The following is a 57,671-nucleotide window of genomic DNA, read 5'->3' on the forward strand; positions in this document are numbered from 1 at the left end:
TCGGGTCAATGTTCGCTTCCGCGTTCACTGCGCCGCCAGCCCCGTTCCCGCCGTCTCCGTTATTTCCGCCATCACTGTCGGCATCTTTCGTAACGCATCCGCTTAAGCTGGCTATTATTAATACTCCCGCCAAAATGGCTGCCATCTTTCTTCTCATTCATTTGCCCCCTCGATCCAAATTGACATCGATATCGATTTACACTCTAAGCATAGCGTGAAGCCTCCTAAGGCCGGGATAGAGAACGATTGCGAATCAGGTTAAATTTCTTCTGAAAATAAAAAACGCCCGAAAAAATGTCTACCCTCTTTTCGAACGTTCTCTACCATTGTCCGTTGCTCCGCTCCGGGATTACCCGGAGCTGCTCTGGCGATATTCACTGGGCAGCATGCCCACCTGCTCGCGGAACAATCGGCTGAAATATTTCTCATCGTTATAGCCGACCTGCTCGGCGATCCACTGGATCGTCTTGGTCGTATTCCGCAAATATTGGCGGGCGCGCTGCATCCGAATCTCCCGCAAATAGTCGGTATAGGTCTGCCCGACGATCTCTTTGAAGCATTGACTGAAATAGCTGCTGCTCATATTGACCATCTCCGCCATGTCTCCAGCCGTCAGCGGCTCGCTCATCATCTGCTGGGCCAGAGCTACCGCCTTCATAATGCTGTTCTGGATTTCTTCGGAATAGGCCGCCCGCGTGTTTACGCCCTTGATCATCGTTCTAGCTTTCCTCAGCCATTGCTCAAACTGAAACCAACTGCTCATGAAATCTTCAATCACGATCGGCGCCGGCAGCAGCTGGCGATAAAGACGGTTCCATTCATCCGTGATCGAGAAAAATATGCGGGTCAAACGGATCGGCGGCAGCCGGAGCGCCTTCAGACTGCCCGCCATATCCTCAAATAGGGCATCGTCATAAAGCCATTCAGCCGTAAGCCACTTCTCCTTAATCCGGTTCGTGTCGTGGGCCGTCTCGCCCTTCCCCTTGCTCATAATTTCGGGGCCATTCACATGCTGATAAAGCTGAGACGGGTCATAGTCATAGAACAGGTCGCCTTTGCGATAGGCGCGCAGAAGCTGCAGCACCGCTTTGCGGTCAAGCCCGTTCAGTTGCTGCAGGCTTACTAACATATAATCCGCTTGGGCCGCGTTCGCGCGAAGCTGATCCTTCCATTCGGCGATCTTCCTCTTCGCCTGCTCTTCAAGACCGATCCAGCACCAGATGCCGATATCGGCCTCGTAAGCCAGCTCCGGGAACGGAATATCCGATAGAAGCTCATCGGTTTGCGGATTCAAGGCGTATAGTGCGATTATGTCATCCGCATCAGCTAATTTGTCCTGCTGAACCGGCGCCGTATTGAGGGGCGCCTTCTGCGCCAATAGGGAAGCAATCCGGCCCAGCACGTCCTCGAACTGCTCCTTCTCCAGCTGTGTTTTGGCAATATAATCGATCGCTCCAAGCCGGAGCGCCTCTTGAATATACTCGAATTCCTGATGCAAGGTGAGCACGACGACCTGAATATACGGGTACTTGGCGCGCACCTCCTTCATCAGCTCGATCCCCGACATCAGCGGCATGGATAGGTCCGTCAGCAGCAAGTCCACCTCATTTGTGCTTATGAATTGTAGTGCGTCCTCTCCGTTGCTCACATCGCCGACTACCGTCATGCCGAAATCCTGCCAGGGCATAAAGGAGACCAGCCCCTTGCGCACAATCTTCTCGTCGTCCACGATCAATACGCGTATCATGATGCCTGCTCACCTCCTGTTACCGGTATGCGCAACGTAACTAGCGTCCCTTGTCCAACCTCGCTTTTGATTTCCAGCTTCGCTCGCTCTCCATAATTCGCCTGAAGTATTCTCTTGACGTACCTCATACCGATTCCCATCCCCACCTTCTGGCTTTCCTTCGTTTCGTCCAGCAGCAGCGCGGCGATTTCCGCTTGCGTCATTCCTGAACCGTTGTCCTGAATCGTGATCTCCAGCTCCCGGTTTAGCTTGATATCGACATGAATATAGCCTTCATCGCTCACCCCATGATACAAAGCGTTCTCCACCAGCGGCTGCAAAATAAACCGGGGAATGGACAACCCCATCGTGCTCTCATCTACCTCTATATCGACATCGAACTGGAAATCATAGCGGATTTGCTGCAGCTGCAAATACTCCTTCAGCGCCTGTATCTCCTTGCCGATCGTCGTCGCTTCCCCCATTTTGCCGAGGTTGTAGCTGAGAAGCTTATTCAGCGAAAGCACCAGCTTGTCGATTTTCTCATGGCCGCTGAAAACTGCCAGCCAATGTACGGTATCCAGCGTGTTCATCAGGAAATGCGGGTTGATTTGGTACAGCAGCTTCTCTACCTCCAAATCGGCGCGCCGCTTCTCTTTCCGTTCGATTTCTCCATACAGGTCCCATATCTTCGTCTTCATGTCCCTAATCTGGTAGAGCAAATAGTCGAATTCAGGAATTTTTGTAAGCCCGGTATGGTTCGTATTCGTCTGGATCAAAGTTTTGATTTCTTTGTTGAATTTATCGAGCGGGTTATACACCATTTTCCACAGCAGCCAGGCAAATATCAGGGCCACGCCAATGAATACGACAAAAATGAATGCCATTTGCAAAAGCCAGCTGTTGCGCTCCTGATTCAATTCGTTCTTCGGGATTAGGGAGACGATGCTCCACCCTTGATTGCTTGTCGCCTTCGTCCAATAAAAAGCTTCATAAGTGCCCGATGCCGCCGCCGGCCCCTGGCTCGGGAACCTGCTGTTCACTGGGAAAACGCCTTCATTTTCACTAAAAGCAACCCGGCCGTCATTGTCCAAAATGAGCAGCCTCCGGGAATCGCTCTTCCGGTTCTCGGGCGCAAACAAGGTCTCTAGCGCGTTACGGCCCGTCTCGATGTACAAATATACGTCCTGATCCGGCAAATTGACCTTGCGCATCGTGCTGAACACATATTGGTTGATAGATCCGTTGTAGCTCTTATGCGGGCCGAAATAGGTAATCTCGGAATACTGGGCCATTAGAGGCAGCTCATCCGGCTTGAACTCACTGCGCAGCCGAAAATTCTCGAAATCATAGGTGCCCGTCTTCGGATAATAGTACATGATCAAGCCGACATTCGGGTTGGAGAAGGAAATGACGTTCAATTCCGCTTTAATATTGTTGCGGAGCTGAATTTGCTTGTACGACTCCTTCTCCTGCAGCAGCTCTTCAAGAAGTCTATTCGTTCCCCCTCCAAAAGCGAGCTGCTGCGAGACATGGTTCATGTTGTTCAGCGTATTCTCCAGTACGATAAGCTCCTGATTAAGGTTGTTCTGAAGCGCTGCTTCCACTTTGTTGCCAAGGATTGAATTAATCGTGTAGAAGGATATGAAGCCAAGACATATGAACGGAATCAAGCTGCTGATCAAAAAGATAACAATGATCCGGTTCTTAAACGTAACTTGCCTGAGCGGCCCCATCAAAAAATTTCTGCGCATGCGCCCTCCCCCTGTGCAGCTGTTTTTGATGTGAATCATACAAATACATTTTCGCGAAGTCAATTATTTATCAAAATCGCACTAGCGCTATTCCGGGGCTAATCCGGGTCAGGGCAGATAACGACAAAGAACGCCGACACTACGGTCAGCGCTCTATTTCGTTCCTATGGTTACGTTTCCGTCTCCGTTCTAGACGGTAGGTGCTGCTTGATTCAGCATATATTTCTCGACGACTTTAGCTACACCGTCTTTCATATTCGTATCGGTCACATAATCTGCGATAGCTTTAATATCGTCAGGAGCATTGCCCATGGCTACGCCAAGTCCGGCAAATTCAATCATTGCCTGATCGTTGTAACTGTCGCCGATCGCAATGACTTCTTCCCGCTTGATGCCCAGCTGCTGGATGAGGTGGTGAAGGCTTGTCCCCTTATCTACGCCCGCTTCCGTAAACTCCAAGAAGAAGGGTTTGGAGCGAACGACGTTAAGCTCGCCTGCCAATTGCGGCTGCAGCTTGCTCTCCAGAGCAATCAGCTTCTCCGGATCATCAACCATCAGCACTTTTACGACCGGCTCCTGAACCGCTGCGACAAAATCCACAGCCTCGACAATCGGCATCCCCGTAATTTCGCCTTCGATGTCCGTATACTTGTTGTGCGCGGGAGTCACGATATCGTCACCGACGTAGGTATGAATCCAGACGCCCTCCTGCTTGCTGATGGCGTACAGCTCATGCGCCGTTTCCGGCGTCAAGGTGCTGCTGAACAAGATTTCCTGGGTTGCGCAATTGGTGATTTTGGCACCGTTAAAAGATAGAATGAAGCTGCCGTATTTCTCCAGCTCCAATTCCTTGGCGATATGCGTCATGGCAAAAGTCGGACGGCCGGAGGCCAGCACCACTTTAATCCCTGCCTCCTGCGCATCCATTAATGCCTGCTTCGTGCGCGGCGAAATCGTGTGATCATCCCGCAGCAGTGTATCATCCAAATCCAGCACGATCATTTTATAACTCATCTCTCTATGTCCCCCTCCACTCATTCTGTCGATAAGCTATGAAGCTAGCTGCTTATTATCGCAATATACATAGCATACCATCTCTGAATGAGCTTGAGGGCATTATTTCGCTAGTTCAGTCAAACGAATGGGATAGATTTGCGTCATAGAATAGACTGGTTCACTACAATATACACATCGAAACACGGCTCAGCGCCGATCGGCGGTTGAATGGATAGCGTGTATCCTGTGGATACTTGAATCATCTTGTTGCGGTTGATGTAATCGACCAGCTCTGCGAATACCCGATCCAAGCCTTCGGGATTTCCAGCATACCTGGTATATACCGCATCGACAAGCTGAAATACCGGCTTGAAACCGTAAGGCTCCGGCAAATCCAATGGCCGATCAACCGGGAACAAAAACTCCATGTCCAGAACTTGCTCTTCCTGACCATGATCTATTGCGAAAGTAGCGGAGATCATCGGCCCGTTGCGTTTAGCACCGCTTTCTTTCAAAACGGCAACGAATTGGCCCAGCTCATGATCTATTTCGGATTGCTTCATTCTTGCGCGATAGGAAGCTACATTCTCAAATCTAATGCTTTTCCCTGTCTCGATTTGAATCGTCTGCTCCATCTTATATACCTCCGATTGTTTTTTTGATGATAGAATTTGCCTCAATAGATCGATACTTATTTGGGGATTGTCCGCTCCTCTTCTGTTCTATAGCGATGCTGTTCCGCACTGCGAATCCACCCAATCCGGTGCTCGAACGAAGGATGCGTCTGCAGCTTCTCGATGAATCTGTGAATCGATAACACCGAATGGTTCAACTCAGCCAATTTGGTCAATGCCGCAATAATTACGCCTGCCGGAATTCCCATTTTAAGCACATATTCATCTGCATCCCTCTCCAGCTTTCTCGATACATACGAGCTCACAAACCACAAATAGCTCAACAGGAGAGCCAAAATAAAAACAACCCCGACAGGAATCGGAATATGAAACCCGGTGGCTTCTATTTGATCCATCAGTGACGTCAGGCCTAAAAACAAAGGAATCGCCGCAACGAACAACACAGCTTTAATCCATAAATGGAACCTTCTGATATGACCGATTTCATGGGCAAGAATGGCATTCATTTCGTCTGCTGAAAGATTCTCCAGTAAATAGCTGGCAATGAACACCCGCTTATAGATCAAGCCGCAGACGATCGCATTGGCTACTTTGCTATCGGATGTCGGCCATTCGAATACCTGCACCCGCTTCATTTCATGTTTGTTCAAAAACCTCTCGATCTCCGCCTTCTTCCCTTCATCCATTAAAGGTTTGGCCGATAAGGAAAGCCGGAGCAGGTAAGGGTACGCCAAATTGTAGGCAGCAATTCCAATCAAAATGAGAAGACAGGCCCATAGTCCGCTTAGCTCGATCTTAACCCAATTAAATCTGAACGGTAACACAATGAGGGCCGGCAAATACATCAGAACACTCGACTTGATGGCAGCCACCAACTCGTCCCGTATGGAAGTCCCGACATCCCGAACGACTCGGTTCACCCGGTGATATATAGCCTGACTCAGAATCGTACTTAGCATCAAATAGGCAAATGGTAGGATCGTTATGAGAATATAATTCAGCTTCGTTTTGGGGAGGAAGCTGGTCAGCAGCATAATAATCGCAACCATCGAAACTACGTAATATATGTAATGAAACAATCTAAATGTCCCGAAAAAATACAAGGCCCGTTCCTTAGAGCCCGTTTCCTTATAACGCTGAATTGTAAGATTGCCTAGGATCATGGCGATCAATGCATTAAACAAATAAATGATGATGGATAAAATGATCTTCGCTGCAATCATGTCCTCACTCCGTTAATACTGACTTAAGATGAGATGTGCTTTATGTTATAAACGACGATTCAGCCGGGCTGAAATGCCCGACTGAAATCATCCATTGATCATGATTAATGTTCTTCAGCTTGTCCAAAAGGCTGCTGCCGGATGGACAGCTAATCGGCGATTACCACCAGAACGTAAGGAGATAAGCTGCTGCTCCGCCAACCGCTCCTGCGGCTCCGCCAACGGCCGCTCCTGGTAAAGCTCCAACGCCGCCAGCCATAGCTCCGCTAGCTGCACCGCCAATTGCGCCGCTTGCCGCGCCGCCAACTACGGATTTACCCAGGTCGCTCCAGCTAAAATCACCGCCACCGTCAATCGCCATCATTTCGTTGAGAGACAGTTCGCTGAAGCCATTCAGTTGCATTACAGAATCCATAATTTCTCCTCCTTAAAATAATATTTACTTTAGTTAAAGAGCTGTGCAATATATGTAAATGTCTAACTAAAGTACACCTTTGCTACTTCCCTCCGTTGTTTCTTTTCTTGACATATAGACTATAAATAAAGACAGCGGCAAACCCTACGATGAACGAGAAGATCATGATACCTGTGAAACCTGTCATGGGTATTTACCTCTTTCGGATTAGTTTTCCTTCTTAACTATATTATTAATAATATGACAAAATAAGTAAATATCCCCTGAGGGCTATTTTGCGTGAACTACCAGACTCGCAGCACTTTTACCTTGCCGTCTTGGATTTCCAGCTCCATTTGCGCCTTAGGTGAGCCGGTCTGCTTCAGCATTTGGACCTTCTGTTCCTCATTCAAATCAACGATAATCCGATCTTTAAACTTGCGTACCTGCTTGCTCCAATTGCTCATGACGTCGTAGTAATCGAACAAGTAAGAATTGTTCACTGTATCCTTCTTTCTTGTATAAGTGCCGGCTGCAGCATAGGATAAGGAGCGTTCAATCAGGGGAGCCTGCTGCAAATCCTCAATCAAGCGAGCTGTTATCGGCGCGCCCGTCTTCAGCTCGATATCGAGGAAGGCCGGCATGCTATTACATTCAATAAGTATAAATTTTCCATCAGATGTTCTTCTCAGATCTATGCCGCTGAATCGGAGTTCCAGCTGCTGCATCGCCTTGGCACAAAAGCTGGCAACGCCCTCAGGCAGGTCAACGGGCTCATATTGCACTTCCCCGGAATGATACTCCGGGTCATCCCGATAATCGAGAATATCCGGATTCGATTTAATAATTTTGTGAGCAGAAATCACTTGTCCGGCCAGCATATTGACGCGAATATCATCCCCGGGGATTTCCTCCTGAAATATCGCAGGCTCATTGCTGATGGCATCAAGCTGCTCCAGCAGCTCCGGCGTCACTCTCCTGCAATAACCGCCTCCGGGAAGCGGTTTGCATACCGCGTTCTTCACCTCTGAAATGAACTTGCGGGCGATTTCCGGGTTCGATGTAATGCAGGTTCTCGGCATGGGAATGCCTAGTCGATGGAGGGCGTTCAATTGATAATATTTCGATGAGTTGCTCGGCGCGTTGATGACTCTAGCGCCTTCTTCATGAAGCGCGTGCAGCCATCCTCGCACCGCCTCAACCCGGGCTGAGAACTGAAGCTGATTGTTGTACCGATCGGCCGCAGTTCCTCCTGTCAGCTGGTTCGGATTATGCGTCATGATGCTGCGGAAATAAACGGAGCGAAGCCTCCGAAACGGCTCCCCGTTATAGATGAGCTCGCCGTTGACGGCCGCATAATCATTCAACTGCGGCGAGCCGAGCTCCTTGAATTCGATCCCCATTTCTTTGAGCTTCGTCACCATATGACGACAGTGTACATCATTCATGGGATTAACCACGAGAATGGGCATGATTTATCTCCTTCTCAATTGAATTTATAAATTCGCAAATATAAGAACAAAAGGGATAAATGTCAGATTGACATTACCCCCTTTGTTACTAATCATTAGAACACTTCTTCGCCGATGGCAAGCGTCGTCTTGATCGGGCCGCCGCCTTCTTCGCCGACGGCAAGCGTTGTCATGATCGGGCCGCCGCCTTCCTCACCAAGCGCCAACGTCGTCATGATCGGGCCGTCTTCGCCGATAGCCAGCGTGAGATAGGTTGAACGATCCAGGCTTCCGCCGTCGATTTGCTGCATTTCCTCTGGGGAAATTTCGACTGCGTTGATTTCGACATTAAAATGAGAGCTGATGGAATCTCTTTGCAATGCATCGAGTGTGATTTTCATTATTTTCACCTCCTTTCCATATAAGTTGAACTATTGGAATGGAAATTCACTGCTTCAAATCTAGCTTTTTCAACATATATTCAAGCACCGTCTCGCTTCTTGTAATGATCTGCGCTTCGGCCATCATCCCCGTCTTGATGTAAGCCTCTTCCCCCTTTTTATTACGGAGGGATCTGCTCTGGATATCGGCTTCGACCGCATAATAGCTGTACCCATCCTGCTGGCTTATTACCGCGTCCCCGCCGATGGAGCGCACCGTGCCCTCCAGCATGCCGTAGTCATTCGAGGGAAGGGCAATGAAGCTGTATTTGATCGTATCTCCCACATTGATGTTGGCCACGTCTGAATTGGATATCGCCAGCTTCATCATGAACTCGGAATCGTTCTCCGGCAGAATCGTCAGCAATTCCGTCCCCGTTTGCAGCAGATCCCCTGCATTGATGTCGGTAATGACGTTCACGGTTCCATCGATCGGAGCGGTAATTACATAATCCCTTAACGCGAAGTCCAGATTCTGCAGGCGCTCCTCCAGGCTCTTTACATGCTCCTGCTCGGATTCGATAGATTCGGCAAGTTGCAAATACAGAGCATCCACTTCCCCCTGCAATTTGTTCAACAACTGGTCATTCTCATTCATGGCCGTAATAAGCGCCATTTCAAAGCCGTTGGCATAATCGCTGGCCTGCAGCCGCACCTCCTCCAATTTTTGCTTGGCCCCGCTGTCATCCCCATCTTGCCGAACCGTCATTTTAAAAAGCTCGGACGCCGTTTCCTCCTGCAGCGCATACTGCTCCTTCTTGATCTGGTAGTCCTGGAATTTGTAATAGTATTCCGAAGCGGGTGGCAATAGATTTGTACCTGCAGCCACGGACTGCTTCAGCAGTTGCAGATGCTTTTGCTTCTCTTCAGCCTGCTCCAGCAATCCCATCAGCCGGGTCAATTCGACGTGAAATTTCTGCTTCGAAGAGTGGCCATCCAGCAAATTGCTAAGACGTTCGGACTGTTCGGCAGTATCAAGATTTCCAGACATCTTCCCGGCAAGGATTTGGCCTCTGAACTGCACCAGCTCCTCCAACTGAGCCTTCGCCTTCTGTACATCGAGCTCCACAGCCAGCTTGTCCGCTTCTATCTGATCCTTATGCAGCGTATACAATACATCTCCGGCCTTCACTTTCTGCCCCGGCATATAATGAACGCTCTCTACGTTGCCTGTGGCCTTGCTCTGGATGCGGCTTACTTTTTCGTTCGGACGCACTACGCCGCTCGCTTTGACTACGATGTCGATTTTGCTTATGGAGGCCCAAATCAGCCCGACAACTAGAATAAGTACCAGAAAACCGAGGAAGATCGAGATGAACGGGCTCGTCCGGGCTTCCATGATCTCCCGGCTATCGGTGATTTCTCCCATATCCCTAATGACTGCTCTCATATTCGTCCTACCTACTTCCCTGATGTTGTGCTCACGATAGGATCACTCTATGGCAACTAGTTGTTGGCTGTCTCCAGCATGCCTTGTCCCTGCAGGTTCTGTTCGTTCATCCCTTCCGGGATCTGATCCTTCCACAACTCGTAATATTTGCCCCGGCGGCCCATAAGCTCAGCATGCGTTCCAGCTTCGATAATTTCACCGTGATCCATGACAAAAATCCGGTTGCAGCGCATGATCGTGCTCAATCGGTGGGCGATGATGACCGTAGTGACATCCTGCAAATTATGTATGGTCTCCGAAATCGCCTTCTCCGTCGTCGAATCCAAATTACTCGTCGCTTCATCCATAATAAGGATGTCAGGCTGCTTCAGAATCGCTCTCGCAATAGCGAGACGCTGCTTCTGCCCTCCGGATAAATTGGATGCATCCTCCTCTAGCACCGTGTTGTATCTTAACGGCAACTCGTTAATAAAATCATGCGCCTTGGCTATCTTCGCGGCTTCCACGACCCGCTCCAATTCCGTTTCGTCATCGATGCCAAGGCAGAGATTATCGCGTATCGAACCACTGAAAAAAAACGTATCCTGCGTAATATAAGCAATCTTCTCGCGCAGCGTGTCTATGTCAATGTCCTTAATGTTATTGTCGTTAATGAGAATATCGCCCTTCTCCGGGGCATAGAATCGCATTAGCAGCTGAATCAGCGTCGTCTTGCCTGATCCGCTCTCCCCGACGAAAGCAATTTTCTCCCCGGGAGAGATAGTCAAATTCACGTTTTTCAGGACAAGCTGCCTAGTGCCATACCGGAAGTCCAGATTCTGGAGCTTCATCTGCCCTTTCAGCGATACCGGACTGATCTTCCGGTCTTCGTCCTCCTCCTTCTCCGGCGTAAGATCCAGAATCTCCCCGAGCCGGTCTGCGGCAACTACGGCAGTCTGTACCAGCGGCTGCAGGTTGATCAAATTCTGGATCGGCTCGAGGAAATAAGCGAGTAGCGCATTGAAGGTAATCAATTGGCCCATCGACAAATTTCCGCGGATAACCTGGTACGCTCCTGCCCATAAAATGACGATTCCCCCAGTTGCCTGTACTAACCCCTTTAATGACGCCTGCATATTATTGAAAAAGCCGAAGCGAAACACGCTCCGCAGCAAGACAACAAACTTCTTCTCCGTCTCAAAATTCGCTTTCTGCTCGGCGTTGTACGCCTTGACTGTCTCGATCCCATTGATCGACTCCACCAAATAGGAGTTCAGTTGGGCATTATCCTCCATCTGCTTGCGGTTCATCCGCTCGAACGGCTTATGGAACGCCCATACGAGTACAAGATACAGGGGGATCATCGTTGAGGTAACCCCGAACAGAAACGGGCTCTGGGAATATAAAATGAACCCGCCGATCAGCGCCATGATGACGTCGATCATGATCGTTAATGTCGCCCCCGATATCGCGTCCCTCACTTTGGAGGCGTCCATCAGTCTAGATATGATTTCTCCCGTCTTGCGGGTGCCGAAGAAATTCATCGGCAGCTTAAGCACATGCTGGTAATAACCGAGGATTAAGGAAATGTCTAACTTTTGGCTTAAAAATAGCAGTAAATGATTGCGGAAAGCACTTAACAATATTTTGAATAGGGTTAAAGTAATAACGCCGATGGAGACCATGTGCAAGGTCTTGTCCAAACCGTGAGGTAAAATTTCATCCAACAGAAATTTAAAGTAGAATGCACCGAGAATTCCTAGTACTGTATAGAGAATAGAAGCCATAAACAGGCTGAAGATAAGCTTGCGTTGAGGAATTAACAGACTGAAAAACCGGGGAAATAAACCTTTTGTTTCATCCCCCTTTTGAAAGGTAGGCGCCGGAACCATCAGAATAAGCACGCCTGTCCAAATCTTGAAAAATTCCTCGGGCGTATACTTCACGATTCCTTTTGCCGGATCGGCAATGATAAGTTCCTTTTTCGTAACTTTATGTATGACTACGTAGTGGAGTAACGTTTGATCAATAATGACGTGAGCGATGGCCGGCAAGGGAAACGGTTCAAATATGGATTCCTGTCCTGCCTTCACCCCCTTGGCTGTAAACCCAAGGCTCTCTGCGGCTTTAATAACTCCGTAGACGTTCGTGCCCTTCTTGTCCGTTCCAGCTACCTCCCGTATTCGGGATATCGGAATCTTTAGCCCATACTGCTTAGAAATCGTAGCCAGACAAGCCGCACCGCAGTCTTTGATATCGAATTGCTTAATGCAGTGGTATTTGCCCGAAAATATCATTTCAAATCGTCCCATCCGCAATTTAGTTGTGTGCATGCTTAAGGTCAACTGCCTAAATTATACCATTTCTGGTCTATGACATGTAAATATCCCTTTAGGGACATTTCGGAGCCTATATATCTCCTTGGCGCTAAATTTAAGGATAAAATTTGATAATGAATTCTCCTTTGTCTCTGACATTGGCTTTTTTGTAGACATTTTTCAGCGTGTTCTTCACGGTTCCGGGAGCGATATACAGCATTTTGGCGATTTGCCCCACCGAATGGTTATGCATCCAGAGGTAGCCAATCTCCTTCTCCCGCTTGGTCAGCCCGCATTGATCGAACGCATGGTAGATCGCTTGCTTCCTTAGCTCGGGGTCCGGCCACCTTCCTTTGACGCGGTCTATCAATTGCTGCAGCAGCGGAATGACGTATGTAATATCTTCGTTGACGGATAAAGACATATCCAGATATCCTTTGATTTCACCATTAATATGGATAGGAGCGCAGATACATGACCAGCCCGCAAACAGCTTCAGATGATGCTCTTCCCCGCGGATAACGGCAATGCGGCTCGTTTCCATCGTAACGGATAGCGCATTGATCCCCGCATGCTTTATATCAAACAAGCTGCCTACCCTGACATTGTGCTCCTTCAGCGAAGCGATCACATGCTCGGGACCGCTCAAGCTGAGCGTCACGCCTTCCGTATCCGTCAAAATAAATATAAACGGTCGGATCAGAAACCGGTGAAGCGCTTTCAACTCTTCTTCAACCACGGAGATCAATTCTTTGTGGGCATCCAATCTTTGAATTATTTCTTCTTCTGAAATACACTTCAATTGATCCATGTAAACATGATGCCCGCTAAGCGCAAAAGAGCAGTTCCACTGCTGAATCGTTCTCTGGTTCATGTCCTTCAAATAGACCCAATGCCCGTCCGGTAACGCTGTCTGATAACTAAAGACACTTTTCAAAATATCTCTCCTTTCCTATTTTAAAAATATTTTACCATAATATATTTAAAAAATAACCTTTTAACTATATTGGAAATTTAAGTTTTATAAATATTTAGTCTATAAAGGATTTCTAATAAGCATAACCCAATGAAAAAAACGCCTCGCGGCGTTTTTTGCTAGCTGGATTTAAAAAAGCGGCTAACTTCCGATGGGATGTGCCATGACGCCCATCAAGGCCAGCTCCGGCTGCGACGTATCGAGCCGGCTGTATTGAATGATGACAGGAACATCGCTTTCCACCGTCAGCGCATAAGGCACTCCGGGGGGGATTCTCTCCCCGCCGCTCTCCAATGAAGAAGTACGGATATGCTTCGTGCGCCGGCCTTCGACGGTCGCCTCGATGCCCTCCAGCGGCTCGCGATCCTCATAATAGATCGTAATGCCCAGCCTCGCAGGCGTCTCCCCGCAATTCAGCACGCAAATGCTTTCGTGGCTGACCAGCTCTCCCCGGCTGTCCGGCGGAATATAACCGTCGGGAATGACCCAGAAATGGTGCCCTTTTGCTTGAACTCCCATAATGACGACTCTCCCTTCCTGTTAACTGTACGGATCTTCCTTGGAGCGCAGCAGCTGAGCCAAAAATGCCAGCGTTAGCCCTTGTCCCCAACCCTGAATGCGCTTGTAAGGCACTTCCTTGTATCCCTCTACGTCGTTCATCACCGCCGTACCGGCCGAAACGTCCGTCACCGTGCCGTCGTCCTTGATCCGGGACAGAATGCCGTCGATCGATTTTTGCGTATATTTATTGTACAATCTGCCCCGCATCAGCAGCGCCGTGGCGATTCCTGCCGATCCGGACGTCTCCAGGTAGGAGGTATCGTCATCCAGCACCGTATGCCACAACCCTTCGGGCGATTGCAGCCTGACGAGCGCGCTTAGCTGGTCCCGCAAAGAGCCGTCGATAATCATGTAAGAAGGATGCTGAACCTCGACGTACTTCAGCGCCTTGGACATCGTCAGCGCCGCCCAGCTGTTGCCGCGTGCCCAATATATGCCGGACATATGGTTCTGGTTCAAGTGATCCCAGCCATGATAGTAAAGATTCGTGTCCGGGTCCTGCAGAAACTCTTCATGGCCGTGATACTGCTTCAGGCCGTCCGCGAAATATTCCTTGTTCCCGAGCAGGTGCCCGATGCGCAGCAGGAAATAGCCTGCCATAAACATCGTATCCACCCAGGCCTGCTGGGGAAATACATCATTTACTGAATTAACGGTATGCTGAAAAATGCCGTCCGCGAACCTTTCGGCTTTATTTTTCAAAAATTCCGCCATTTCCACAGCCGTGTTCAAATACTTCTCGTCCTGGTAGACCTGATAGAGCGTCAGCAGGCAGTGGCCGATGGATACGCCGTTTACGGATAGTTTCGGCAGGCCGTCCTCCATATGCTCGTCAACCCAAGCCTTCAGCTTGGTCAAATATTGCTCATTCCCCGTCGCCTCGTACGCTTCGCATACGCCGTAATAAGCTACGCCGCCCGGCCAGTCCCAGTTGAAATCCATATTAAACGTGCGTTCGACGACCCGATCGATCGTCTGCTTCACCTTCTCCTCGTCATAAACCAATGCTGGCATGTCTAGCTCTCCTTCCCAAAATGGCTCTGTAGTCATTTGTTCCTCCCAAACGTTACCTGAGATACATTAACAAAGGCTGCAGCTGCAAATCGCGAATTCCGTCAGCTATTAACCGGGCGACCGCTTCTCCCCCCTGCTCCTGAAAATGCGTGTTATCCTGCACCCCGGCAGGGAAATTCATGTATTCGCCCGGATACACCCACATAAATAAATCCTTGCTGCCCTCCGGTCCGGCCTTCTCGAATAACAGCTTGCTTCGGGCGGCAAGATCGATGAGCAGCGTGTCCGTCTCTTCCGCCAACTCCTGCATCGCCGTGATATAATCTCCATGCGTATCGGAGAGTGTTCCGTCCGGGTTGAAATACCGGCGATGCACCGGCGTCACCAGCACCGGGTGAGCCTGCTTCTCCCGAGCGGCTTCGATATAGTGCAGCAGATGCTGCTTATACGTCGTAAACGGCTCCGTTCCCCGGGGATCGGGCTTCTCGTCGTTATGGCCGAACTGGAGCATCAGAAAATCGCCAGGTTTGATCAACTGCAGAATCGCCTCCAGGCGCCCCTCCTCGATAAAGCTCCGCGAGCTGCGCCCGGACTGAGCATGATTATCCACGCAGACATCGTGCTTGAACAAGGCGGGCAAGAGCTGCCCCCACCCTGCGTATGGATAGCCGTCCTCCCCCTGATCCGTCACCGTGGAATCGCCTACAAGGAATAGGGTCAGCGTACTTGGCGCGGGCTGAAGCTCCAGCATGTTCAGGCGTGGCGCCTGCCCTGACACATGCAGCCGGAAGCGGCCGCCCCGCACAGGAACGGCGAACTTCTCCTCGATGAACTGTCCGGCCGCCGCGCTGATCGGCGGCAGCACCCGCTTGCTGCCAGCGACCTTCAGCATGGTATGCGTTTCCGCCAAAGCGTCTCCTGCCAGAATGCTCACCAGATATACGCCGTCCGGCACATTTGCCGCAAACGTAGCTCCCATCGGAATGCAGAAGCGGTGATACAGCGCTGCTCTTGCATCGCCGGGTACGGCAGCGGCCGCCGCCGATCTATCCCGGGCATACACCCGGCCTGTGTCCTCGAATCCGTATCCAGCCGCAGGGCTATACACACTTTCTGCGGTCACGCCAGTAAAACCGTCCGCCGGCTGCCCCGCCCCGAAGTCGAATTTCCATGACGTCTTCTCCATTTCCATACGATCCCCCCCTTCACGATTTTCGCCTATTGCTAACCGTCAGCGTCTCCTATCCTTTTAACCCGCTGCTGCTAATTCCTTCTACAATTTGTTTCTGGAATATAAAAAATACAACGACGACCGGAATCAGGCTGACGATGGACATCGCGAACATCGCTCCCCAGTTGGACCCTGACTCGCTGTCCAGGAACATCTTCAGCCCCATCGACACGGTATATTTCTGCGGCGAATTCAAATACAGCACCGGGCCGATCAGATCCTCCCACCGCCAATAGAAGGAGAAAATCGCCGCCGTGGCAAGCGCCGGTTTAATGAGCGGCAGAATGATACGGTAAAAGAGCCGGAACTTATCGCAGCCGTCGATCGTCGCCGCCTCATCGAGCTCGATCGGAATCGAGCGGATGAATTGAATCATCAGAAAGATGAAGAACGGCGCTCCGAAGTAATTCGGGATGACAATCGGCTTCATACTGTTCAGCCATCCGAGCTTCGAGAAAATAATGTATTGAGGGACGAGCACTACGTCATGGGGCAGCATCAGTGTCACCATCATCAGCGCAAACCATAGATTGCGCCCTTTGAAATCAAGCCGGCCGAAGCCGAAGGCGATCAGCGCCGAGGAAATGACGACGCCGATAGTAGCCAGCACGACAATGATAAGCGAATTGACAATAAACTGGGCGAAGGGCTGCCCTCCAACGCCGGCCCAGCCTGCTGCATAGTTCCCAAAATTCCAAGACTGCGGAATCAGTTGTGAGGCCGTGGCGAAGATCGTCCGGCTCTCCTTGAAGGAGCTCATGAACAGCCAGATGATCGGGTACAGCATGAGAATGGCAATTACCCCGACAAAAAGATGATAGACCGGCCATTTCCATTTGCCTGCAACCATGATTAACGGCCTCCTTTCGACTCATAGAACACCCATAATTTCGATGTCTTGAACAGAATCGCCGTCATGATGCTGACCATGATGAGCATGACCCAAGCCATCGCCGCGGCGTAGCCCATATTGTTGAACATGAAGGCCTGCCGGAATAAATACAGGGAGTACAGCAGGGTTCCGTCCATCGGCGTTCCTTCCCCTTTGGAAATAATGTAAGCCGGTACGAAGGTCATAAATGCGCTGATCGTCTGCATGATCAGGTTGAACAGGATGATCGGGCTCAGCAGAGGCAGCGTGATCTTGAAAAATTTGCGCGGAGCGGTTGCTCCGTCAATGCCTGCTGCCTCGTACATCTCCGGAGAGATGTTCTTCAGCCCGGCCAGGAAGATCAGCATAGACGATCCGAATTGCCATACCGACAATGCAATCAGCGTTCCAAGTGCAGCATTGGGGTCGCCGTACCAAGCGACGGGCGGAATACCGAGAAATATGAGCAGGCTGTTTACGATGCCCTGTTCGTTAAAAATGTTGCGCCACATAATCGATACAGCGACGCTTCCGCCGATGATCGATGGCAAATAATACACGGTTCGATAGAAACCAACCATGCGCGACTTCGTGTTGAGCAGCATGGCCACGAACAAGGCGAACATCAGCCGCAGCGGCACGCCGGCAAATACATATATAAAAGTAACTCTGACCGAGTTCCAATATTTCTGATCCTGGGTAAACATTTTTTTGAAATTGAAGGACCCGATCCACTGCGGATCGTTGAATAAATTGTAATTGGTGAACGACAAATATAATGAGATCAAAATCGGAATAAACGTAAAGACCAAGAACCCGATTACAAACGGACTGATAAAAGCATATCCGGTCAAATTGGCTCTGAGTGACTGTTTCCGCAAGGCACCTGCACCTCCTGGCAGTATCGTGAACATGAAATCCACCTGAGCAGCGGCAGTAAACGGGCACTCGCTCCAAAAGCGTATTTACCGCCGTGCTCAAGTGGTCAAGGACAGCCTAAGCCTACTTGTTATTAGCTAGGATGCCGTTCGCTTCCTGCCGGAACGTAGCTGCCGCTTTCTCTGGAGTCATCTGGCCGTAGTTGATTTGCTCCACCAGGTCGGCAAGGGAGGCGATTACCTGCGGCGATCCTACTGGCGGCGCCGGGCTCATCGGCGAGCTCTTCTCTTCCATGGCCGCAACGAAGTCGAAGATCTGCTTCTCCGGCTCCGACAATTCGGAGACGATCGCCTCTTTGATCGAAGCCGAGATCGGAACTCCGCGCTCGCCCTTGATCATTTTGTTGGCTTCCACGTCATTAATCCAGAAGTCGATGAACTTAGCCGCTTCTTCCTTGTTCTTGGAGTGGGAAGTAATCGACCAGAACATGCTCGGCTGCATGTACAGGCCTTTCTCCATATTCGGTCCCATCATAGGCGCCAGCTCCATCGGCCGGTTGACCGCTGCCTGAAGTGCGACGTACTGGTTGGACCATTGCCACACGCCTACGCCTGTTCCTTTAACCATATCCGATTCTTCCAAAATGCCTTTCGTTTGCGTCAGCTTCTCTTGGGAAGGCACAGCTCCCTCTTTGATCAAACTGGCCAGACGCCCGAAAAATTCGGTGAATAAGGCATCGTCCTCATAGCCGAGCGCCGTACCTTCTTTGTTATACAGCGAATATCCATGGGTACGGAGGAAGTAGTGGAAGAAAATATCCGGCGCCATGGAGCCGTCCATGACATAACCCGCGTCCCTAACCTTCATGGCGATTTCCTCATACTGATCCCAGGTCCAATTTTCCGGAATGCCGTCGAAGCCGGCCTTCTTCAACAGTTCGGGGTCGTATTGGAATCCAAGTACGTTGACTCCGGTCGGTACTCCGTACTGGACGTCATTGATTTTTCCCGTGGAAATAACATTTTCATTTACGTCATCGATTTTGATTTGAGTCCCCATGAATGGCGTCAAATCCTCTAACTGGCCGTTCTTGGCATATTGTACGATGTAAGAGATGTCCATCTGCACGATGTCCGGCAGCTGGTTCGCGGCCGCCTGGGGTGCAAGCTTCTTCCAATAGTCGTCAAACGCTGCGTACTCGACGTCGATTTTGACATTGGGGTTCAGCTCTTGATACTTATCGACGATCCGCTGGGTATATTCATGGCGCTTATCGCCTCCCCACCAGGCAATTCTCAGCGTCGTTTTATCTTTTTTGCCCTGGCTCTCCTGCGCGGGCTTGTCATTGCCCCCTCCGTTACTCGCACCTCCCGTGCTGCCTCCGCCGCTACAGGCAGGCAAAATGAACAGCAGGGCAACCAACATCCATAAAGCGGTTTTCTTCCTCACAAACATGCTCCCCTTTCGTCGAACGCTAGTTTGTTAACGCTTACAAGTATCATTTTCGCCCCTAAGGGGGGTGTAAGGAAACTCACTCATCCGACTTAAAGGTATAAAAATCAGAGGTGCTTCACTCAGGCCTTGCCATCTTCCAGCGATTTGCGGTATTCCGTCGGCGTCATGCCCATCCATTTTTTGAACGCCTGGCTGAAGTATTTGGAGTTGCCCCCGAAGCCGTACGAATCAGCAAGCTCGAACACCTTCACATCACCACTGCGGCGGATTTGCCCCGCTGCCTTCTCGATCCGCAGACGGCTCAAATAATAGGAGAAGTTGTCTCCTGTCACCTGCTTGAACACTTTGCCAAGGTAATCGGGATTCATGTACAGCATCTCGTGCGCCACCCCGTTCAGGGTCAGCTCGGCATCCATGTAATGCTGCTCAATGATCGAGAGCATTCTTTCGACGATGGAGGAGCGGCGGCTGATGCTGTTCCTGTAGTAGCCGGAGGTGACGTGGATGGCCGCTTCCTTGACGAACGCCTTCAGACTGGACAAGGTATCGAGCCTGACGATCTCGGCCATTTGCGCCGTGAACCGCTGACGATCCTCCGGGGAGCATAGACGGATTAGCATAGCGTACAGCTCCAGCACGTAGGAGCGAGTGACGCCGATTTCCAGGCACAGCTCCGCCAGCCGGCAGAACAGCCGCTCCAGTTCGTGCTCGACCTCGTCGCTGAGCCCCGATTTGATCAGCAGGGCCATCCGCTCCTCGTCCAGCTCAACATCCCCGCTTCCCCGGTCGTCTGCTGGCAGATCGCTCTGCGTGATGAGGCTCCCCTCACCGACGTAAAAGCGGTGATTCATACACTCTAGCGCCTCGCGGTACAGTTTGCGTGCCGCTTCCATCGGTCCGGCTTCGCTGAGCGCCACGGTCAGCTCGACGCTATAGAAGCCAAGGAACGTTCGCTTCACTTCCTCGATGCTCCGCAGCAGTTGGGCCGGCTCCGGCGCCTCGCGCACGGCCATAAGCAGCCTTCCGTTGAGCGTTGCTCCCAGCAGGACACCCGTCAGCAAGTCCTCGGCGATATTTTTCAAGGCAAATAAATGCTCGTATTCATGGGAGTCTTCCAGCTGGAACAAGAGCAAGCGAACCGGCTGCTCCACGGATTCAAGACCGAACAGCTCGCGGTAGTATTCCAGATCACTGCGCCCGTACGTCTTATTGGATACGAGCTCGCGCAAAAATTGCTCCTTCACATGGGGCAGCACCTTGTTCAGCCCGTCCTTCATCCTCGCGACGAACCTCTCCCGCTCGCGCTTTTCCTCCTGCTCGGCCACAAGCTCAGCCAACGCTTCATAGATCTGCGCCTCGTTACAGGGCTTCAACAGGTAATGCTTCACGCCAAACTGCATGGCACTGCGCGCATATTCGAAATCCTTGTATCCCGTAAGCATAATGAACCGGATATCCGGATACGCCTGCAGCGTCTTCTCCACCAGCCCCAGCCCGTTCAGCCCGGGCATGGATATATCGCTGATCACGAAGTCCGGCTGCTCTTTGACAATCAGCTCATAGGCCTCGATCCCGTTGCGTGCAGTGCCGATCAGCTTGGTTCCCGCACTGTTCCAGTCTACGACCTGCTGAATACCCTCCAATATCATCCGCTCGTCGTCTACGAGCAGCACCTTATACATCCTCGTCCTCTCCTTGTCTATATGGAATGCGGATATGAATCGCCGTCCTGATGTTCGGCTCGCTATCGATGCGGATACCCCATTCGGAGCCGAAGGTCAGCTTGATGCGTTCTTCGATGTTGGACAGCCCGATGCCTTTGCCCCGCGTCTGCACCCGCCCGCCTCTGAGCTCTGTCAGAAATTCCGGCGTCATCCCCGGGCCGTCGTCCTCCACCCGGATATCCAGTCCTCCGCCTCGTTCGGCCGACTCCTTGACGATGATGCGGATATGGCAAGTTTCGATTCTCGGCTCCAGGGCATAATGAATGGCATTCTCGAGCAGGGGCTGAAGCGTCATTTTCGGGATCAAGGCATCCAGGTATTCATCAGGCACCTCCAGTTGGAAATCCAGCCGTTCCTCGAAACGGATACGCTGGATCGTCACATAGCTGCGTACGATATCCAGCTCCGATTTCAAGGTGATCAGACTTGTTCCGTCACTCAGCGAGCTGCGCAGCAGGAAGCCGAGCGCCTCTACCATTTGCGAAATTTGCGTCTGGCGGTTCACTTTGGCCAGCCAATTGATCGAATCCAGCGTGTTATACAGAAAATGCGGATTGATTTGCGCCTGAAGCGCTTTTAATTCACTTTCGCGAATGACCAGCTGCTTGGCATAATTTTGATTGATAAGTTCGCGGATGCGCTGAATCATCATTTTAAACGTACGCTGCAAATGCTCGACCTCGGTCTGCGACGTTCTTGGCACCTCTCCCAGCGACTGTTCCTCCAGGTTGTCGAGATCGCCCTTCTCGATTTTGCGCATTTTCTTGATCAACTGCTCGATCGGCCGGGTGATGCTGCGTGACAATTTGACTCCAAGCGCAATGCCGATCAGCAAAATCAAGATAAAGATGATGGTGACAAGGTCTTTGACGAATGAAATCGTGCGGAACATGCTGTCATACGGGGTCATATTCAAATAAGTCCAGCCTAAATCAGACGATCTTACCCGCGTAAAAAAATATTTGCTCCCTCCTACGGTCGTTAACCCGTAAGATTCGGAGTGCACCAGTTCAGCGGCAATCTCCTCCTCCGGGATAAGGGGATTATCGGGATAGATGATTTTACTTCCGTCGGTAATGATGAGATGACTGTCATCCCCGCCGCTTTGGACGTAATCCTCCATGATCCGCTCTTTGCGGAAACGGATAATAAGCGTGCCCAGGTCGTCCCGCGGAAAGGTCGTCCCATTGAACGACTTGATTTGCCGTACGGCGTACAGCGACCGGTCGCTGCCGACGAACCATACGTTCGATCCGTCTGCGTCTTCGGCAATCGAAATAAGCTCGGTCTGCAGGTCCTGCGCCAGCCCTGCACGGTTGCCTCCGATCAGAATATGCCGCTCCGGATCGATGACCATGATCGAGTAGACGAACTTCTCGGAGCCAGCGATCGCGGTGAGACGATCCATTATTTTTTTGCGCTGAATGGCTTTCTGGTAAGACGTGGCGCTGTCTACCTTCAGACGGGACAAGCTGTACTGCAGCTGTTCATCGGAGAATACCCGGAACGATAGACCCTCCTGCTCCCTTAGCTGATTCTCGATCCCCAGCGCCGAGCTGTTCAGCACCTGAGACGTTCGCTCGTACATTTGCCGGTCATATAGATCGGTCACATACTTTAGCGCGATCCAATACAATGAGAAGCTGACGATCATCAGCAGCGTAATTAATATCAGCATTTTGTGATAGATGCCGGCTTCCCTCATTAGTCCGCGAATTTTCCCTATCAAGATGGCCACCCCGTTTATAGGTCGATTCATGGCAAGCGCTTTCATAGACTGTTATCGATATTTTACATAATTAATGAGCATGCGGATACCCATCGTAATATCTATTTCATGCTATGAATAACAAATTTTGCTCCATGCTGCAAAACAAACGGGGTTACCCTCCTCATCCTAAGCGATGTTTCGGATACCCCGTTTTACAATGTTTATTCGTTTGCGATTTGCGCTGCGGCCGATTTCATTTGCTCAATCCAACGTTGTCGTGCCTCTGGCGGGATGGACCGATTGTCTTTCTTCAAGTAGCGGATCATGTAAAATCCGTCCGGTGCGGCCATGCTCAGCACGAGCTCATGCCGAAAGCGGGAATCTGTCGTAAACTGTGCCTCAAGGATGGAGTAATCTGCTCCAAGCGCGAGCATTTCTCCGAGCTCCAAAATTTCCTGCTCCAAATATCCCTCGGTATGCTCCTTGATCGAATTCGCGTCCATTTTCTCGAAATAATCGACAGTGAACTGCTCCGACGTTTTGTAGCGGTACCTCTCTGCCTCCGGGTAATAACCAATCATTTCGCTATCGTTATAGAGCAAATAAGTAGACGCCTGTAAGCCGTCTAAATCGAACTCGTTAATGAAGCGCCGCATCCTCTCGAAAAATTGTGCCCCTGCTGGAACAACCGCCTGCTCTCCCGGCAATATTTCTCCGTCCTTATCCAAATGCAAGACGCTGTATGGAGAGTATTTCGTAATGTAGACAGACTTCTCCTCCGCAGCTATTTGCACGTAGTAACTGGTAATATTGCTAAGCGTCTCGCCGTTCTCATCCGCTTCATTGACATAAGTGTAAATATGCTTGCGCGTATAAGTAAATGTGGCTTCTTCCCCGGTCAGCGTAAGGATTTCTACGTTCAAGATTTCGGATTGGATGTTGTAAATCTGAAAGTTCATCATCAGTTGAAAATGATTAAGAAACGATATTTGCCGCTTGTCCGGATGGAACATTCCAGTGAGCTTGTCTATATTTTTTGCTGTGTAGACTTGCTCTAGCGTCTGTACGATGTCCTGCACCTTTTGTTCCGTCATCTTGGCTTTCTTGCCGAAAAAAAACATGCCTTCACCTTCCGTCATTCGAATCATTAGTAATATCGGAAGTTCAAACGTTATTGTTTAGTTGGCGTTCTGCGCCGCACAAAGAATCCATTGCTGTGAATGCTGCTGCAGCTGCAGGGAGTTACATTTTGGGAAGTATTCGGCGAAGTTACAATTCGAGTAGTAGCAGTTAGTTGAATCTCATGAACGTTACATTGGAGAAGTGGAACCTGGTGAAGTCGAAGACTGTCATAGAACAACGGGGCGCTCAAAGCTAACGGTCAGAGAATCCGCTATTTCCTCATTCCTCCCCGATTTTGAATTCTATCGGACACAGAGGACGCTATTTGCCCTTGCTAGCCCCATTTTCGCTCTAAATTTGCTGAGTAGCGGAACCACGGTCCATTAGCTCGCCAATTTTGCGTTTTTACTGCAAATAGCGGAACCATTGTCCGTTAACGATAAATGAGAGCGTCTTGGCGACTTGCCTCTAACCCCCCACCCAACCCCCATTGTGAGCACAAAAAAAACAAGACCATCCCCGATCAATTCATTTTGATCTTTGGGGACAGCCTTGTTTCAAAGCACGCAAATGATGCATATCCGCAACTATATGATGACTGGTCTAGTACTTAAGATGATACTAGCCTAGCAGCTAAATCATGCCTAGTCTATTACAATTACGCGTGTTGCAGAGCCAGTTTGGAAGCAGCTTCAGCTACGCGGCGCAAGCCATCTTCGATGATCTCATTGGCTTTTGCTGGCATCGCGTTATGTCCTTCGATGACAACTTCATCGATGATTTGCATGCCGAACACGCCGCCGAATACGCTGCGCATATAGTTAACAGCCATTTCCATTGGTGCAGTTTCCGGCGTAGAATAGATGCCGCCGCGCGCGCTCAGGAAGATTGCCTTCTTATCCGTCATCAACGAAACCAGTTGGCCTTCCTCGTTATATTTAAATGCAAATCCCGCAGCATAAACGTAATCGATGAAGGTTTGCAATTTCGCCGGGATCGTCAGGTTCCACAGCGGGAACGCAAATACAACGACGTCTGCAGCGCTTAATGCGTCCATAGCTTTTTGTTTAGCTGCCAAGAGACGGCTCTCAACATCCGTCAATTCGCCGCCGTTTTGCATTTTGCCGAAGGCGTTGAACAGATCCTGGCCGAAGTAAGGCATATCCTCTTCGAATACGTCATACGTAGTTACGTTCAGGTTCTCCTGGCCTTTAACGGCCTCCATAAACGCTTCATACATTCTACTGGACACGCCCTCGGAAGCAGGACGGTTGTTGGCTTTAACGACTAGTACATTCATGTAAAATTCCTCCACTTTTCTCTCTACATATTTAGATGCGATAGATATCACACTCTATTTTACCAGATGTTTATTGCAGATGTCATTTATCATCTATTGCTTATACAACACCTGTTGCATAAAATTAATTGTAAGAGTAATAACTTTGCCGCTCAACCAATAGTTTAGGGCTTTTATCGTTTATACGACAAATGCAATGAAATGTAGAAAAAGTGAGAAATGGGGCATTTCCTATGACCGAAGCAAAAATAGACCCGCGCATCGTTCGTACCCGCAAATTAATTATGGATGCTTTCGTGCAGCTATCAACATATAAAGAGTTTAAAGATATCACCATTAAGGATATTACCGCCGAGGCGACCGTCAATCGGGCTACTTTTTATTATCACTTCACGGATAAATATGATTTATTGGAAAAAGTGTTAACCGAAGACTTGATGACCAAAGTCATCAGCGAAATCTCCGGGCATGACGAGCTCAATGAGACTACGGCGATCAATATCTTCCTGTCCCTCACCCAATTTCGAAAATCGCTGCAATCGCAGTGCCGCAGAAGCTTCGAGGCGTTTACTACTACCATTGAAGCGATTATCAAAAAGGAACTAGAGAACCTGTTCTATAAAATGCTGCTGCAGCAATATGCCAAAGAACGCGACGAATCGCTCCGCATTTCCGCCGTCATGCTGAGCTGGGGGATTTATGGCGCTTCGATCGATTGGCAGAATAACAGCCAGGTCTCTGCAGAGGAATATATTAAATTAGCGATCCCTTACATCATCCACGGTATGGAATTTCCACTAGCCATACAATATTGACAAGATCGCCGAAACCAACGCTATTTGGTTCTTGGCTTCGGATGAAGCATCCTACATTACGGGCGGCGAGCTCGTGATCGACGGCGGATACTCCGCGCGGTAATTGCAGCTCTAAAGCATCCATTAAGAACCGAGCCCACGCAGGAACTTGTCCTAAGCGGTGCCCGGCTTTTTTTGTTAATCAATCATCCAGCTCCACGCTTTGGATATTTCCGTCCGCATCGACGGCCCACTCGATTTCAACGCCTTTGTTCAGTCCAAGGTTGTCATCGTCCTCAATCGTCAAATTGTCCGGAATGGTAATCGTCTGCTGACCGCCATGATCCAGCTGCACGGTAACCACCCTGCCGCTGGCCCCCAGGATCGTGCCTTCGTATTCCAGGTTCAGCAGCACCAGCCCGCCGCTGGCATCCGTAATCGTCACGCGTTTGCCTCCATCGGTAAGCAGCTCGATTTTTTTATGATAATTATTATTAAGTGTAATATCTTTGATTACTCTCTGAACCTTTACCCCGGAAGGAAGACCCTCCGTCTCCGATACGGCTGCCGCGTTCTTTTGCTGGTTAGGCTGCCCTCCTGTGTTATTCGGGTTCGTTACTGCAGTTCCGTTTGCAGGCCCAGGCGTGGTTCCCTGGACTCCAGTTTGCGTGTTACCCGCACATCCTGATAGTAAAATGCACGTACTTATAACAAGAGGCAGCGTAGCGGTCTTAAGCCCGCGCCCCATATTTACTTTATAAATTGTCATCGTGTACCTCCAGTTGTTTGACTTATACATCTATTTTGATCATAATGCCTGTCTTCCATTCCGGGATAAGGAATAGAGAGTATCCTCTGATAACTCCCCATTGGATTTCCTTAAATTTCTATTATAACAAATCAATTAATAAAAATTCGAGTTTTTTAGACAAATTTCGACTTTTTTCCTGGTTATACCTGGTCAACTCTGTCGTGAATTTATACAATGGCATAGGACTAAATGCTCGAAATTGAAACCAGGGAATTAATTATGAATTAACCAATCCGTAGAATGATTTCTACGGGATTTGGTTGTTTTTTTATTATTTCCTTTTTGAGCAGTTTTTCCCTGTGAATTGAAATAAAAGGAGGTTTTTTTACCGACCAGGCCTGCTGAACACTTCTATTTCGGGGGACACCCTGTACAGATTTACTACATCATACTAAGGTGGTACACACATCATGAAATTCACTATACGAAAAAAATTATTTGGCGGCTTTTCGGCCGTTTTATTGATTTTGAGCATAATGATTGGAATCAGTTACTCGCAAATTAGTTTGGTTGATGAGACCTACAGTATTTTGCTCGGAGATCGCGCGAAGAAGGCCGTGAACATCACGGACTTACAGGCGGCAGCCAAGCAAGAGATAGCTAGCATGCAAACTTATTTAATCGTTGGTGATGAGGCAGCTTTTAATGAGTTCACCAACGCCCGAAATGAATATGAATTAAAATTCAATGCTTTGATGGACAGTTTCTCTCTGCCAGAGGCTATTCAAATGCTGGAGGAGATTCAGCAAGTAGAGAATCAATACAAACAGTTTGCCGATCGCCTATTCGAACTCAAAAAACAAAATGATTATATTGAATATCGAGATTTGCTATCAACACAAGGACGTGAGATCACCAAGCAATTCGACGATAAGATCGCCGTATTGTCCCAATTCCAAAATGATCTGCTGGATAACGGAAATGCATCCGCTTCCAAAAAAACAGCCTCGATAAAAATGTGGGTCATTATTCTTGGAATTATTGCCGTTTTGCTAGGCATCGGGACTGCCCTCTTCATAAGCGATCTTATTTCCAAGCCCGTATTGTCCGTAACCCGTGCCGCTAAGAGGATGGCGGCAGGTGATCTTACCGTAGATGAAATAAAAGTGAAAAACAAAGATGAAATCGGCGAACTGGCCAGCTCCTTCAACGAAATGCTGAACAGCCTCCGCACGATCATCCGCCAAATCGGTTCTACGTCTGAGCAAGTAGCCGCTTCATCCGAGGAATTAACGGCTAGCGCTGAGCAGACCACAGAGGCAACAAACCAAATTGCCGCGTCGATTCAAGAGGTCGCCCATGGAGCTGAAACGCAAGGGCAAGGCGCCGATGAGAGTTCTAGAGCCATGCAAGAAGTGACCATCGGCATTCAGCAAGTAGCCGAGACGGCTTCCAGTGTGTCTGATGCCGCATTGGCAACGAATAAGGAAGCCAACGCCGGAAGCGAATCACTTCAGCAGGTCAGTCAGCAAATGAATGCCATCCATTCGTCCGTCAATGAATCGGCAGCCGCTATTCGGCAGTTAGGGGAACGATCCCAGGAGATCGGGGATATTATCGAAGTAATCACAGGTATCGCCAATCAGACGAATTTATTAGCTCTTAATGCCGCCATTGAAGCGGCTCGCGCGGGCGAAGACGGTAAAGGCTTTGCGGTAGTAGCGACTGAAATCAGAAAGCTGGCCGAGCAGTCTAGGGAGTCTGCAACTCAAATCGTCGAATTAATCACCTATATCCAAGAAGATACCGATCGTGCTGTCCGCGTGATGGAGAAAGGAACTCAAGAAGTAGCGGCAGGAGTGGGAGTCGTTCATGATGTAGAAGCTGGATTCCAAAAAATACTGCAATCCATCGAACACGTAACGGCACAAATTCAAGAGGTGTCCGCCGTATCCGAAGAAATGTCCGCAAGCCTAGAGCAAGTTAATGCCTCCGTAGAAGAGATGGCCCGGATCGCCCATGCTTCGATTTCCAATACCCAAAACGTAGCCGCGGCTTCGGAAGAGCAGCTGGCAACGATGGAGGAAATTTCGGCATCTGCATCGGCTCTATCCAAAATGGCAGAGAGTCTGCAACTATTGGTGAGCAACTTTAAGGTGAAGTAAACAAGAGGATCTTCTTTCCTGCATGAAAAAGGACGTGCCTTCGGCACGCCTTTTTTGTTGCGCGTTTCACTTTGAGTGCTATTGGTACTACTGAGTGCAAACTCCTCGTCCGATAAATAAATAAACAGGGAAAATCTTGGGCTCGAAATTCCACTAATTCGATAGGCTCCACTCAGAACCTACGAGATAAATCATTATTGTTGGAACCGCTGAGTATCCTTTTTGAGCTGGCTCCAGGTATAGCGAAGCAGCCAAGCATCCCAGTCCGTAATTATTGTTGAGTTCCCCGCCCACATAATGGTCGGCATTGGGAAGCCTCCCGGCGGACGATCCTTCGCTTCGTAGAAGTCCGGCATGCCGAACCCGTGGCCTATCTCATGCTCCGTAATATGAACTTCATTGTTGTTCACCGTACTTAAAATATAATCATCCGACATGCGCTGTCCCCAGTCTCCTCCAGCACCACCGCCAAAATTGGTCGTGGCCCATAAATACATGTCAAACCGCTTGTCCAATCCCCCCGGATAAACATAGTTCCGATCGTTGAAATGCTCAAATCGGGACAGTGCGCTTGGAGCGATGGGCAGTGCCGACGGAATGCGCGGATCGGTTTTGCTGAGCTCATCTACGATCGTTTGCGTATACACAATTTCATTTGGCTGCTTGTTCAAAATTTGTGCGGGATTAGCGACGGCCCAGCCCACAACCTTGACCGGAATATCACCGTAAGGCCATCCGTCATATCCCTTCAGATGCTTGGTCCAATTGTTCAACTGGCGGCCTAGCATCCTTTCGATATCCTGACGCTGTTGAAGCGTCAAATTCTTGGTCGACTGCCAGCGCACCACATAATTGATCGTTCCTTTGCCGGCAAAGATTTGGTCATAAATGAGATTTTTGCGACCTACAGAGTTCTCTTTCAGCATGCGGTTGTTATAGACCCATTCAATGGACGGCCGTAGTGCCGCAGGCATGTCGGACAATGAGGCAGCAGCGATGGACGCCTGGCTTACCGCATACGCCTGACTCTGAGGCGTCTTGGCCAGAGCAGTAGCTGTTCCAGCCAGGGAAACTGTTACAGCCGCAGAAAGAAAAGCCAACATCCATTTTCGCTGTATAGACATTTGGAATCTTCCTTTCTTTTTTTTATTTTCAAGAGATTTACTGATGCAAATCGCCTCCTCAAACTCTAGAATATATCAGCTGATAATTCTACATTTTACATATTTTCCAATATTTTGATAGGTACTATTTTACCCTTTTTGTGAATCTTTTCGTGATTTAATGAAATAAATACCTGAGCAGCAAAAAAATAATGCCCCCCACATGGTAGGCAAATGAAAGATCATAGCCTTGTGGAGAGCATTAAATCTAGTCGCTATTTACATGTTCCTTGCACGATATTAAGTCGCACTTGAGCGGCCCTCAGGAGACGGTGCACTCACTTTTTTACCTACCCTTAAAGATAAGCCAAAACAAATAAGCAGAACAATACATGCTAAAGTATACGGATAGTTGATATTTATATCGAACAAATATCCCGCCAGGATCGGTCCGGCAATATTGCCGAGACTGGTATAAGCTGAGTTAAGGCCGGCAACGTAACCTTGCCGATCCGCAGCCAGTTTCGACATTTGGGTACCAATAGCTGGACGCAAAATATCTATCGCCAGGAAGACGATGAAGGTAACGGCAAAAATCATCCAAAACTTATGCACAAAAAGCGTCATAAGAATGAAAATGCCCGCAAATAGAAGGCAAACCGAGATGACATTTTTCTCGCCAAACCGCTTTAAAATCCAGCTAAAGGCCGTAGCTTGAACCACGGCGCCGGCGATCGAGCCGAATGTAATGATAAAGGCAATATCTCCTGGCTCAAACCCGAATTTATGATCGACAAACAGTCCGAAGACCGTTTCAAAATTGGCTAGCCCAAAAGACATGACAAATACGATGATCAAGCTTAAGAAAAAAGGCTCCCGGTAGGAATGGAGCAATTGAGATATAAAGCTGCTCTCTTTGTCCGTTGAAGCGGATGAGCCGGACGAGTCGGGTGAGGCTTCTTTTAGAGATAGAGACTCCCGAAGGACAAATAAAGAAATAATGCCCGCTATAAGCCCCGCAGCTCCTGCAGCATAAAAGGGAACGCGGATACCGAACTCGGCGATGTAACCTCCGATTCCAGGCCCGATAATAAAACCTGTCGTAATGGCCGCGTTAATATAGCCCATCCCAGCAGCACGTTCGTCCTGCGTCGTAATGTCTGCGACGTAAGCCATAACGGCTGGCATGATCATCGCGGCGCTAACGCCGCCGAGCATCCTTGAGACAAACAATAGCACAGGATCGTTCGCTAACCCGAATAGTGCTTCGGAAAAAGCAAATACGATCATGCCGATAACAATCATCCGCTTTCTTCCGTAAGAGTCGGCCAATCGTCCGGCCAGCGGCGAAAATAGAAACTGCGTCAGCGAAAAGGTTGCCACCAGCAGACCGATCGTGCTCCCGCTAATGCCTAAACTATTCATGAACTTAGGCATGATCGGTATGATCAATCCAATTCCCATAAAAACCAGAAAAATATTCAACATCAGGATCAGTACCGCACCCCGATTTTTCAACATTAAACCCATACAAAATTCCTCCAAAGTTGTATACAAAAATACTGAATATTCATTCAAAATGATAAAAAAAGAAAAACGTCAATCGACGTAATTTCTATATACTATAATTATTTGGGTCGCTTAGCGATCCCATGCAGAAACACATCCATAGCCAATCGATAAGCCTCAAGCGTTTCCCCCCGATCCATATTCCGCGCATGCTGGCTTAAACCAAGTAATAGACTATCTAAGATGATGGCTAACCCGTCCACATTTGTATTTTTAAATTCGCCGTTATCGATCCCTTTCTGCAGCAATTGCTGGTTGAAAATGAGATAGCCTTTAACGATTTCATGAATCCGCTCTTCCACGTCCGAGGCTTTCTCCGAGTTGTTGTAAAACTCATCAGCAGCCCTAGTCAGCGGATGGTTCAATTGATCGAGCGCTAAATGCTCGGCCATGCCATACAATTTATCGATCGTGGTCGGGTAGAGCGGCTCCTTCGCTTGCCAAGTCTCTTCCCATTCGAGGTTCCATTCATCAATCAAATATAGAAACAAGCCTTCCTTGTTCTTGAAATGATAATAAATGTTGCCGGCACTGCAGCCGGTTGCCTTCACAATATCTTCGATCGATGTGGCCTTGTAGCCCTTCTGTATGAACAAAGCTCTAGCGGCATCGGCCATCTTCTTCTTGGTTTGCTCGCTTTGCAGCTTCTTTTTATTCACTCCTGAATCACCGCCTTCAGAATACTGAACAATTATTCAGTATTATAATCGACAATGGTCGGCTCAAGCAACTTCTTTTTCAAAATAGCTAGGATGCCTGATGTTATAACGAAAAAGGTACAGCCCCCCCAACCTCTTAATGGACTGTACCTTATCTAATTTTCATACCGTTGTTCCTGACGGTCTAGTCTACTTCAACCAGCACGATATTGTCTAGAATGACCTCCGTATTGGAACCCAAACCTTCAAGCTCGCCCACATTAATATCGATTCTGGCGTGATCCTCTGTCGTACCATTCATTGTAAATGTAAATGTGTATCTCTGCATATTCGTTGTCAGTGACAGATCCGTTCCGAAATAACCGACATGCCAAGGGTCTTCGCTTAGCTTTTTTCCAAGACCGATATTTATTTTTCTTGGAATGCTTGCACGGGCATCCAAGGAAATTTGATAGGTTTTACCTTCTTCGAGCCGGATCCCCTCCTGACTGATTTGAGGATTCCAATTTTGACTGCCTGCCGTATCGATTTGGATCACCATTTCTCCGCCACTCTGGGTTAAGCTTCCGGAAGAATGCCCATTCCACTCATCTCCCCAATAGGCTGACCAATCATCCGTGCCTTCGCCGAACAGTCCGTTCTGAATCAGACTGCTGCTAAGCCGAATGTTGTCTAGGAAAATATTTCCTGACTCATCGTATATTTTCCCTCCGATCGTTAACTGACCCAAATCAAATTCCAGCTTGGCATTCGTCTCCGTCGGATGCTTCATCACAAAGGAAAATTGCTGCTGCTGCTTCACCTGAGTTAGCCAAATCGTAGGCTTGTTGCCGTCAAGGAAATCCGTATACGCATAATTATTGCTGGGATCCACAACGCCTATACCCAATTGAATCGGCCGGTCTACCGTGGAATAGACATCAAATGTCACCGAGTAGATTCTCCCCTGCTCCAACGTGAGGCCTTCTTGGTAGACCTGCTGGTTCCAATTTTCGGGCATGATTTCAGGGAGTTGAATTTGCATGACACCATCTTTCGCGATAATAGAGAGCTTATCGGACTTATTGTCCGACTGATAGGTCTGCCACTCACTAACATCGGCATCAAATGTCCCGTTGCGAATTAGATTTCCGGTAAAGCTCCGCTGGTTGACATCCGTCAGCGTAAAATAGTCAATATTCACATGAGGAGCATAGATTTGCAAGGTCTGTATTCCTTCATTTAACTGAATGGTTTGCTCCATCACTTTGAATATTCCCCAGTCTCCCGTATTCGCTATGTTCCACGTATATTTGAAATCCGCATCCGTCTCCTGGATCTCGCCTACGGGCAATGTGTGCGTGTATACACTGCCCTGCTTGGCCAGCAAGGTCAATGATCCGCCACCTTCATATCCCGACGCAACGTAGTAAGCAAGCTTGTATTCGCCAGCCTTCTTGACATCAATAATGTACTGCATCCAGTCGCCCTGGTCGATCCAGCCAACGCTTAACCCGTCTTCTCCCTTTTGCACGCCTTGCATGTCGGAGTAATTTTCCGCTTCAATGCGCTTTGAACCGTTCACCTCTACAGGTGGGCTCATTTCCTTCAAACTCACATTATCCAGTTCAAGGCGATCAGTCAAAGCTCCCAACCCGAATTCAAGCTTGCTTGAACTGTTCGCCGGGCCCATTGTAAAAATCCATGAATAGATTTGCGGTTCTGTACTTATAGTGAAAGACTGCTCGGCATAAAGATTCGACTTATCGTCATTTCCAATCTGGGCCGAAAGGGATACGTTATGCTCCGCTCTAGCGCTAAAAGACAAAATGTACATTTTTCCTTCTATGAGGTTTAGCCGGTCCTGACTAAGAGTAAGCGCATCAGGCTGTCCAGCCATCTTCGGCTTCACATACAGCTTGCGGTCATTTATCGCGCTTCCGACGTAATAGAGCGCATCCGCGCTGCCTGGTCCATCGATCTTCCAAAAGCCGAGACGATCCTTGCCTTGGTCAAAAGTGCCGTTATAAATCAAGTTCCCGCTCGGTAGGGCATCACGAGAAATATTCGGATCAGGATCAGCAATTTTAATTAAGCGCACCTCATCAATCCATACCGGAAGGATGCCTGCGTTCCCCATGTTGAACTCCATTCTGGCATTTGGATCCGTATCCGAATTCATGGTAAACGTATAGGTGTAGTTTTGCCGTTCGGCGGTAAGAGCTACCGACTTGTCATCCATATAGCGAATATAACTCCGGTCAGGACCTGACAATGACGCTACCATCGTTCTGTCTCCTGACGACCATGCATCAAAGGACAGTTGATAGGTGGATCCTTTAATCAATGGCAAACCGGCTTGAATCAGCTGAATGGCGTAATTGACGTCCCCTTGCTGATCTATGGTCGTTTTTACCGCCCCTTGATCCACAGCCACAGATCCTGCACCGCCGAACAGATCAGCAGGCGGCGCGAACGGTTGGAACACCCAATGGTTCAATTCATCTTCAAACGTACCGTTCTCCACATAATTCCCATCTTCCCCCGGCTCTCTTACGACCGCGGTCTTTGTGGCAGGCATAACTGGTTGACGATAAGCATGACCGTCCCTTTCATATACACGCACATAGTCTACGAGCATTTTTTGCGGGAATTCTGTAGTTGGGCCGGGATTCCCTGGCCAATCGCCACCAACGGCCAGATTCAACTGCAGGAAGAAATCCCTGTCAAAAGGAGCGGGATAGGTGTATTCTCCACCTTCCTGCGGATTTTTGCTAAACCAGTTGTTCTGCTTGGAATATAACACGCCGTCCACGTAAAAACGGAACTCCCCCGGCTCCCATTCTACCGCAAAGGTATGAAAATCCTCGGCAAACGTGCGCCCGTCTGGCAGAGTGTAACTGCCCTGTGCCTGTTCATGAGGCAATCCATAATGAAGGGTTCCATATATTTTGTTCGGCTCATGCCCTAAAAGCTCCATGATGTCGATTTCTCCGGAAGCAGGCCAACCGGAATACAAATTCTGATCCTTGGACATCATCCAGATCGCCGGCCATATGCCTTTGCCTTGCGGCATTTGGGCACGAATCTCAAATTTGCCGTAAGTCCAATCTCCCTTGCCTTCCGTGGTCAGCTTCGCGGAAGTATACGGATTTCCTTGATAATCTTCCTTATGGGCTTCAATAACCAAATTCCCGTTCTCAATGCGAGCGTTCTGTGTGCGATTGGTATAGTTTTGAAGCTCATTATTGCCGTAACCTCCGCCGCCTTGAACGAAGTTCCATTTGGAGTTGTCGATGCTGGATCCTTCGAATTCGTCACTCCATACCCTATTCCAGGTTTCAGGCTTAATATTCGCCTCCGTCAAGACGATCTGATGGAAACGGACGATCTTTCCGTTATTATCGACTTCATAAACTCCGAGGTACTTGTTAATGCTTGGGTCGACTCCTGAAATGTCAGTTCCTGATTCATATGGATCTATTAATAAGCTGCTCTTCAGCAAAGGATCTCCAGTCTGCGGAGAGGTCAACTCCTTATGAGATACCAGAACAGCCAGCCGGTTCCCAGCAGAGACCGTGGCAGTTACCTTCGTAGTTCCAGGCAAGCTTCCCTGCAGGGCCGCAGGTGGCCAGGAATGAGGCGGGCGGGATCCCGTATCGCTGCCCGTGCCAGGGCTCATATTCCCCGGAGATGGATTCAACCCGCCAGTTTTCTCCGTGTTCCCCACTGGAACTCCCTTCTCGCCAGCAGGTATCAAGGCTTCCCTCTCAGATGGCCAAATGTACTCTTTCCCTTGCTCCAGCAGCTGGTCGTTCACCATAATTTCTGCCGCTTCAGATCGTACGCGAGAGATTTCACCTTTTCCACTAACCACCGTTCCGCTAGATCCCTTCCGAAGCACCAACTCATGAATCGAAGCTCCATCATCGACGTGAATTACCGCCGGACTGCGCAGTACCAACTGTTGAATGACGGACTTCCCTTCAACGTTTACGCGAATGGGGTGATCCAGATTATACAGAACCACCTTTCCTAAATTCGTGTTTTTGAGATGGATGCTGTTTTGTCCCCCGCCGTTTATGAAGGTTACTCCGGCGACTTTCGTGTTTTCTACCGCAACATCCCCATTGCCGATTCCCTGGGTTAGATATAGATTCCCCGTAATCTCTTTATTTCGAAAAATCACTTCTTTCGAATTGACTATAGCATTTGCCAGGACTTCCTTCCGTTCATCGGTGACTGCCTTGTTGTACACTGTCCCAGCAAGCCGGTCCAGCATGGCAACCGCCTCAGCGCGGGAAACCCATCGATCGGGCCGGAAGGAACCGTCCGGATATCCTTTCATGGCCCCCGCCATAACCAGTCCTTTCACAGCAGACAAGGAATAAGAGCGAATTTCTGATTTGTCCGAAAAGGTTCCCAGCACATCCGTGCTCATCCCCTGCTCGATTTCAGCAAACTGAAATGCTCTTGACAGCATCACAGCTGCTTCGGCTCTCGTAATCGAGTTGCTCGGTTTAAACGTTCCGTCTTCGTACCCCTTAATAAATCCGGCATGAGCAGCAGCTGCCAGAGAAGAAGCATACCATGCGTCCGCTGGCACATCCTTAAATGGGAGCTGGTTCGTTCCGCTGATACCGAACACCCGCTGCAGCAACATACTGAACTCAGCTCTGGACATAGGCTGATTCGGATTCAGCTTCCCATCGGGATATCCCGACAAAACTCCCAAAGAGGTCCACTTCCCGAGCATAGATTCGGCCCAATGACCCTTTATGTCACTTTCTTTTGAATCTTCTGTCATCGGACTGGCATAACCCGCAGTCATGAAACTGCTGAACAACATACACAGGACTAGCCCTTGTGCAATGAACCGTTTCACCTTCTACTCACTCTCCCTTATCGCAATTTAAATACATTATAAAAGGGATGGGGTATCGGCCATATAACTACTTCTTAGCTTTTCTAGCTATCCGTTAACCAGTTTGAGTGCGAAGGCAGAACCAGCGTTCAATGTCAATTCGTTCCGTGATACAATAATGCCGGAGGGATAAAGTATGAAGAAAATATGGTTCGTACCCGCAATACTGATCCTTATGATAGCCATGTACGAACTCTATCAACACAGCCAGTGGACGCAATCCAATGAACCATCTGGCAGCCAGAACCAACCGGAAGCATTAACAACCGTATTTAGTTTGCGGCCGTCCCTAAGCTTCAAAAATGGTGAAAACATTGAAGATAACATTCATACCCGATCCGTGCGTGAAAAATTGGGCATTGATCTCCAGTATTTATGGACAACCCCGGACAGAACATTCTCAACCAAATTAAAGCTCCATCTGCTAAATAAACAAAAGATGCCCGATATTATTCCGGTTAGAACCGATGTCATTCATCAGATGATTGATTCTGGCCAATTTATGGCCGTGGATGAGTTGTTCGAGCAGTACGCATCCCCAGTCTGGAAAGAGGCGATGAATGAGAACCCTTCCGTCTGGTATCCTTACGAACGGAATGGAGAGCATTATGCCATCCCGATTCTGGATTATGACTACAATTCGGACCCCATGATGTGGATTCGGGTGGATTGGCTTGAAACGGTCGGTTTGTCCCCCCCTGCCACCCTGTCAGAGTTGGAAGAAGTACTTGAGGCATTTACCCGCCAAGATCCCGACGGCAACGGAAAGGACGACACCTTTGGCCTGGCGGTCAGTCTGGGCAACGCCATCAGCACTTGGATGGCTGACATCAGCTGGGTATTCGGCATGTACGGCTGCCTGCCAGAACAATGGAACTTCTGCGAAACTCAGAATCAGCTGGAGTTCGGATCCATCCAGGATTCAACCAAGCAAGGTTTGATCAAGCTTAGAGAATGGAGAGAAGCAGGGTACTTTCCGAATGAGGCCTTATGGCAGGATGAAGAATCGGCCGCCCGGTTATTTTCCCAAGAAAAAGCAGGCATCGTCATCGGCCCCCATTGGATGCGGTTTTGGCCGCTTAATGTGCTCACGGAGAAGAATCCCCAGGCTAAATTCATCGCCATTCCCCTGCCAAAGGGGCCTGACGGCATATCGTATCATCGTGCTTCCCAACCTAGAAATGGAGCTGTACTCATCAACAAAAACATCAGGAATCCACAAACCTTTTTCCGTTACATGAACTACCTGTACGAAACGCAAGGATTAGGGGAAGGAGAATTCGCATACGGCATGGCAAATGACTATGACTATACGAAGGTAAACGGCAAGTATTCCATGGACCGAAACCTTATACCCGGCGGTTATGTCGATGTCACAGCCTATACCCTCACCTATGATGGCGCACGAATTCCGTCCCATTGGACCAGAATGGTGTCCGGCACCGAGAAACCCGTGCTCGCCCAGCTATTCTCCAGCCGGTTACCCAACGAGTACCAGGGCCCGCCGACACCAACCATGCAGGAGAAAGGCGACCAGCTTCAGCAAACACAGCATGAGACCTTTTTGCAAATCATTTACGGTAAAAAGAATATAGACTACTTCGATGATTTTGTTGCGAATTGGAATGCAAACGGCGGAGAACAAATAACTAGAGAAGTCAACGAATGGTATCAGTCCGTTCATGGAATAAGTCAATAATATGATGGTTTTGTTAAAAGATTGCCCTTTAATTTTCATCGATTTTCCATCTAGAATGAAATAAGATTAAACGACAGGATGGATGATCAGATGAAAAAGAAAATTGTATTGACTGTTTTAATTGCCTTAATGGCTGCAGGTTGTTCAGAAAAAAGTGACCCTACCCAAGAGTCGAAACAAGAAAACACCTGGGTTCACACATTTGCGAAGCATGACCCGACAAAGTGGGAAGTGTCTACCGGTTACTCCAATGGAAACCCTTTTGATTGTGTATGGTCCTCTGACAATATCCTTTTTAACGGCTCAACAATGGAGCTTATGCTTACAAAGAATGATACTGGAAATATACAGGGCTCTGAATACAAAACCTTGGAGAGGTATCATTACGGAAAGTATGAGATTCGTATGAAGGCGGCCAAAAACACAGGAATTGTATCCTCTTTCTTCGTATATACCGGCCCCTCCTTCGGAACGCCTTGGGATGAAATTGACATCGAATTCCTCGGCAAGGACACGACCCAAGTCCAATTGAACTATTACACCGACGGGGTGGGCAACCATGAGAAACTAATTGAGCTTGGGTATGACGCTTCTGAAGAATTCCACGACTATGCCTTCGAATGGACAAAGGATGAAATTAACTGGTACATTGACGGTGAGTTAGTACATACGGCAACGGATAACATTCCTGTAACCCCTGCCAAAATCATGATGAACCTTTGGAACGGCGTCGGTGTTGACTCATGGCTGGGCCCCTACGACGGTGCGTCCCCAATTACGGCGGAGTATGAATGGATGAAATACACGCCCTATACGGAAAACTAGAATCAAACTACGATATGCACAAACAAACAGCTTATCTCCCTTTCGGAAAATAAGCTGTTTGTTTTTGTGCCAAGGCTACCCTTTCACCGCCCCGGCTGTCATCCCACTGATAAAATATTTTTGAGATAAAAAGAAGGTAATAATAACGGGTAGTGTAACCACGGTCGCCGCAGACATCAACAGATCATAACGGTTGGTATACTGTCCGACAAACAGCCTGATGCCTACAGGAATCGTTTGAACTTCAGGTGTCGTCGTCAGGACCCAGGCAAACATCAATTCGTCCCACGCCGTCAAGAAAATATACACACACATGGCGATAATACCAGGCAAGGAAAGGGGTAGAATAACTCGGACAAAAGCCTGGATTCGATTACAACCATCAATTCGTGCGGATTCTTCCAAATCCTTTGGAATCGAGACAAAGAAACTCCGGATAATCCAAATACTCATAGGTGTATAGAATGCTGAATATACCAGCACCATTCCCCAATACGTATCTACCATAGGAATACCGAGGGTGTCCTTGATATTTAAGAATAATAAATATATGGGCAACAGAAACATTATACCCGGGATCATTTGCGTCCCGATGACGCTGATTCCGAACAATCCGGAGCCCGGAAACCTGTACCTGGCAAGTGCATATCCCGCCAATATGGCCAGGAAACAAGAAATCAGCATCGTTGCGGTACAAATCAACAAGCTGTTTTTAAAATATTGGCCAAAATTGATCGTTTCCCAAAGATTCTTGTAGTTAAGCCATTGCGGTTCAGGGATTGCCATGCTGGTGATTCCCTGCAGGATCTCGCCATTCGTATGAAGGGAAACCTTGACCATCCAAAAGATAGGGAATACGACAACTGCAACGATCACCCAGGTGAGCGTGTTTAGGGAGTAATACTCTAGTTTTTTCGCGATTCGGGTATTCAATCCACTCTCAACTCCGATCTAAAGATTCGATACCATATCCCGACAATGATCAACATAGCTCCCATCAGGAGGAAAGATGCCGCGGCGCCAACCCCGAAGGACCAATACCCGAAAGTCTGTCTCGTCAAAGCTGTCATGAGCAAATCGCCCCATTTGCCAGGGTAGCCGGACCCGTTACCGAACATCATGGCGACGATGTTATAAGAGTACACATTGTTGATAATCTGGAATAGAAGCTGAACGGCGATAATCGGTTTGAGCATAGGCAGGGTAATGGTAAAGAACTGCCGCAATCGGCCGGCACCATCGATTTTTGCAGCTTCATAGAGATCATCCGGAATCGTCTGGAGTCCAGCCAGAAAGACAACCATGATGAAAGGCCAGCTTCTCCATACCGTTGGGATAATGATCGCCCAAATGGTATTTTGACCAATCAGCCAAAAGGGCTTATCAGACATTAAATGCAGGATATCGACCAGAATATAATTAATGATGCCTTCTTTTTGCCACATAAACCCCCAGAGAACCCCTACAACATAAGAGGGGACAACCCACGGAAGCAGCATAGCCGCTCTGGCAATCCCCCTTCCCGGGAAATCCCGGTTCAGCAGTATCGCTACCAGTAGTCCGATAATCATCACGGAAATGGTTACGACGACACTGTATATGGCCGTATTCCGCAGCGCGTATCCCAATCCTTGACGGACAGGATTATTTTCATTGAAGAGCAGCTCCGAGTAATTCTTCAATCCTATAAACGGGGCTTTTAAATACTGGCTTAATGTAAACTGATTCAACTTCAAAAATGACATCACGATCCCCTGGATCATGGGCAAGACGTGTACGAGCATCATAAATAGAAAGGTGGGAAGAATGAATAAATACGCGATGCGGTATTCCCTGAACCCCTTTTTGAATCGGGCTCCAAACGTATTTTTGGCTTTCGGCGTATCAGGAATTCTTGATATTTCCACGGTATCTCACTTCCTTCTAATAAAGTGTGCTATCAAGCCAGCACTTGATAGCACATTTGGATGATTACTGATTCAGGATAGCAGTGACTTCATTAGCTGCATCATCGAGCTGTTTTTGAATCGATGCTTCATTGTAAGTACCAGAGACACCCGCTACAATATCCCAAATATTTCCGAAGTATTTTACGAGAGCTGTCTCACAAGGTCCCCATTGAGGAACAGAAGGATAAGACATCCCGTAATTCGTAGCCTCAACCAACGCTTTATAATTCGGGTCGGATGCCAGCGAATCCATCACCGATTTTTTGCCTGGCAGCTGGCCGGACAATTGCGAATAAGTCAGTTGTGCTTCGTCACTGGACAAGTACTTAATGATATCCCAAGCCGCTTCTTTGTGCTTGGATCCTTTAAAGATCGTCAAGTGGCTGCCGCCGATAAATGTAGATGGCCCTGCAGGACCCGCTGGAAGTGCGGCTACACCGTAATTTTGGGCTGCGGTTTTTCCGCCTACACCGCCGTCTTCCTCAGGAGTTGCAAAGTTTTTGATCATCCAGGCTCCGCTCACCATGACTGCCGTTTTACCGTCCGAGAAGTCGCTCTCAATCTGGGAAGAGTTCTTCTCGAGGGAAGCCTTGTCCACTAGCCCATCATTAGCCAGGCCGGTGTAGTACATGACTCCTTCTAGAGCGGTTTTGTCATTGAACGTTACCTTGGTATTGTCTTCATTAAACACATTGCCGCCCGCAGCCCAAATCCATGGAAAAATATTGTGCGGAACGTTCCAATCGTTCTTGCCCGGTACGCCGAAGGCCGTCATTTTTTGATCTTCGATTTCGATCCCGTTCAATTTGCCCAACGTCTGCTTAAAGGTATCCCAGTCCTTAAACGCAGTTGCCGGATCCAACCCTGCTTTGTCAAGGGCATCCTTGCGATAGAAGAGTGCACGGGCGTCCACAAACCATGGCACACCATACACCTCGGAATTCCCGTCGATCATCGTTGTTTTCCAGCTGGCAGGAAGGTAGTTGTCTTGTCCCCCCAATTCACCAACACGGTCGGTCAAATCTTCAATCCCATTCATCGCCGCAATGGCAGGCACCCAAGTCGTACCTAATTGCAGGATGTCAGGACCTTGACCGCTCGTTGCAGCCGTGGTGATCTTCGTCCATGCTGAACCCCAGTCGAGAACCGTGACATTCAATTTAACGTTTGGATTCTGATCCAGATAAGGCTTCATGGCTGTCATGAAATCTTTATCTGGCTTCGGACTGTTCGGCATAATCCAGGCGGTCAGTGTCACCTCACCTGTAGTTGGTTGGTTGGCACCCTTGTCCGTTGCAGTAGCCGTATTTTGATTTCCTGAATCCTTACTGCTTTGGCTGCCCCCGCAGGCCGATAAGATCATGCTCATCATGACAATGATGGTCAACAGAACTAGGCTGATCCGTTTTTTACTCATTGTTGTCCCCCCGCTTTTTCGTTTCTTTTATTAAAAGTGTACGCAGTTCCCTGCGTCGTATTTTATTGTAGGAAGAATCTGCGGGAACCAAAATAACTCGATTTCAACATTACTATGTTTTTATTGACTACCTTTTTTCAGGTCTGTTTGAGCTGAATAAATGACTAACAAAGAACCAATTAATATGCAAAAAAATAAACGAGCTTCTCTGATTTGAAGGCATTATCGCCACCTTCAGCCAGAGAAGCTCTTATACGCTAACTACTATAACTGTTCTCGAAATTCATTGGGGGTCATACCGTATTCCTCCCGAAATACTTTGCTGAAATATGCAGCGTTTTTGAAGCCCATATGCTCAGAAATTTCATAAATTTTCAGGGAGTTGTCTTTGAGCATTTCAACCGCCTTCAGCATGCGCTGCTTCTGGATATATTCGCTAATTCCTTCTCCCGTTTCCATCTTATATAATCGGGACAAATACACGGGATGAAGATAGACTGCATCCGCTATCGTTTGCAGGGATGCCGTGCTCAAGTTTCGGTCTATGTATTCCCTTATTTTTAACGTCATTTTTTCTCTGGAGCTTCTCTGCTCTGCCTGGTCGCTGCGCTGAATTTTATCCAGCATGTAAAACGCCCACTCCGACAATTGCTGGACAGAATAAACAGACCGATCGAGAACGGCTGTACTTCCGACTAGATCGCTTAACAGCCGATTATGTTTGTGTGCATAATAATAAAACGAACCAACCACGACGGTATAAGCTTCCCGGACATGCTCTTCCGATAAGTTCCCCGCCTGCTTCATATCTTCAATCACCATCTCTAGTTTTTCCCGATATTCGTCCCACCTGCGGTTTTCAAGCAGATGCTGCAGCGTAGGTGTCTCGTACAGGCGATACAAGGGCTGCTGTACATAAGCTGCTTCGGAAAGCTGGCCAGACAGGAAACAGCCGGACTCATTCGCCAGCCTGCTGCGGATTTGCCCCGTAATATGACTGTACAGCAAGCTAATGTCTTCGGGAAATCTCCCCCACGTGCTTACAATAATGGATACGACACGATTCAAGTACAAGCCGATATTACGTTGAAGCTGCATCGCCAGCGAATCGAATTTTCGATGTTCATCCACCATTTCGTTGTCATCTTTGACAATCTTGTTCCGAACAAGCAGAACCAAGAGGCCATTGGCATCCTTACAGGACCATAAGTCATGGGAATCCCCCAACATCTCCACAGCAATATTCATAATGGCATATTCCACCAAGAAGAAATCCCGTTCATTAAATTCCGGCAGGCTTTCCTCCATTCGAATGACCATAATACAAATTTCATCCCCATAATGAAAAGGAAGCTCATACAAATCCAAAAGATAGATCAAGGAATCTTCCTTCAGCCTGCCCATTAACATCTCATTCAGAAGCTTATCCTTCAGGATCGGCAAGCTTTCCTTCAGCGTATCGACGACACGTGTTTGGGAGACAACCTCCTGCCATTCTTCCTTGATCTTTTGTACAAGCCTGCTTATTACAGCAATCAGATCCTCATCGGAAACGGGCTTAAGCAAATAGTCGGATACACCATATTTGATGGCTTGCTTGGCATAGGCAAATTCTGCGTGGCCTGAGAGCAGCACGCTTTTCACATGCCGATACTGCTGGTAGATCTCCGCAACCAATTCAATACCTGTCATGCGGGGCATATTAATGTCTGCAATCACAATATCAACCGCATGCTCCGCGAGAATCAACAACGCATCTTTTGCAGAATATGCCTTGTATACCGTCATGATTTCGAGCTGCTCCCAATGGATCGTGAAAGCGAGTGTATCCACGATCGTCGGTTCATCATCAACAATCAGTAAGCTTAACATTTGGTTCCTCCTGCTGTTTAATCATGCAACGGATAGAAACTCTCAATCCTCCCAAGCCGGAACGATCGAATTCCAGCCCCGAACCCGGCGCATACAGGTTCACCACCCTCTGGCAGGTATTCCACAAGCCGCAGCCTGTTTCGGGGGTAAGCGGAAGACTCATTTTTTCGCGAAGCTTCTCAAGGTTCTCCGGCTCTATACCGTCTCCAGAATCTTCAACAGTAATAACAAATCCATCCGATATGAAAAAGCCTTGGATTCTAATACTCCCTTCTTGATCACTCTTTTCGATGCCATGAATAATAGCGTTTTCAACTAAGGGCTGGATAAATAACCGGGGGATCGATACTTCCATAAGATCTTCGGAAATATGAACTTGATAGCTCATCGGTTTGCGGAAGCAATGAATGTTCAAATAATTCCTTAAGAAATTGACCTCCTCGCGGACTGTCGTCATCGGATTCTCAAGACGGGTCGTATAGCGGTAGTATTCTCCCAGATTGAGTGCCATAGCTACGACTTGCTCATCCTCGCCCAATTTGGCCATATTTTTAATATAAAACAGACAATTGTATAAAAAATGCGGATTGATTTGCGATTGCAGCTGCTTCAGTTCAGCTTCCTTCAATCGGAGCTTCTCCTCGTACACCTTTTCAATGAGCTCCTGAATCCGCTCCGCCATGTCATTAAATCCGGAGAAAACATCTTGGAACTCATCCCGGTGCTTGGCTTTCAACCGGGAGGAAAAGTGTCCCGAGCGGATATCCTGCAGCTTCATAACAAGCTCGTTGATAGGGTGCTGTATCTGCCGGTATATCAGAGCAGTGATAATTACACCAATCGCCAGCATCGCAATGATTCCAAGTACAAAGAATTGGCTGCTTTCCTTCACGGGCAAGACTACCTTCTCAAGCGGCACCAGATCGATCATAACCCAATCTAGACTCCCCACTGGGGCGTAATTAAGAAGCAATCGATGCTCCTTAAAATTCAGTATCTGGTTGCCTGGTTCTTGCAATGAATTCCAGTCCAGCTGCTGCCTCCATTCTCCCAAATCCGATGGAGGATTCCCGATGAAGCCATATTTCGGATGATACAGCATGGTGTGCCGATTCGAATTTTGCTGGAATTTGTTAATCATATCGCGAATGTAGGTATCTGAAAATCGGGCAATGACAGCATAATCAAGAGCTAATCGAACCATTGTAAAGTAGTTCTCGCTACTGCCCTGGCCTGATTCGTAGCTCCATAGTCCTTTACTAGGATCCACCCTCGTAATGGAAGCAAGATCCCCATAGACTACATCCGGCCGGGTAGAGATGACCTCTTCTTTTGATTTTAAAAATACGCTGATCTCCATAGGCCAGTTGGAGGATACACTCTGCAGCTTAATTCTTTCATACATATTGGATCGAAGCATATTAAAATCAAACAGATCTTCTGGTGCTGTCGTATTGATGTATTGTTTCATGATGGAGTCTTCCTCTAACTGCAACAAGTTGGCGGCCAAATTATTCACCTGGTTGTCCAACTGAACTAGAAAGAACCGCAATTGCTCGTAATAAGAGTTTTGAATATCACTTTCGATCACATGGATGCTCACTCTATACGAGTGGCCGTTTAGCGCGACTGCAATGCTCAATAACACGAACAGGACAATCGAAAACTTTAACGACAACGTAAACTTGAATTTCTTTCTTCTCCTTTTCGATCCCATCATCATCATCACCTAGGGTCATTATACTAGTACAATAAACAATCCGGAACAGGAGCGCCCCTGTCCGGATTGTTTGTTAATTAATTACTAGTGTATCTTACCCAATCATAGTAAGCGTACAGCGGATTAGCTCCATTATACGACCCGAGCCAACTATCTACTCCAGTGCCATTCCAAATATTCATCATGATTTTGCCAGGGGTTTTGGGAATGTTTTTAGTTGCCCTATGTTTCGCAACACCGTCAACATACCACGTTATGGAGTTAGGCTGCCAATCGAAGGCATAGGTATGAAAGCTTTGAGATGCGTCGAAGCCCAAATCAATGACCTTTTCATTCCCTCCAACACCGTTAGTAAAATAATTGAATTGTACTTTTGTCGTATCCTTGCCTAAAAATTCGATATCAATTTCATCCCATGGCGTGCCGTCGGTTGGCCCCGTGTAAGTAAAAAAGGACGAAACGATGCCCACATTCTTTGCCGGCTTCATATTCACCTCGTATAACCCATATCCGGCTGTGAACTTGCTGCGATACTCCGCACAATCGAATTTATTATAGGAAGGGCTTGTCAGTGCGAGACGCAGCTTGCCATCATTTGTGAACATTGCATTATTAGCCCGCCAGGTACAGTTGAACATGTTGCCGTTAGAGTACCCGTTGGCCATTTCCCAGGTCTGTGAATTATAGTACGTCATGGGTTCCCAAAACACAGTAGCGCCCTTCGCAGTGATCGCCAATGAAGTCAACAGAAGAAGCGAAGAGCAAAGCGCAATCAACCATTTCTTCTTCACATTTCTCACCTCTTGGTTCATATTTTCCCTGCTTGCCTCTCTTGGTCCCAATATCCTCCTTTCCCCGGAAAATGCTTATAAAGTTCATGATGCAACCTAATCTTATTGTTATTTGCCATAGATTTCCATAACAAGAAATTAACTTTAACATCAATTTTTCAAACCTTTTTGCTTGAATAGAACAAAATGGGCTACTTCCCGTCAATTCTCAGGAGCACCGCCTCCCGGGCTGCCTTCGTGAGCGTGCCGAGCACCAAATCATAGGAATGGTCGATCATCTTCTCCAAATCATCCATAGGAAGACTCCCGTCCGCGATAACCGTATTCCAATGCTTTTTGTTCAAATGGTATCCGGGGCGAACGCACTCATGCTGCTCCCTCAGATTCTCCGCAATCACGGGATCGCATTTCAGCGAAATGTGTACCTCCTTGTCATCGCCAACCTTGGTAAGCAGCGCAAACATTTTGCCTCCTACCTTCATGACCAGCGGGTCCGGACCGAACGGATAATCTTGGACGGCTCCTTTTTTGGACAAACAATAGGCTGTTAATTGGTCGTACATGTTATCACCCTTTAGCAACGAAAGTTAGGTTACGTTATGTAATACAATATGAAGTAATTCCTCTAGATCGTCAATTTCTGCATCAGCCTCAACAACAGTTGCAAACTGACTATTTCGTTTCCAAACCGCTCTCATTCCAACATCACGACTGGCTCGTATATCGTGATCAGGATGATCTCCAACAAAAAGAGCATTTTCGGCGTTTACACCAAGTTTCATCAATGCACGATTAAATATTGCTTTATCAGGTTTCCGTAGTCCTTCCCATTCAGATATTAAAACCTCATCGAATAAATATTCAATCTGTAACGCCTTGAAATTATCATATTGGAATTGTCCAAAACCGTTTGAGATCAATGCCAACTTTATGTTATGGTTTTTTAACTGAGTAAGCATACTTAACAAGTTCGGAAAGCCTGTACAATGCCTTTGGAAATTTCTTATGTAATCATCTAATAGCAAAGTCCAATCCATGTTTTTAATAGAAAACTCATCCATCATCTGTTGATATACTTTGTCCTTCCATACGTAACCATGATTATCAAGTTCGATAAACCGTTGGACGAAAACTTCTTTTTCAACGATTTGTAACGCAGAATAACGATGGTATTGGTCTCTCACAAATTCTAATAGTGATGAGTCACGGTCTAGCAGTGTTCCATCCAAATCAAAAAGAACCGCATGTATAGTCAATTGAATCCCTCCTTTCCACACGGAAATTCGTCGTAAATAAATAGTTCTCCTGCTTGGGGTAGAAAAGAGCCTTCCAAAAAGAAAAATCACAGGCGTATGGCCCGTGATTGAAGGTTGCAGCCTCAGACTGCGCAAATGTATTGGCAAATTAAGCCGTTTCAATTTTTATAGCCGACGCTTGCGCCTCAATGCATAAAGCGGCCGCTTTAAAAGCATGGTCCTGCGTCATCGCGTTTTCCGTCCCGTTTAGAATATCCAAAATAAACTCGCCGAAATAAGGGTATCCCACTTTACCAGAACAGTCGAAATGCCGCTCGCCTTCATGGTTGACTAAATACAAATGATTGCCGGACGCTTCCCGGGCGATATCGATGTATTTTCTAATTTCAATATACCCGTCGGTGCCTAATATAAAGGTTCTTCCATCGCCCCATGTGCCCAGCCCGTCAGGAGTAAGCCAATCTACGCGAAAATAAAACGTTGCCCCATTATCCGCCACCAGCGTAGCGTCGCCGAAATCCTCAAACTTCGGATAATCCTTAAAATTGTAATTGGCTACTTTACTGTGCAGCACTTTGGCGTCCTTGGCGCCCGTATAGGATAAAAATTGCTCGATTTGATGGGAACCGATATCGCATAAAATGCCGCCATAATAGGCGGGATCAAAAAACCACTCCGGCCGGGCTTTTACATTCGCGCGATGCGGACCCGTGCCGATCACTTGAACGACGCGGCCAATGGCGCCCTCCTCAATCAACTGGCCGGCAAACACGGCGCTTTCCACGTGCAGGCGTTCTCCGTAATAAATTCCCCATTTCAGTCCAGTCTCTTTCGTTTTCAGGCGAGCCTGATCCACCTGCTCCAATGTGGTAAAGGCCGGTTTATCGACAAAATAATGTTTGCCATGATCCAACGCTCTAAGCCCCAGAGCGCCACGCTCAGATGGAATGCAAGCGCCGGCAATCAATTTGATTTGCGGATCGTTTAAAATTTCCTCCTCGGACTGTGCCGCTTTCACCTGGGGAAAAGTATTTACGAATCGCTGCACCTTCTCCGGGTCCGGGTCATACACCGCCACGAGCTCGGCACCTGCCTCCATGAGGCCGTTGCACATCCCATAGATATGCCCATGATCCAAACCGATTGCCGCAAACTGAAATTCCCCCTTGCCAACTACGGGGTTTGGTTTTCCTTTTGGCGCATAGTTCATGCCGTCCTGCTTATTTGTCATTGTGTCTGCTCCTTTTCAAGTCAACTTCTCAAGCATTGCCACCCGACGTGATCGTATTGTCGCTAAAGTTTTCGATGCTGGTTTTCTTGTCATAGAAATAGGTTGCGTGCTCCAGAACGCCCTGCCGCGAATAGAAGGGACTATCCGGCCCCAGCGGCAGCTTGACTGTCTGTCCGGTGCTGGCGGATTGATAAATTGCCGTAATGAGCTCAAGCGTCCGTCTGCCTTGAATACCGTCTGCCAGCACAGGCGTGTTCTGTTCGATAGCTCTCAGGACATCCAAGATCTGTCCGCGATGGCCCTCATAGGGAAGATCGGCTTGCTCATCGTAGACCTTCTGGATTTGGGTCTCCAACGCCTTATCCTCCTCCGGGAAACCGTTCGATTTGGAGGTGGAAGCGGCCACTTTCCATGGCGCAGATACGCGCGCATGCTTTCCTTGGAAGATCAGCTGCTGCTCTTGGCCGTGATGCACCACGGAGCTGGTGATTTGGGCCAACGCTCCGTTATCGTAACGAGCTATTGCAATAGAGATGTCCTCCACCTCGGCATTGTCATGCGATGTATTACTCATGACGGCAGTAACTTCGGCAGGCATGCCGTTCATCCATTGGAAAATATCAATATGATGTACCGCATGATTTAAAGTGCAGCCACCTCCTTCCTTCTCCCAGGTCCCCCGCCACCACAGATCATAATAACAATGGCCCCGCCACCAAAAGGAATCGACTTGTACGTGCACAACCGGGCCGATTAAATTCGTGTCCAGCACATGCTTCAACTTCATCATGGGCGTAGTAAAGCGGTTTTGTGCCACGACAGATAAAATCTTACCGCTTCGCTCCGCCGCTTCATTCATAGCATCGCATTCTTCCAGCGAGGAAGCCATCGGCTTCTCGACCATGACATGTTTACCAGCGTTCATGCAGGCGATCGCCGTTTCCGCGTGAGTATAAGGAGGCGTACACACAGACACCAAATCGATGTCGCTGCGCTGGAGCAGTTCCTTGTAGTCGTTGTACACGGCCGCTTCCAGTTTAAACTCTTCTATTCTTTGCTTCGCCTTATCCGGATAAATATCACAGATGGCCACGATTTTGCATTGCTCCGGAAATTGTAAATACGCTTGAATATGCGCCGAAGAAATGGCGCCGGCCCCAATCACGGCTACATTTAACAATAGATTCCACTCCTTTATACTTAGGTGTAAATCGGGCCTCCTACTCGAAAGGCCCGACTGTTTAATAAGTTACTGTTTGTAGAACTCATCGTATGCCGCCATTTTGCCCTCCATGACTGCTTTTCCGCCCATAGCCATGTATTCTCCTACTTTTTGTTCATAGATTTTATCGAATTGATCCGGTTTGGCCGTAACAATCTTGGCTAGCATTTCCTTTTCGAAATCCTCCAGGATTTTAGCGTACTTGATTTCAGCATCCACCGGAATATCTACCCGGGGCAAAGTATACCCATCGTTATTGCCCACTTGGATACTTGTGACGGTGAAATCTTTGAAGTTAGCGTCAAAAGCATTAGCTGCGATGTTTTTGTCCGGATCTTCCGTTGAAATGTATTTACCGTTGAGAATAATGCAGTAATCATAGTAGTTGTACAGCAAGTTCTGGGCTTCCGGCGTATCCAGCAGCACAGGAAGTCCGTCTGCGCTCATCTCGTACGATTTGCCTTCCTCTCCGTTTTGGAGCACCAGTATATTTTGGGGATCCGACATCCAATCCAAGTACTTGATCGCCGCAACTGCATTTTTGCTTGTGGCCGGAACCATAATAAAGGCGCCGTTCGGTTCATAGATTGGCTTTGGATGCTTCCCGTCGGGTGTGGAGAAAGGGTCGATTGCCTCAAGCACAGCGTCTGGATTATTCGCCTTCAAATTGGCATAGTAACCGTTATAAACCGGTTCATTCGTATTTGGCGTACCAGCGCCTGCAATGCTGTTCACGACTTGCTGAGCGAAAGCTTGGCTGAAGTCATCGCTGATCGCGAAGTCCGGATCGATCAGCCCCTCATTGTACATCTGGTTCAATAGCTGGTAACCGTCCTTGCTGCCCGGTTGCAGCCATCTTGGAACCGCATACAAATCTTTATCCGAAATTTCATCCCACTTCCAGAAGGAATTCACCAAAGGCATCATATGGAACACATCGATGTAACCGTAAGGAATCACTTTGCCCCCCGTGTTTCCGGGATCTTTCTCTTTAAAGGCGCGCATCGCATTTACAAATTCCTCCGTCGTTTGCGGAAGCGGCAGATTTAATTGATCCAGCCAGTCCTTGCGGATAAAAGTCGTCGTTTGAGCCTGAATCACGCGAAGCGCGGGAATGACATATTGTTTTCCTTCAAAGACGCCGTAAGGCAGGGAAGGTCCCAATACTTTTTTCAGGTTAGTGCCGTGCTCGTCAATGATCGGACCTAAATCAGTCAGACCGCCGCTTTTCACATAGTTTTGCACGGTCGGTTTGTTATACGTAAACACAATATCTGGTGCGGAACCCGATGCCATCAGTACATTCAGCTTATCCACTTCTTCCGCGCGCGGAAACGTAACAAACTCTACGTCGATGTTGTTGGGGTCACCGAAATTTTTCTGGATGTACTGCGTCATAAAGTTATTCGTAATCGGCGGCTGACCAGCCGGCGTATTGTTTCTGTCGAACAATTCTACTTTTAGCTTAATCCGTTCACCTTTAGCTTCCTTGGGTGGATTGGCGGAATTACCGTCCTTACCTTCTTTGCTTGCTCCATTTCCTCCGCTGCCGCAACCTGCCAACACCATTGTCACACTTAGGACCACAGCCAGCAGAGCAAACAGGGATGAGCGATATGATTTTCGCATGCAATTGCCTCCCTTTTCACTTTTTATATATAGTGACCTTCAGCGCAGTCGTCGCTAGACTTCTGCCGAAGAGCAGCTATTAAAATAATTCCGGCCTTAGCGGGGCTATCCCTTGACGGCCCCCGTAAGCATGCCGGAGATGAAATACTTCTGCAGCCAAGGATACACCAGCAAAATCGGTACGGTGGCAAACATGATACTAGCCGATTGGATGCCTTGCGGAATCGGGGTCGCCGCGTTGAAGCCTTCCTGCGCCGTAGCATCGTTCACTTGGCTATTGATCACCATCTGATAAAGTTTCAACTGGAGCGGGTACAAATTTTTATCGTTGATATAGAACAATGCATCCTGGAACATATTCCATCGATCCACGGCGGAATATAGTCCAATGGTCGCCAGAATCGGCAGTTGCAGCGGAAGGACGATCCGGAGCAGGAATCGAAAATGGCCGCAGCCGTCAATCCAGGCCGAGTCCTCCAGCTCATTGGGGACCCCGCTAAAAGAAGTTCTCATAATAATCAACAAGAAGGCGCTGATCATCAGCGGTAGAATGAGCGATAAAGGCGAATTTAACAGATTCAGTTCCTTTATAAGCAAGTAATTGGGGATAATCCCTGGATTGAAAAACATCGTGACGACAATCAGGCCAAACATGATATTCCGGCCTTTAAAATTTCTGCGGCTTAAAGCATAGGCCGCCATGATGGTCATCACTAAAGCGACCGCCGTATATACGGCGACCAGGACAACCGTAAGAACAAGGGAACGCATCATGGATGCATCTCCGAAGACCGCGGAATAGGAATGAAAGTTCCAGTCAACAGGCCATAGGAACACTTCACCCGACATAATTGCCCTGTTGCCGCTAAAGGATAATGCAAAGATATGGATCATCGGCACGACGCAAAACAATGAAAAAATGCCGATAAGCACCATGATGACGACATCAATGATTTTTTCAACAGGATTCCTTATCACGCAAGTCCCTCCTTAGAAGATTCCTTGATTGTTGACTTTTCTGGAAATAAGTTCAGCCGTAAGCAGCAGGACCAAACCGACGACCGATTGGAATAATCCAACGGCAGCCGCAAGAGCAAATTGAGCGGACTGGATACCGACCGTGTATACATAAGTACTGATGACCTGGGCTACATCCATCACGTAACCATTCTGCAAAGCATAAGGCTGTTCAAAGCTGATGTCCGCCATATGCCCGATTTGAATAATAAACAACACGACGATAGTCGGTTTAATCCCGGGAAGCGCAATGTGCCAAATCTTTCTCAACCGGCTGGCCCCGTCCACTTCCGCGGCTTCGTATAGTTCCTTATTAATCCCTGTAAGCGCTGCCAAGTATAAAATCGTTCCCCAGCCTGCATAATGCCACACTCCGGCTCCCGTATAAGTAAGGATCCACATGATCGTATCCTCGAGAAACGGAATTGGTTGTCCACCGAGGCTTCTTATAAATTCATTCACGCTGCCCCTATTGGTAGCCAGCAATTGAATAGCCATCCCGCCGACAATGACCCAAGAGATAAAGTGGGGCAGATACAAGAGCGTTTGGCTCACGCGCTTATACCAGTTGATGCGCAGCTCATTGAGCATAAGCGCCAATATGATCGGAATCGGGAATGTCAGCAAAGAAATTACATTTAACATTAAAGTATTGCGAAGCGCTTTATAAAACTGCGGCATCGCGAAGATCTCCCGAAACACGTCTAGTCCGACCCACTCGCTCGCCCATATGCCTTTAAAAATGTTGTAGTCCTTAAAAGCGACCACGACCCCCAGCATCGGGATGTACTTGAAAGTAATAAAGAATGTCATAGGTAATACCATCAGGAGATACAACGGCCATTGCCGTTTAAAGCCGGACATGGCATTTCGTCGTTTGACGGTGAGCTCTGCTCCCGGCCGGCGCACCTCTGTTTGCATAGGCGTCATCCTTTCCGCTGAAGTCTATTGATTGTTTGGAGCTAACTATACACCAGGGATTTTCCATTGCGATATTCTCAATTATTTTTGGGCTCACACCTTTTTTTTGCGGCCCATTCACCTTTTTTATATGTCTAACTATTTTTGTCATGGCAGGCCTACGACCGTATTATTGTCACGCACAAAAAAAGAAGTGCCCTGAAGGAATGCATATCCCTCAAGACAACTTCTTCATTTATGGCCTACTGGTGATCCTGATAAGCCCGATGTTTCTCCTCCTGAACCTGCCTTCCCCCCATCATCATATACTCTGCTACTTCCTCGTCGTATACGGCATCGAATTCCTCGGGCTTCGCTGTTAGAACTTTTACAAAGATTTCATCATTCTTATCGTTCAGAATAGCTGAATATTTAATTTCAGACGGCAGGATGATTGGGATCCGCGGAGTTGCAATTCCATCGTTCATTCCATATTCCACACTCCGGAGTGCGAAGTCTTCAAAGCTGGGAATCGAAGCATTGGCTTTTAGATTCAACTGTTCGTCCGTGCTGCTGACATATTTGCCATTCAGAATAATGCAATAATCGAAGTAATTAAATAGCAGCGTGTTCGCATCTTCATTCTCCAGCGCAACTGGCAATCCATTCTCCATTTTGTAGGTTACCCCCTCAATCCCGTTCTGAAGGGTAATATAGTTTTCCGGCTGCGCCATCCAATTCAAATACTTGATTGCTGCCTCGGCGTTGCGGCTCGTTTTTGGAACCATAATGTACATACCCGTCTTTTCCAAAATCGGCTTTGTTTTTTTGCCATTCGCATTGGTGAAGGGATCAATGGGAGTCAGTATCGCGTTTGGATCGTTTTTTTGCAATTCGGCTAAATACCCCATATACACAGGCTCAATCGTATTGGGTGTTGCAGCGCCTACGCGACCGTTCACCAAGTCCTTCTGGAATTGCTGGGCGTACCTGTCAAGATGAAAATCAGGATCGATTAGACCTTCATGATACAGCTGGTTCAGAAATTTGAATGCATCTTTGTTGCCCGGCATCACCCAGCCCGGGTCAGCGTACAAATCTTCCTCGGTGATTCGGTCCCAATCCCAAAACGAGTATTGCAGCGGCGCTATATGATAGTAATCGATATGTCCATAGGGATAAATGTTTTCTCCGTATTTCTCCAGCCTAATCTTCTTGAACGCCTTCAATGCTTGATAAAACTGCTCTGTCGTTGCAGGCAAAGGCAATTCCGCTTCCTTGAGCCAGTCTTCGCGTATGAGGGTCGTGCTTCGGGCCGTTAGCACGCGCTTGGCCGGAATCGTAAACTGCGTTCCATTTATGCGTCCATAGCTTAAGATTTCCTCACCCAGGACGCTCGTCAGGTCTTGACCGTACTGATCTAACAAAGAGGAAAGGTCGGTTAATTTTCCTTGAGTGAAAAAATTATAGACCGTAGGAAGATCATACGTAAACACAATATCCGGGGCCTGATTCGCGGCCATTAGCACTTGTAGTCTCCCCACTTCTTCAGCCCTGGGAATCGTAATGAATTCAACCTTGATGCGTTCTGGATCTCCAAAGTTCTTTTGAATATATTGCGTAATATAATTGTCCGTAATCGAGTTTGCTCCAGCGGGTTTATTATTACGTTCGAACAGTTCGATCCTTAACGTTGTCCAACGATCGGTCGAAGCAGATTCGTCGGGCCCAAGGCGCCGGCCGGCGCCCTCCGCTTGGCCTGATTTATTCGATCCCGCAGGGCTGTTACAGCCTATCATAAATGACAAAATGGCGATTACCACCATGATCGAAGTTAAAGACCGTAGAAGCGGCATGGAGATCCCTCCTCCTCAATTGTTAGGACTGTATTCTATATCGTGCGGTACATATTGCGAAACTCCCCTGGCGGAACGTCTTGAAGCTTCTTGAAAGCCCGATAAAATGAATTCACATTCTGGTAACCGATTTGCTCAGCGATGGATTGGATCGAATCCTCTGTCTCTATTAATAGCTGCTTGGCCTGCTGCATTCTGATCTTCAACACATAATCAACGAATTTCTCGCCCAATTCCTCTTTAAATAACAGGCTAAGAGCGCTTGGCTGGAGTTTGAAAATATCGCTTACCCGGGCCAGGGACAGATCCGGATCGGCAAAATGCGCGTCAATATAACCTTTGGCTTGCATCGCAATGCTGTGATGTCTTCTAGCCTGCCGGTCCTCATCCACACAAGCCTCGAACATCGCCATAATGCCCATGAACTGATATTCGAACTCGTCCAGCGTTTCCGCCGTTTCGTCCAGGTGGGCGAACCGATGCTGAAAATCCTGCTTCCAAATATCTTGAATGTTCGAAGATAGCGCGTTAACCGCCTTATCCATCCGCTTGGCAAAAATATTTACAAGCCCAGTCATGTCTTGCTTCATAAACCGCATCTTCCTTAATTCCATGAAAATCTGAGTCAATTTCTCCCGCCAATCGCTCTCGTTCATTCTGAAGGACTGAACCGCCTGATCCAGAGCTTGCAGGTAAACATAATTGTCCAGGCTTAATTTACCGGCGCTCCTACGATTATCAATGATCGTATTCGTTCCAAAAATCGTTTTCAGTTCAATGTTGTCGTGCGCATTACGGTAAGAATCCGCGATGGTTTCGATGGAATCCGAATCCGCTCCGACCCCAATCGTTATCGTAAGCTCCAGATGCTGATTAATCCATTTTTGGAATTCCTCCGCGTAAGCGGCCGCCGCTTTGCCGCTGCGTGGATCGGCTGCAATATGCTGGATGACAAAAGCGATTCGATGGGGTTCCATCCAGACATGCCAAACAAATGAATGATGGTTCTGCCCGAGATCACGAAAGGCGCTCTCGATAATAAACTTGAGCAAATGCTGATCCTTGACCTTGTATTTGTCCGTAAAGCTAGAATAGTGGTCAATTTCCACAATGATAACCCCTAGCCGGTCATACGCATCAGGCAGTTTCAAATCAGCAAGCTGCTGCTTGAATTCCTCGTCCGTTAAATAGAG

The 57,671-nt window shown here is 48.2% G+C and carries 46 protein-coding genes and 1 pseudogene (2 of these 47 cut by a window edge); 5 read left to right on the top strand and 42 right to left on the bottom strand.

Annotated elements, in window-relative coordinates; translation table 11 throughout:
• The 22 genes from ACYUJT_RS21290 to ACYUJT_RS21395 form a co-directional block, all read right to left on the bottom strand.
• Positions 1 to 157, bottom strand: partial view of an extracellular solute-binding protein gene (locus tag ACYUJT_RS21290; protein WP_460326045.1) — the start only. Its footprint begins 1,544 nt before the window's first position; 157 of the gene's 1,701 nt are visible here — the first part of the coding sequence; it begins with the start codon at positions 155 to 157; its stop codon lies off the left edge, out of view.
• A gap of 192 nt (positions 158 to 349) precedes the next feature.
• Positions 350 to 1,747: a response regulator transcription factor gene (locus tag ACYUJT_RS21295; protein ID WP_460326047.1), complete on the bottom strand. Its 1,398-nt coding sequence runs from the start codon at positions 1,745 to 1,747 to the stop codon at positions 350 to 352.
• The gene (locus ACYUJT_RS21300; protein ID WP_460326049.1) at positions 1,744 to 3,480 is read right to left on the bottom strand and encodes a sensor histidine kinase; all 1,737 of its coding nucleotides are present in this window, start codon (positions 3,478 to 3,480) and stop codon (positions 1,744 to 1,746) included. The genes ACYUJT_RS21295 and ACYUJT_RS21300 overlap by 4 nt, the downstream gene beginning before the upstream one ends.
• Positions 3,481 to 3,669: 189 nt before the next feature.
• Positions 3,670 to 4,494 (bottom strand): Cof-type HAD-IIB family hydrolase, encoded by an 825-nt coding sequence (locus tag ACYUJT_RS21305; RefSeq protein ID WP_460326051.1) that lies wholly within the window; start codon positions 4,492 to 4,494, stop codon positions 3,670 to 3,672.
• 143 nt (positions 4,495 to 4,637) lie between these two features.
• A complete protein-coding gene (locus ACYUJT_RS21310) occupies positions 4,638 to 5,111 on the bottom strand; it encodes a hypothetical protein (protein WP_460326054.1) in 474 nt (157 codons plus the stop codon).
• Between the two features lie 56 nt (positions 5,112 to 5,167).
• Positions 5,168 to 6,334, bottom strand: a complete 1,167-nt coding sequence (locus ACYUJT_RS21315) for a M48 family metalloprotease (protein ID WP_460326056.1) — start codon at positions 6,332 to 6,334, stop codon at positions 5,168 to 5,170.
• 160 nt (positions 6,335 to 6,494) lie between these two features.
• Entirely contained in the window at positions 6,495 to 6,749 is a 255-nt protein-coding gene (locus ACYUJT_RS21320) for a hypothetical protein (RefSeq protein ID WP_460326058.1), read from the bottom strand.
• A gap of 284 nt (positions 6,750 to 7,033) precedes the next feature.
• Complete coding sequence (locus tag ACYUJT_RS21325) at positions 7,034 to 8,200, bottom strand: ATP-grasp domain-containing protein (RefSeq protein WP_460326060.1); 1,167 nt, start codon at positions 8,198 to 8,200, stop codon at positions 7,034 to 7,036.
• Positions 8,201 to 8,295: 95 nt separating this feature from the next.
• A complete protein-coding gene (locus ACYUJT_RS21330) occupies positions 8,296 to 8,580 on the bottom strand; it encodes a hypothetical protein (RefSeq protein WP_460326062.1) in 285 nt (94 codons plus the stop codon).
• A gap of 46 nt (positions 8,581 to 8,626) precedes the next feature.
• A complete protein-coding gene (locus tag ACYUJT_RS21335) occupies positions 8,627 to 10,009 on the bottom strand; it encodes an HlyD family efflux transporter periplasmic adaptor subunit (RefSeq protein WP_460326064.1) in 1,383 nt (460 codons plus the stop codon).
• Between the two features lie 56 nt (positions 10,010 to 10,065).
• Positions 10,066 to 12,300 carry a peptidase domain-containing ABC transporter gene (locus ACYUJT_RS21340; protein ID WP_460326066.1) on the bottom strand — a complete coding sequence of 745 codons (2,235 nt, stop codon included), beginning with the start codon at positions 12,298 to 12,300 and terminating at the stop codon, positions 10,066 to 10,068.
• A gap of 121 nt (positions 12,301 to 12,421) precedes the next feature.
• Positions 12,422 to 13,243: a helix-turn-helix transcriptional regulator gene (locus ACYUJT_RS21345; RefSeq protein WP_460326069.1), complete on the bottom strand. Its 822-nt coding sequence runs from the start codon at positions 13,241 to 13,243 to the stop codon at positions 12,422 to 12,424.
• Positions 13,244 to 13,423: 180 nt separating this feature from the next.
• Positions 13,424 to 13,801 (bottom strand): sensory rhodopsin transducer, encoded by a 378-nt coding sequence (locus ACYUJT_RS21350; RefSeq protein ID WP_460326071.1) that lies wholly within the window; start codon positions 13,799 to 13,801, stop codon positions 13,424 to 13,426.
• Between the two features lie 21 nt (positions 13,802 to 13,822).
• A complete protein-coding gene (locus tag ACYUJT_RS21355) occupies positions 13,823 to 14,857 on the bottom strand; it encodes a glycoside hydrolase family 88/105 protein (protein ID WP_460326073.1) in 1,035 nt (344 codons plus the stop codon).
• A gap of 52 nt (positions 14,858 to 14,909) precedes the next feature.
• Positions 14,910 to 16,049, bottom strand: a complete 1,140-nt coding sequence (locus ACYUJT_RS21360; protein ID WP_460326075.1) for a rhamnogalacturonan acetylesterase — start codon at positions 16,047 to 16,049, stop codon at positions 14,910 to 14,912.
• A gap of 49 nt (positions 16,050 to 16,098) precedes the next feature.
• Positions 16,099 to 16,938 (bottom strand): carbohydrate ABC transporter permease, encoded by an 840-nt coding sequence (locus ACYUJT_RS21365; RefSeq protein ID WP_460326077.1) that lies wholly within the window; start codon positions 16,936 to 16,938, stop codon positions 16,099 to 16,101.
• Between the two features lie 2 nt (positions 16,939 to 16,940).
• The gene (locus tag ACYUJT_RS21370) at positions 16,941 to 17,840 is read right to left on the bottom strand and encodes a carbohydrate ABC transporter permease (protein ID WP_460326079.1); all 900 of its coding nucleotides are present in this window, start codon (positions 17,838 to 17,840) and stop codon (positions 16,941 to 16,943) included.
• Between the two features lie 121 nt (positions 17,841 to 17,961).
• Positions 17,962 to 19,293 (bottom strand): ABC transporter substrate-binding protein, encoded by a 1,332-nt coding sequence (locus ACYUJT_RS21375; protein WP_460326081.1) that lies wholly within the window; start codon positions 19,291 to 19,293, stop codon positions 17,962 to 17,964.
• A gap of 119 nt (positions 19,294 to 19,412) precedes the next feature.
• Positions 19,413 to 20,975 (bottom strand): response regulator, encoded by a 1,563-nt coding sequence (locus ACYUJT_RS21380; RefSeq protein WP_460326083.1) that lies wholly within the window; start codon positions 20,973 to 20,975, stop codon positions 19,413 to 19,415.
• The gene (locus tag ACYUJT_RS21385) at positions 20,968 to 22,776 is read right to left on the bottom strand and encodes a sensor histidine kinase (protein WP_460326085.1); all 1,809 of its coding nucleotides are present in this window, start codon (positions 22,774 to 22,776) and stop codon (positions 20,968 to 20,970) included. Before ACYUJT_RS21385 ends, ACYUJT_RS21380 begins: the two co-directional genes overlap by 8 nt.
• A 173-nt stretch (positions 22,777 to 22,949) precedes the next feature.
• Positions 22,950 to 23,867 (bottom strand): hypothetical protein, encoded by a 918-nt coding sequence (locus tag ACYUJT_RS21390; RefSeq protein WP_460326087.1) that lies wholly within the window; start codon positions 23,865 to 23,867, stop codon positions 22,950 to 22,952.
• A gap of 641 nt (positions 23,868 to 24,508) precedes the next feature.
• On the bottom strand, positions 24,509 to 25,150 hold the full coding sequence (locus ACYUJT_RS21395) for an FMN-dependent NADH-azoreductase (protein ID WP_460326089.1): 642 nt from the start codon (positions 25,148 to 25,150) through the stop codon (positions 24,509 to 24,511).
• A gap of 233 nt (positions 25,151 to 25,383) precedes the next feature.
• Between ACYUJT_RS21395 and ACYUJT_RS21400 the strand changes: the two genes are divergently transcribed.
• Both ACYUJT_RS21400 and ACYUJT_RS21405 read left to right on the top strand, forming a co-directional pair.
• Positions 25,384 to 25,965: a TetR family transcriptional regulator gene (locus ACYUJT_RS21400; RefSeq protein ID WP_460326092.1), complete on the top strand. Its 582-nt coding sequence runs from the start codon at positions 25,384 to 25,386 to the stop codon at positions 25,963 to 25,965.
• A 16-nt stretch (positions 25,966 to 25,981) separates the two neighbouring features.
• Positions 25,982 to 26,068 (top strand): annotated as a pseudogene (locus ACYUJT_RS21405) (SDR family oxidoreductase); the annotation flags it as partial.
• Positions 26,069 to 26,146: 78 nt separating this feature from the next.
• Here ACYUJT_RS21405 and ACYUJT_RS21410 read toward each other — a convergent pair.
• The gene (locus ACYUJT_RS21410; RefSeq protein ID WP_460326094.1) at positions 26,147 to 26,713 is read right to left on the bottom strand and encodes a hypothetical protein; all 567 of its coding nucleotides are present in this window, start codon (positions 26,711 to 26,713) and stop codon (positions 26,147 to 26,149) included.
• Positions 26,714 to 27,165: 452 nt separating this feature from the next.
• Here ACYUJT_RS21410 and ACYUJT_RS21415 point away from each other — a divergent pair, with 452 nt between their 5' ends.
• Positions 27,166 to 28,860, top strand: a complete 1,695-nt coding sequence (locus tag ACYUJT_RS21415; RefSeq protein ID WP_460326096.1) for a methyl-accepting chemotaxis protein — start codon at positions 27,166 to 27,168, stop codon at positions 28,858 to 28,860.
• A gap of 194 nt (positions 28,861 to 29,054) precedes the next feature.
• On the opposite strand, the gene ACYUJT_RS21420 is transcribed toward ACYUJT_RS21415, so the two are convergent.
• The 4 genes from ACYUJT_RS21420 to ACYUJT_RS21435 all read right to left on the bottom strand — a co-directional run bounded on the left by ACYUJT_RS21420 (position 29,055) and on the right by ACYUJT_RS21435 (position 37,019).
• Positions 29,055 to 29,984, bottom strand: coding sequence for a dockerin (locus tag ACYUJT_RS21420; protein ID WP_460326098.1), 930 nt, complete (start codon positions 29,982 to 29,984; stop codon positions 29,055 to 29,057).
• Positions 29,985 to 30,263: 279 nt separating this feature from the next.
• The gene (locus tag ACYUJT_RS21425; protein WP_460326100.1) at positions 30,264 to 31,493 is read right to left on the bottom strand and encodes an MFS transporter; all 1,230 of its coding nucleotides are present in this window, start codon (positions 31,491 to 31,493) and stop codon (positions 30,264 to 30,266) included.
• Between the two features lie 98 nt (positions 31,494 to 31,591).
• A complete protein-coding gene (locus ACYUJT_RS21430; protein WP_460326102.1) occupies positions 31,592 to 32,191 on the bottom strand; it encodes a TetR/AcrR family transcriptional regulator in 600 nt (199 codons plus the stop codon).
• Positions 32,192 to 32,375: 184 nt separating this feature from the next.
• On the bottom strand, positions 32,376 to 37,019 hold the full coding sequence (locus ACYUJT_RS21435) for a carbohydrate binding domain-containing protein (protein ID WP_460326218.1): 4,644 nt from the start codon (positions 37,017 to 37,019) through the stop codon (positions 32,376 to 32,378).
• Positions 37,020 to 37,230: 211 nt separating this feature from the next.
• On the opposite strand from ACYUJT_RS21435, the gene ACYUJT_RS21440 reads away from it, so the two are divergent.
• Together ACYUJT_RS21440 and bglS (ACYUJT_RS21445) are read left to right on the top strand one after the other, a co-directional pair.
• Positions 37,231 to 38,793 carry an extracellular solute-binding protein gene (locus ACYUJT_RS21440; protein ID WP_460326105.1) on the top strand — a complete coding sequence of 521 codons (1,563 nt, stop codon included), beginning with the start codon at positions 37,231 to 37,233 and terminating at the stop codon, positions 38,791 to 38,793.
• Between the two features lie 90 nt (positions 38,794 to 38,883).
• Positions 38,884 to 39,618 carry a beta-glucanase gene (gene bglS, locus ACYUJT_RS21445; RefSeq protein WP_460326108.1) on the top strand — a complete coding sequence of 245 codons (735 nt, stop codon included), beginning with the start codon at positions 38,884 to 38,886 and terminating at the stop codon, positions 39,616 to 39,618.
• Positions 39,619 to 39,693: 75 nt separating this feature from the next.
• Here the strand turns inward: bglS (ACYUJT_RS21445) and ACYUJT_RS21450 are convergent, their stop codons facing one another.
• From ACYUJT_RS21450 to ACYUJT_RS21520, 15 genes are all read right to left on the bottom strand, one after another.
• The gene (locus tag ACYUJT_RS21450) at positions 39,694 to 40,551 is read right to left on the bottom strand and encodes a carbohydrate ABC transporter permease (protein ID WP_155612086.1); all 858 of its coding nucleotides are present in this window, start codon (positions 40,549 to 40,551) and stop codon (positions 39,694 to 39,696) included.
• Positions 40,548 to 41,525 carry a carbohydrate ABC transporter permease gene (locus tag ACYUJT_RS21455; protein WP_460326110.1) on the bottom strand — a complete coding sequence of 326 codons (978 nt, stop codon included), beginning with the start codon at positions 41,523 to 41,525 and terminating at the stop codon, positions 40,548 to 40,550. Before ACYUJT_RS21455 ends, ACYUJT_RS21450 begins: the two co-directional genes overlap by 4 nt.
• A gap of 64 nt (positions 41,526 to 41,589) precedes the next feature.
• Entirely contained in the window at positions 41,590 to 42,984 is a 1,395-nt protein-coding gene (locus ACYUJT_RS21460) for a sugar ABC transporter substrate-binding protein (RefSeq protein ID WP_460326112.1), read from the bottom strand.
• A gap of 264 nt (positions 42,985 to 43,248) precedes the next feature.
• Entirely contained in the window at positions 43,249 to 44,856 is a 1,608-nt protein-coding gene (locus tag ACYUJT_RS21465; RefSeq protein ID WP_460326114.1) for a response regulator transcription factor, read from the bottom strand.
• Positions 44,834 to 46,534, bottom strand: a complete 1,701-nt coding sequence (locus ACYUJT_RS21470; RefSeq protein ID WP_460326116.1) for a sensor histidine kinase — start codon at positions 46,532 to 46,534, stop codon at positions 44,834 to 44,836. The genes ACYUJT_RS21465 and ACYUJT_RS21470 overlap by 23 nt, the downstream gene beginning before the upstream one ends.
• A 119-nt stretch (positions 46,535 to 46,653) precedes the next feature.
• On the bottom strand, positions 46,654 to 47,388 hold the full coding sequence (gene bglS / locus ACYUJT_RS21475) for a beta-glucanase (RefSeq protein ID WP_460326118.1): 735 nt from the start codon (positions 47,386 to 47,388) through the stop codon (positions 46,654 to 46,656).
• A gap of 170 nt (positions 47,389 to 47,558) precedes the next feature.
• Positions 47,559 to 47,930 carry an MmcQ/YjbR family DNA-binding protein gene (locus ACYUJT_RS21480; protein WP_460326120.1) on the bottom strand — a complete coding sequence of 124 codons (372 nt, stop codon included), beginning with the start codon at positions 47,928 to 47,930 and terminating at the stop codon, positions 47,559 to 47,561.
• 24 nt (positions 47,931 to 47,954) lie between these two features.
• A complete protein-coding gene (locus ACYUJT_RS21485) occupies positions 47,955 to 48,623 on the bottom strand; it encodes an HAD family hydrolase (RefSeq protein ID WP_460326122.1) in 669 nt (222 codons plus the stop codon).
• 148 nt (positions 48,624 to 48,771) lie between these two features.
• Positions 48,772 to 49,854: a Gfo/Idh/MocA family protein gene (locus tag ACYUJT_RS21490; RefSeq protein WP_460326124.1), complete on the bottom strand. Its 1,083-nt coding sequence runs from the start codon at positions 49,852 to 49,854 to the stop codon at positions 48,772 to 48,774.
• A gap of 28 nt (positions 49,855 to 49,882) precedes the next feature.
• Entirely contained in the window at positions 49,883 to 51,034 is a 1,152-nt protein-coding gene (locus tag ACYUJT_RS21495; protein ID WP_460326126.1) for a Gfo/Idh/MocA family protein, read from the bottom strand.
• A 69-nt stretch (positions 51,035 to 51,103) separates the two neighbouring features.
• Positions 51,104 to 52,705 carry an extracellular solute-binding protein gene (locus ACYUJT_RS21500; RefSeq protein ID WP_460326128.1) on the bottom strand — a complete coding sequence of 534 codons (1,602 nt, stop codon included), beginning with the start codon at positions 52,703 to 52,705 and terminating at the stop codon, positions 51,104 to 51,106.
• Positions 52,706 to 52,810: 105 nt separating this feature from the next.
• Positions 52,811 to 53,683, bottom strand: coding sequence for a carbohydrate ABC transporter permease (locus tag ACYUJT_RS21505; protein WP_460326130.1), 873 nt, complete (start codon positions 53,681 to 53,683; stop codon positions 52,811 to 52,813).
• Between the two features lie 12 nt (positions 53,684 to 53,695).
• A complete protein-coding gene (locus ACYUJT_RS21510) occupies positions 53,696 to 54,643 on the bottom strand; it encodes an ABC transporter permease (protein WP_460326132.1) in 948 nt (315 codons plus the stop codon).
• A 242-nt stretch (positions 54,644 to 54,885) separates the two neighbouring features.
• The gene (locus ACYUJT_RS21515) at positions 54,886 to 56,478 is read right to left on the bottom strand and encodes an extracellular solute-binding protein (protein WP_460326133.1); all 1,593 of its coding nucleotides are present in this window, start codon (positions 56,476 to 56,478) and stop codon (positions 54,886 to 54,888) included.
• A 35-nt stretch (positions 56,479 to 56,513) separates the two neighbouring features.
• Positions 56,514 to 57,671, bottom strand: the 3' portion of a protein-coding gene (locus ACYUJT_RS21520) for a helix-turn-helix domain-containing protein (protein ID WP_460326135.1). It continues 1,059 nt past the right edge of the window; the window shows 1,158 of its 2,217 coding nt (coding positions 1,060–2,217); the start codon falls outside the window, past its right edge; the stop codon is at positions 56,514 to 56,516.

The sequence above is a fragment of the Paenibacillus sp. YSY-4.3 genome, from assembly GCF_054767475.1.

What these genes read in the sequence shown, in the direction of transcription:
- ACYUJT_RS21355 (WP_460326073.1), bottom strand. Translation starts at nt 14,857, where the DNA reads ATGCCAGCATTGGTTTATGACGAGGAGAAGGTGAAGCAGACGATCGAT.
- ACYUJT_RS21400 (WP_460326092.1), top strand. Translation starts at nt 25,384, where the DNA reads ATGACCGAAGCAAAAATAGACCCGCGCATCGTTCGTACCCGCAAATTA.
- ACYUJT_RS21425 (WP_460326100.1), bottom strand. Translation starts at nt 31,493, where the DNA reads ATGGGTTTAATGTTGAAAAATCGGGGTGCGGTACTGATCCTGATGTTG.
- ACYUJT_RS21320 (WP_460326058.1), bottom strand. Translation starts at nt 6,749, where the DNA reads ATGGATTCTGTAATGCAACTGAATGGCTTCAGCGAACTGTCTCTCAAC.
- ACYUJT_RS21480 (WP_460326120.1), bottom strand. Translation starts at nt 47,930, where the DNA reads ATGTACGACCAATTAACAGCCTATTGTTTGTCCAAAAAAGGAGCCGTC.
- ACYUJT_RS21460 (WP_460326112.1), bottom strand. Translation starts at nt 42,984, where the DNA reads ATGAGTAAAAAACGGATCAGCCTAGTTCTGTTGACCATCATTGTCATG.
- bglS (WP_460326108.1), top strand. Translation starts at nt 38,884, where the DNA reads ATGAAAAAGAAAATTGTATTGACTGTTTTAATTGCCTTAATGGCTGCA.
- ACYUJT_RS21375 (WP_460326081.1), bottom strand. Translation starts at nt 19,293, where the DNA reads ATGTTTGTGAGGAAGAAAACCGCTTTATGGATGTTGGTTGCCCTGCTG.
- ACYUJT_RS21350 (WP_460326071.1), bottom strand. Translation starts at nt 13,801, where the DNA reads ATGGGAGTTCAAGCAAAAGGGCACCATTTCTGGGTCATTCCCGACGGT.
- ACYUJT_RS21420 (WP_460326098.1), bottom strand. Translation starts at nt 29,984, where the DNA reads ATGTCTATACAGCGAAAATGGATGTTGGCTTTTCTTTCTGCGGCTGTA.
- ACYUJT_RS21300 (WP_460326049.1), bottom strand. Translation starts at nt 3,480, where the DNA reads ATGCGCAGAAATTTTTTGATGGGGCCGCTCAGGCAAGTTACGTTTAAG.
- ACYUJT_RS21380 (WP_460326083.1), bottom strand. Translation starts at nt 20,975, where the DNA reads ATGTATAAGGTGCTGCTCGTAGACGACGAGCGGATGATATTGGAGGGT.
- ACYUJT_RS21395 (WP_460326089.1), bottom strand. Translation starts at nt 25,150, where the DNA reads ATGAATGTACTAGTCGTTAAAGCCAACAACCGTCCTGCTTCCGAGGGC.
- ACYUJT_RS21385 (WP_460326085.1), bottom strand. Translation starts at nt 22,776, where the DNA reads ATGAATCGACCTATAAACGGGGTGGCCATCTTGATAGGGAAAATTCGC.
- ACYUJT_RS21440 (WP_460326105.1), top strand. Translation starts at nt 37,231, where the DNA reads ATGAAGAAAATATGGTTCGTACCCGCAATACTGATCCTTATGATAGCC.
- ACYUJT_RS21305 (WP_460326051.1), bottom strand. Translation starts at nt 4,494, where the DNA reads ATGAGTTATAAAATGATCGTGCTGGATTTGGATGATACACTGCTGCGG.
- ACYUJT_RS21295 (WP_460326047.1), bottom strand. Translation starts at nt 1,747, where the DNA reads ATGATACGCGTATTGATCGTGGACGACGAGAAGATTGTGCGCAAGGGG.
- ACYUJT_RS21335 (WP_460326064.1), bottom strand. Translation starts at nt 10,009, where the DNA reads ATGAGAGCAGTCATTAGGGATATGGGAGAAATCACCGATAGCCGGGAG.
- ACYUJT_RS21465 (WP_460326114.1), bottom strand. Translation starts at nt 44,856, where the DNA reads ATGTTAAGCTTACTGATTGTTGATGATGAACCGACGATCGTGGATACA.
- ACYUJT_RS21410 (WP_460326094.1), bottom strand. Translation starts at nt 26,713, where the DNA reads ATGACAATTTATAAAGTAAATATGGGGCGCGGGCTTAAGACCGCTACG.
- ACYUJT_RS21435 (WP_460326218.1), bottom strand. Translation starts at nt 37,019, where the DNA reads ATGTTGTTCAGCAGTTTCATGACTGCGGGTTATGCCAGTCCGATGACA.
- ACYUJT_RS21515 (WP_460326133.1), bottom strand. Translation starts at nt 56,478, where the DNA reads ATGCCGCTTCTACGGTCTTTAACTTCGATCATGGTGGTAATCGCCATT.
- ACYUJT_RS21340 (WP_460326066.1), bottom strand. Translation starts at nt 12,300, where the DNA reads ATGGGACGATTTGAAATGATATTTTCGGGCAAATACCACTGCATTAAG.
- ACYUJT_RS21360 (WP_460326075.1), bottom strand. Translation starts at nt 16,049, where the DNA reads ATGGAAATGGAGAAGACGTCATGGAAATTCGACTTCGGGGCGGGGCAG.
- ACYUJT_RS21325 (WP_460326060.1), bottom strand. Translation starts at nt 8,200, where the DNA reads ATGCCCATTCTCGTGGTTAATCCCATGAATGATGTACACTGTCGTCAT.
- ACYUJT_RS21390 (WP_460326087.1), bottom strand. Translation starts at nt 23,867, where the DNA reads ATGACGGAAGGTGAAGGCATGTTTTTTTTCGGCAAGAAAGCCAAGATG.
- ACYUJT_RS21415 (WP_460326096.1), top strand. Translation starts at nt 27,166, where the DNA reads ATGAAATTCACTATACGAAAAAAATTATTTGGCGGCTTTTCGGCCGTT.
- ACYUJT_RS21310 (WP_460326054.1), bottom strand. Translation starts at nt 5,111, where the DNA reads ATGGAGCAGACGATTCAAATCGAGACAGGGAAAAGCATTAGATTTGAG.
- bglS (WP_460326118.1), bottom strand. Translation starts at nt 47,388, where the DNA reads ATGAACCAAGAGGTGAGAAATGTGAAGAAGAAATGGTTGATTGCGCTT.
- ACYUJT_RS21490 (WP_460326124.1), bottom strand. Translation starts at nt 49,854, where the DNA reads ATGACAAATAAGCAGGACGGCATGAACTATGCGCCAAAAGGAAAACCA.
- ACYUJT_RS21500 (WP_460326128.1), bottom strand. Translation starts at nt 52,705, where the DNA reads ATGCGAAAATCATATCGCTCATCCCTGTTTGCTCTGCTGGCTGTGGTC.
- ACYUJT_RS21510 (WP_460326132.1), bottom strand. Translation starts at nt 54,643, where the DNA reads ATGCAAACAGAGGTGCGCCGGCCGGGAGCAGAGCTCACCGTCAAACGA.
- ACYUJT_RS21365 (WP_460326077.1), bottom strand. Translation starts at nt 16,938, where the DNA reads ATGGTTGCAGGCAAATGGAAATGGCCGGTCTATCATCTTTTTGTCGGG.
- ACYUJT_RS21330 (WP_460326062.1), bottom strand. Translation starts at nt 8,580, where the DNA reads ATGAAAATCACACTCGATGCATTGCAAAGAGATTCCATCAGCTCTCAT.
- ACYUJT_RS21315 (WP_460326056.1), bottom strand. Translation starts at nt 6,334, where the DNA reads ATGATTGCAGCGAAGATCATTTTATCCATCATCATTTATTTGTTTAAT.